We start from the raw sequence: 57,308 nt of genomic DNA on the forward strand, positions 1-57,308 counted from the left end.
CAGACGCTGGACTCTCTCCTGCCAACATTCGTTCCACCGCCCGTCGGCGCAGTTCTTCAAGAACATCATGCGAAAGCGCTCGGCCATCCCCACCCAAAGTCATGAATTACTCCTACCGCAAACCATCAAAGATGTCTAGATACTTGTAATTTGCTTAGTACCTGTCACGCAACAGACCCACCGAGTACCTCCGCTTTGAAGAAGCCGTGCCGACAGCACGACGGACTGCACGGCGATGAGGAAGACCGATTCCCTGAAGAGCCGCAGAGTGAACTTTGAGCAGGTCAGACGCATCCGCAGGGAAAGAGGCCGCCGGGCAATGGTATCCGTCGGCACCGAACACAGAGCCGAGAGCACTCGCGGCGATCCGAATGCCGGGCATAGCAGACAAGTGCCGCAAATTCGCCGCCCAGTGTAAGCGAGTCGACTCATACAGCAACATCGGAATCAATTAGTCGCCAGGCAAGCACGCACGGTTAACATTCTTTCGCCAGAACCGTGACCTTTCGAACATCAACTTGTGATCTAGCGATTCTGTGTTTAGCGTTCATCCGGTCCGTATCCCACTCGGACCCCACCGTCCGGTACGCCGAAGCCTGCCGCCGGACGCACGGGAAGCTGACAAGGACTCACGGCAGGCGCGGGGGAACCAGGTGAAGTACGCCGTACCCGGACATCGTCCGGGCGACGGCTTGGGGTGAAGCCGTACACGTCCTGTCCCAGGACACCTACGGCCGGGCGACTCCAGCCCGAATCCGACAGCTCACCTCGCAGGCGTATGGAGAGAGCGAACGTTCTGATGCAGTCCAACACCGGCCGGCACCGTCGTTTCAAGCAGTCCCGCACCGCCCGACTGGTGGTCGCCGCAGGCGTCACCGGCGCCGGAGTGGCCATGCCCCTCATCGGCTCGACCAGCGCGCACGCCGCGTCCGTCAGCACGTGGGACAAGGTCGCCCAGTGCGAGAGCACCAGCAACTGGAAGATCAACAACGGCAACGGCTTCTACGGCGGCCTGCAGTTCACGACGAGCACCTGGAAGGCCTTCGGCGGCACGCAGTACGCCCCGACCGCCAACCTGGCCACCAAGGACCAGCAGATCGCCGTCGCGGAGAAGGTCCTCGCGTCGCAGGGTCCCGGCGCGTGGCCCGTCTGCTCTGTGAAGGCCGGCCTGACCCGCGGCGGCGGCGCCCCCGACGCCGACACCAAGGTTTCGGCCCCCAAGGCGCAGCAGGCCGAGTCGAAGAAGTCCCCGGCGACCACCGCCCCGGAGCCCACCAAGTCCGTCGAGGTCAAGATCCCGGCGCAGACGCGGACCGAGCCGAAGGCTGAAGCCCCCAAGGCTGAGAGCCCCGAAGCTGAGAGCCCCAAAGCTGAGACCCCTAAGGCTGAGACCCCTAAGGCTCAGACCCCCAAGGCTCAGACCCCTAAGGCTCAGACCCCTAAGGCGGACAAGCTCACCGACGCCGCGTCGTACCTGGTCGCCGCCGGGGACACGCTGTCGCGGATCGCCGAAGGACACAGCGTCACGGGCGGCTGGCCCGCACTGTACGAGGCGAACCGCAGCACCGTCGGCGACAACCCGGACATGATCCTGCCGGGCCAGACGCTGTCGCTGAACGGCGCGACCGCGGCAGCCTCGGCTCCGAAGACCGCAGCCCCGAAGGCCGGGGCCGCTCCGGCCCCGAAGACGCAGAAGTCACAGCCGAAGGCCGCTGAGACCGAAACGAAGGCCGCCCCGAAGACGGACGCGCCGAAGGCCGCCGCACCCAAGACCTCCACGACCACAAAGCAGGCCGCGCCGACCGCCGACAAGGGCTCGGCCACCGGCTACGTCGCCCCGGTCACCGGCCGGCCGCACGGCAGCTACGGATCCGCGGGTTCGGCCTGGTCCAGCGGCCACCACACCGGCGAGGACTTCACCGCGGCGAGCGGCACCACCGTCCGTTCGATCACCACCGGCACCGTGGTCTCCGCCGGTTGGGCCGGGGCGTACGGCAACGAGGTCGTCATCCGCCACGCGGACGGCAAGTTCTCCCAGTACGGGCACCTGTCCTCGGTGTCCGTGCAGGTCGGCCAGCAGGTCGGCGCGGGGCAGAAGATCGCCCTGTCGGGTTCGACCGGCAACTCCAGCGGCCCGCACCTGCACTTCGAGATCCGCACCACCGCGAACTACGGTTCGGCGGTCAACCCGCTGTCCTACCTCCGGGCACACGGCGTCAGCGTCTGAACCACTGCTTGACGCAGTCGGGCCCGGCTCCTCTTCCGAGGAGCCGGGCCCGACTGCGTCCGTGGGCAGACGGATCAGCGGGTCCTGCGTTGTCGCGTGGATTGAACGGGTCAGCAGGTCAGCGGGAGACCTGCGCGCAGCAGGACGATGAAGCCGTACGGGAGACACCGTGCGACCGGGCGAGGCCGTCGCAGGCCACCCTTACGACGTCGCCGCCGGCGCCCCCGCACCCGACTGCGGCTGTGTCCTGGGACCGGTGACCTCGTCCGGCTTCCGCACCGGCAGTGCCTCCGCCCCTTCCGGTGTCACCCGGGTCGCGCCGATGTAGTCGGGCCGGTCGATCGGAGCGAATTTGATGACCGTGCCGGTGTACGGGGCGTTGATCATCATGCCACCGCCGACATAGATGCCGACGTGGTGGATGCTGCGTGGGTCCTTCAGGTTGTATGCGAAGAACACCAGGTCGCCCGGCAGCAGTTGATCACGCGTCGGGTGCCGGCCCGCGTTCCACTGGTCGTTGGCCACCCGGGGCAGTTTGATGCCCACCTTGTCGTAGGCCGCCTGGGTCAGTCCCGAACAGTCGAACCGGCCGCCGTCGGCGGCAGTCCCCTCGCCGCCCCACAGGTACGGGGTCCCGAGCTTCGTCTGGGCGTACTCCACTGCCCCCACCGCCTGCTGAACCGGCATCAGCGGGGACTTGACGACCCCGAAACTGTCCATCAGCGAGCGGATGTTCTTGACGTAGTTCTGCGTCTCCTTGTACGGCGGGACACCGTTGTACTGGATGACGCGGTACGCGCCGGCGTTGTACGCCGCGAGCATGTTGTCGGTCTTGTCCCCCGGCACCTTCGCGGTGTATCTCGCCAGCGCGCAGTCGTACGCCGCGGCGGCGGGGATCGCGTCATCCGGATCGAAGGGGTCCTTACGGCCGTCACCGTCGCCGTCGACAGCCCAATCCGGCCATGTTCCGGGCATGAACTGGGCGATGCCCTGCGCTCCGACGCCGCTGACGGCATTCGGCTTGAATCCGCTCTCCTGGTACAACTGCGCGGCGAGCAGGGCCGGCGAGATCTCCGCACACGTACGCCCAACCCGCTCTATCGCCGCCTGGTAAATCGCCGGAACCGAACCCGGTGCGAGTTCCATGGTCGAACCGTTGGCGGAGGCCGACCCACCAGGCATCCCGGCCGACATCGCAGCTACGCCGACGGTGATCGCGGCGACTAATCCGAACGGTGCGCCGCCCACAACGGCGACGGTGATCCACGCCTTCTTCACAGGAGACCCCCTCGCCGCACACCGACGGGAAACAGCCGGAATCCGGACGCTCGAAGTGCCTTTCCAACCAGATGATCGGTGCTGTATTACCTGCTGTCTGGCGCGTCGCCCTCCCCAGCCGGGCTGTCTACAACGATAATCGACTGACAGTCAGTCTCCCGTCATGCTGGCGGGGTGTCCTCATTACAACTCGAATGCGGGGGCGGTGAACGCAATGTACCTCGGTGCGGGCGACGGCGACATCAACACCATCATCGGAGGGATCGCACCGAACTGGGGGCCTTTTAAGTCCCTCGGTGAACAAGGCAGGACCATGGTCCAGGTCGTCATGGCCGTGGCGATCCTGATCTGCCTGGCGCTCGCCGTGTGGGGTGCCGCCAAGCAGCGCATAGGAGCCACCGCCATGCGGGACAGCTTCAGCGCTGAACAGGGCAAGGGGTTGATCATCGCGGGCCTTACCGGCGTGTTCATCATCGGATCCCTCGGTACGCTTTTTACGATCGTGTACGGAATGGCCGTGTAGGTCGGCCTTATACCCCGGGTCCCCCCAGGCAGGCCTCAAGCGCCGTTCCGGTCCGATACCCCCGTGTCCCAAGGGCGGTGAATTCCGTGGCGTGCGTCCCCACCCGCGGTGCACGCACATCTGTGCTGCGCGGCTCTCCCCCGTTCCCCGGTGCTAGAACGCAGCATTCCGGACGGATGCTCAGGAACGGCGCGCGACCGCGCCGCCTCTGGGAAGATCGACGTGACCTGGGGCTCCGTGCCCGATCCGTCACGTCACCGGAAGGGGGCCGGGTGTGAGCGACGATCAGGAGCCGCGTACACGGCTCAGGTTGCCCGATCCGCCCGCCGCCCGCGCGGCGGTCTCCCCTGACGATTCGTCACGGCCGCGCAATCCGCTGCGCTCCGGCATCGGCGTGCTGGTCGTCATCGCCGTGCTCATCGTCGTTGTCATGGTCGCGAGCAACAGGTCCGACCCCCCGAAGACTCCTGCCGGGGCGAACACCGGCACAGCGGCGAAACAGGTGAACGTGACCCCCGCGACGCCGCCCCGGACCATCGTGGCCGGTGTCGGTACGGGCTACGCCCGGACAAGGGAAGGTGCCGCGTCCGCCGCGGCGAACTACTCGGTGGTCTACGGCTCCGCGGAGATGTTCCGCGACCTGGACCGCAAGGCCATAATCGCCGCGATCGCCGACCCGGCGGCTCGGACCGCCCTGTCACAGCGGGCCGACCAGGCCTTCCGCGCCCAGACGGAGGCCTTCGGGCTCGACCCCAGGGGGGAGGCCCCCAAAGGACTGACATTCGTGTGCCGCGCCCTGCCGGTCGGTACGAAGTCCGTCGTGTACAGCGACTCGGCGGCGACCGTGGAGGTGTGGAGTGCCGGCATCGTCGGCCTCGCCGGGGCAGGTTCCACCAAGCCGGTGAGTGAGGCCTGGTCGACCACCACGATGCGGCTGTCCTGGACGGGCGACGACTGGAAGCTGGTTGATTTCAGCCAGAAGGAGGGGCCCGCTCCGGTGAGTGGTCTGCAGATGCCGTCCGGGCCGGACGAGATCGCCAGGGCCGCGCAGGAGTTCGAGGTGCTGCGCTATGCCCGCTGACCGCACTGGTCCTGTCGCAGGCCGCCGCTTCGGCCTGGTGTTCGCCGCTGTCCAGACCGCCTTGTTCCTCGGCGCGACCGCGGTCTGGGCCGCGCCGACACCGGGTCCGTCCGGCACGCCGTCGCCCAACCCCTCCGGCTCGACCGCCCCCAGCACCGCGCCGCCGGGGAGCGGATCGTCGTACTGCGACGCGATGACCGGCCCGGCCAAGACGTACTGCGAGAACGGTGGGGGCGCCGGGGTGCCCACCCCCAACTCGCTGTCGAACACGGGGGCCCTCGCCGACCCGCTCGGCACGATCGCCAAGGGCTGTGCCGACGCGGCTTCCTGGATCATCGGGAAACTCTCCGTCGCGGTGAATGAGACCACTCAGGTCGACTTCACCAACCCGGGCTTCCTGCGGCAGTACGCCGTGGTGTTCGGTGCCTCGACCTTCCTGACGATCATCCTGTGGCTCCTGGCGGTGGCGAAGCGCGCCGCCCGCGGCGTCCCCATCACAACGGCGTTCTCCGAGGCCATCGGCTTCCTGTGGCTTGCGGTGATCGCTTCGGCCTTCACGCCGCTGGTCCTCTACATGACCGTGTCACTGACGGACGGCATCACCGCGGCCATCGCGTCCGGAACCCAGCAGGACACCGACAAGTTCCTCGGCGGTTTCGGCAAGGCGCTCAGCCCGGACAGCGGGCTCGGCGGCGGTCCGATCATGCTGATCTTCCTGTCTCTGGTCTCCATGGCGGCGGCGGCGCTCCTGTGGCTGGAGCTCCTGGTCCGTGCCGCGATGCTCTACGTCGGCGCGATCCTGGGCACAGCGGTGTACTCCGGGCTGGTGGACCGCGCGCTGTGGCACCACGTCCGCCGCTGGGCCGGGATGATGATCGCCGTCGATCTGATCAAACCGGTGATCGTGATCGTGCTCGGCCTGGCCACCGCGATCAGTGACGGCGGCGGCGAGACTGATGCCTTCACTGCTGTGCTCAGCGGGCTCGCCATCATGATCCTGTCCATCTTCGCCAGCGTGATGATCTACCGGTTCGTACCGAACTTCGGCGACGACATGGCCAGCATCAGCGCGTCCCGCCGAGCCGTCGGCAGTGGCGGCGGCGGGGGTGCCCCGACCGGTCCGGCCACCTATCTCAAGCAGGGCATCCGTACGCACGGATCGCGCGGCTCGTCGGGCGGCGGTGCCCCGGCGGCGGCGAGCGCGGTCAGCTCCGGCATCTCCGCGCACGGCTCACGGGGCAGCGGCTCCAGTTCCAGCTCCGGCTCGGGGGCCAAGCCGCCGAGTCCATCCAGCACACCGCACGCCAGGAACGGAAAAGACTGATGATGTCGAGAGGCCGGGTATGACGACTCAACCCGTCGCCACCAGGCGGCGCACGTTCCTCATCGGCAAGGCCAAGCCGACCGCCGTCATCGGCAAGAACCGGGAGCCGGGCGAGATCTTCCTGCTCGTGTTCGGCGGTGCGCTGGGCATGGTCTTCGGCCTGGCCGCACCGATCCTGCCACTCAAGGTCATGGGCTTGGTCGGCTTCCCGCTGCTCGCCTTCGCCGCAGTGTTCATGCCGTACCGGCGCCGGACGTTCTACAAGTGGTTCGAGATCAACCGCTCGTACAAGCGCATGCTCCGCGCGGGGTCCCGCTACCGTTCGTCGGCGATGGAGGCGGGCACCAGACTCAGCGGCACCACGGTGGAGGTGTCGACGCCCCCCGGAGTGGGCGCGCTGCGCTGGATGCACGTGCCGTTCGGCCCGGACGAGCTGACCATCCTGATGCACCTGGACCGGCGGACGATCACCGCCGCGATCGAGATCGAGGGGCCCGGCGTGGGGCTGCGCGACTCAGAGGACCAGGAAGCCCTGGTCGACCGGTTCGGGACGCTGCTCAAGCACGTCGCCAACAGTGACGGCTTTGTGACCCGGCTGCAGATCATGGCCCGGACACTGGCCGCCGACCCGGACGCCCACGCCAAGGACGTCGCCAGGCGCGGCTCGGTGGACGCCGAGGACTGGATCGTGGACAGCTACGAGAGCCTGCAGTCGATGGTTTCGACGTCCAGTGAGCAGCACCGGGCCTACCTCGTGACGTGCATGCACTACACCCGCGAACTGGCCGCTGAGGCCCGCGCGCTCGGCAAGGGTGACACCGGCCTCGGTGTGGTGATGGCCCGTGAGCTGACCGACGTGTGCGCGCGGCTGATGGAGGCGGACATCCGCGTCCGGCAGCCGCTGGACGAGCAACGGCTGGCCTCGCTGATCCACGGCATGTACGACCCGGACCACCAGATCGACGCGTACGAGGGCATGCAGGCGCGCTATGCCTGGCCGGCCGAGCTCGACGCGACGCATCCGACGTTCCTGATGGCCAAGACCCGCGAGTCTGAGACGGCCGCGCCGTGGTGCCACGCCACGGCCTGGATCAAGGAGTGGCCGCTGACCCCGGTCGGGGTGAACTTCCTCGCTCCGCTCCTGGTCCACACACCGGATGTCATCCGTACGGTCGCGGTGACGATGGACCTCGAACCCACGGACGTGGCCATCGAGCGGATGCTCACCGAGAAGACCAACGACGAGGCCGACGTGGCCAGGGCGGCGAAGATGAACCGTACGGTCGACCCGCGCGACATGGCCCACACCGGGCGCGTAGACCAGCGCGGCGAGGACCTGGCCGGCGGTGCGGCCGGAGTGAACATCGTCGGCTACATCACGGTGTCCGCCCGCACCCCCGACCAGTTGGAGCGGGACAAGCGGACGATCCGCGCCTCGGCCGGGAAGTGCTTCCTCAAGCTGGAGTGGTGCGACCGTGAGCAGCACCGCGCGTTCGTGAACACCCTGCCGTTCGCCACCGGCATCCGTCGCTAATCCTGGGAGGTTCAGCCCATGCCCTCCATCAGTTCCCTGTTCATCGACGGTTTCTCCGGTCTGGTGTTCGGCAAGCAGGAGACCACGCGGCTGCCGGTGCGCACGTCCACCGGGCAGGCGCAGGCGGTCTACCTGCCCACCGCCGCACCCGGCCTGGGCGACTCCGGCGTGATCATCGGCCGTGAGGTGTACAGCGGGAAGGGTTACGTCTACGACCCCTTCCAGCTGTACGGACAACAGCTCCCGGCACCGCACTGGCTGGTGCTCGGCGAGTCGGGCAACGGCAAGTCGGCTCTAGAAAAGACTTACGTCCTGCGTCAGTTGCGGTTCCGCGACCGGCAGGTTGTCGTCCTGGACGCCCAGGGCGAGGACGGCTCCGGCGAGTGGACGTTGATCGCGGACAGGCTCGGCATCAAACCGGTCAAGCTCGACCCCGCGGACGTCTCGGACGGGGCCATCCGGCTCAACCCGCTGGATCCGTCGATCACTTCGACCGGGCAGCTCGCGCTCCTCCGCACGATCATCGAAGTAGCGATGGGCCGTCGGCTTGAGGAACGCGCCGGTTATGCGCTGAAGGCCGCGCACGCCCATGTCGTACGGAATGTCCTGGACCGGCAGCCCATACTTCCGGACATCGTGGAGGCCCTGCGCAACCCCGGTAAGGAGTCCGCCGAACTGCTGAGCCTGCAGGTCGACGACGTCCAGGTCTGGGGCCTGGACGTGGCGCTGGTCCTGGACCGGCTGGTCGACGGCGACCTGCGGGGCATGTTCGAGGGCCCGACCACCGACGGCATCGACCTCGACGCGCCGCTGATCATCTTCGACCTGTCGCACATCGACCGGAACTCCATCGCGATGCCGATCCTGATGGCGATCGTCGGCGTGTGGCTGGAGCACACCTGGATCCGGCCTGACCGGATCAAGCGGATCTTCCTGGTCGAAGAGGCCTGGCACATCATCAACAGCCCGTTCGTGGCCCAGTTGTTCCAGCGGCTCCTCAAGTTCGGCCGCCGCCTCGGGCTGTCGTTCGTCGCCGTGGTCCACCACCTGTCCGATGTGGTCGACGGCGCGGCGGCCAAGGAGGCTTCGGCGATCCTGAAGATGGCTTCCACCCGGACCATTTACATGCAGAAGGCCGAGGAGGCCAGAGCCACCGGCCGGGTGCTCGGCCTCCCCCGCTGGGCCGTGGAGATCATCCCCACGCTGACGCCCGGCATGGCCGTGTGGGACGTCAACGGCAACGTGCAGGTGGTCAAGCATTTGATCACGGACGCCGAACGGCCGCTGGTCTACACCGACCGGGCGATGACCGAGGACGCCATAGACGAGCGCACCCGCGCCGAGGCCGCACTGGCCCGGGACCCCTCGGCGTAGTTCAGTTCAGCGAGACAAGCGGAAGTCGGGGTTCCGCACACCGCCCAATGGGCAAGATGATGACACGCCGGGCCTACCAGCCCGGCGCGTTCCTGATCGTGGTCGGGTCGACCGGTGCGCGGTTCCTCAGACTGCCCGCTGAATCGGCCCGGCCCACCAGTCTCCGCACACCTGAGCTCCGGTGGGACGCCGAGGCCTGAGCCTCACTCCTCGTCGATGCGACCCATCGCGTCCGGCTGGTTCTCCTCGACCCGGACGATCAGGCCGCGCAGGCCCGCGCCGAGGGCGGAGCGCTCCCCGTGGCCGAGGTCCCGCATGACCGCGGCCTCGAAGACCGCGGCCTCCCGGGCTGCACGGAGCCAGACGTCGCGCCCCGCGGCGGTCAGCTCGATGATGACCCGCACCCGGTTGTTCTCGTCCCGGGTCCGGGTGACGAGTTCCTCGGCGACCATGCGGTCGATCCGGTGCGTCATCGCCGCCGGGGTCAGCCCCAGGCTGCGGGCGAGCTCGCCGGGGCTGAGCCGGTAGGGCCTGCCCACCAGGACAAGAGCCTTGAGGACTTCCCACTCGGCGTTGGTGATGCCCAGCGCGGCCAGCTGTCGTCCGTACGCGACGTTCATCCGGCGCGTCAGTTTGTACAGCGCGGCCACGATGATCTCGACCTGCGGGTCGACCTCGGGGAACTCGCGCTGGTAGATCTCGATGTATTCGTCGAGGTCAGCGTCCGGGCCGACCGGGGTTTCAGCAATCTCCACCGGGTCCGCATGATCCACGCCAGCCGCCTCCATGCGCCGAAGTATCCCACGTACAGCATCGTCACTGAACGTACCTGGTTCCTGACCTCTCCAGCAGCCCTGTCAACCGACTGGACGAGATCCATACATCTCCTTATAGTTTAGGTCTGAAGTCTTGACACTTGAGTACTACAGATCTGAGGTCTACAGACCTGAGGACTACAGAGAGAAAGCAGGAGGTGTGCAATGGCGACCCGTGGCGCGCTGGGAAGGATCCAGTTCGGTAACGCGCTGGCCTCGTTCGGCAGCGGTTTTACTGTCCCGTTCCTTTTTGTGTACGTCACGCAGGTACGCGATCTCAGCGCCTTCATGGCCGGCGTCGCGTTCTTTGTCATCGCCGCCGCCGCGCTGATCGTGCTGCCGTTCGTCGGCCCGGTCATCGACCGGCGCGGGCCCAACATCGTGGTGGTCACCGGATCCCTGGTGGCCGCGGTCGGCTCACTGCTGCTCGGCCTCGGGCACGGCAGGGTCATGGTGCTGGTCGGCACCGCCCTGCTCGGTGCCGGTGTCGCCTCCGTCCAGCCGGCGCTGGCCACGATGATCGTGCGGGTCACCGACCCGTTGAACCGTGCCCGCGCCTTCTCGCTGCAGTTCACCTTCAACAACCTGGGCCTGGGCGTCGGTGCCCTCATCGGCGGCTTCATCGTCGACGCCTCGCGCCCCAGCAGCTTTGTCCTGCTCTTCTGCACCGAGGCCACGATGTTCGTGGTGCTCGCCGTAGTCGTCGGCCTGGTGAAGATGCCGGCCGTCGTCCGGGAAGCCTCCCCCGACGGCAAATCCGGCAGCCGTGCCGGCTGGCAGCACATCCTGGGGAACAAGGCCATGGTCCGGCTGTCGATCGTCAGCGCGGTCATCTTCTTCGCCGTGTACGGCCAGTTCGAGGCCGGCATGGCCGCCTTCGCCACCGAGGTTTCGAAGATCCCGCCGAGCATGTTCGGCGTGGCGATGGCCGCCAACACCAGCGTGATCGTCGCCGCACAGCTGTTCGTCCTGAGGGGCACCCACGGGCGCAGGCGCAGTTCCGTCATCGCGCTGACCGGTGTGGTGTGGTTCGTCGCCTGGCTGTTCGCGGCGGCTTCCGGAATCCTGAGCCACAGCGCGCTGTGGGCCGCGATCACCGTGATCACCACGTACGGCCTGTTCGGTCTGGGCGAGGCCCTGCTCGCCCCGACCCTGGGCCCGATGGTCGCCGACCTGGCGCCGTCCCGGCTCCTGGGTCAGTACAACTCGGCGATGTCGCTGGTCAAGCAGTTGTCGATGGCGGCCGGGCCGCTCTTCGGCGGGCTGGTGGCCGCGTTCTCCCTGTGGATTCCGTACCTGATCGCGATGATGGCCTGCTCAATCCTGATCACCTTCCTCGGCCTGCGGCTGAAGAAGGTCCTGACCCCGGTGCAGAACGGCCGGATCGTGGCCGCTTCCGAGAGTGTTTGGGCGACGCCCGCCGAGCGGGAGACCGCCTCGGTGAAGGTTCCCGTCGCCGTCTGAGCGACGTGACCGTTGTGTACATCCGACGCTGAAAAGCGGCGCACCCTGTACACAACGATCAAGTTGCGCCCGGCCCGGTCACAGCGGGAACTCGCACCACACCGTCTTCCCCCCGGCCGGATTCAACCGTGCCCCCCACGACGACGCGATCGCCGCGACCACCGCGATGCCCCGGCCGTCCTCGTCGTCGGCCTCCGCGTGCCTGCGGCGCGGCACATGGTCGTCCGCGTCGGCGACTTCGACGATCAACCGCCGGTCCGTACGGCGGAGCCGCAGCCGCATCGGCGCGGTGCCGTGGGTGAGCGCGTTGCCGACGAGCTCGCTGACCGCGAGCACACTCAGCTCCCGCAGTTCCCCGGTGACCTGCCAGCTCGCCAGCACACCCGAGGTAAAGGCCCGAGCCCGTGCGGCCACTTCGGGACCGCCCAGCAGGTCGAGCGAGGCCACCCGGAACAACATGGCCCGGCTGGCGTCCCGCAGCGGCAGTTGGACCACCAGTACGGCGACGTCGTCGTCGTGTTCGGCGGGCAGCCGCATGTGCTCGACCAGCCGGTCCCGGATCATCTCCGGGGGGCCGGTGGCCCGGGCGAGCGCGGAACCCAGCTCGTCGATGCCTTCGTCGAGGTCCTCGCCCCGGCGTTCCACCAGGCCGTCGGTGTAGAACGCGACGGTGGAACCCGGGTCCAGGCGCACCTCCCCTGACGTGTGCGGCCAGGCCCCACCGGTACCCAGTGGCGGCCCGTTGGCGTCGTCCAGCTTGTGCACACTGCCGTCCTGGTTCCGGACCAGTGGCGGCAGGTGCCCGGCGGTCGAATACGTCAGTACGGCTTCGCTGGGATCGTGCACCGCGTACACGCACGTGGCGATCTGGGTCGCGTCAATCTCCATGGCGAGCCCGTCGAGCAGTTGCAGGACTTCGTGCGGCGGCAGGTCGAGCCTGGCATAGGCGCGAACCGCCGTGCGGAGCTGGCCCATCACCGCCGCAGCCCTGATCCCCCGGCCCATCACATCGCCGATGACCAGCGCCGTGCGGCCCGCGCCGAGTGTGATCACGTCGTACCAGTCGCCGCCGACGGTCGCGTCCGTGCCGCCGGGCAGATAGCGGGCGGCCACCCTGAGATCGTCGGGGTCCTCCAAGCGCTGCGGCAGCAGGCTGCGCTGCAGCGTCACCGCCGCCTGCCGGTGCCGGCGCTCGCTCTCCCGCAGCCGGTCCGTGGCCTGTACCTGGTCGGTGACGTCCACAGCGAAGACCAGCACACCGCGGGACGAGGAGTTCCCGGGGCACACCGGCGCACAGACGAACGTGTAGTGCCCGTGCTGCCGTTCGCTCTCCGGCAGGCCCAGGTAGGACGCCGTCCGGTGGTCCACCCGGTGGGCCCGCACCGTGCGCGGCCTGCCGTCCCGGTACACCTGGTCCATCAGCGCGAGCAGGCCGTGGTCGGCCAGTTCCGGCAGGGTCTCGCGTGCCGTGCCACCGGGCTGCCTGGGCCCGAACACCTCGCAGTAGGCGTTGTTGACGTAAGTGACCTTGTGTGCGGAACCTCGGGTGACGGCGATCAACGCGGGGGCGTGGGCGAGGACGTCGCGCAGCGGGAAGAGGCCTTCCGCCTCCCCTTGCGCCTGGTCCTCCGCCCGCCGCCCGCGGTCCTGCCGCCGCGCCGCGGGCACGGACCACCGCCGCTCGCCGGTCAGCCGTGCGCCCCACCGGGTGATGTTCAACCGCCTGCTTCCTGCCGAGTCCGTACGGTGTCCGCGCTGGTCGGTACGGTGGCCGTACCGCGTCCGCGGGCGTCCGATTGACCCACGATAGCTACACCATGCTTACAGATGCTCACTTCACGCGATGACCCCAGTGTGGGCGAAAGACGGCCACAGGGGAATCACGCTGCGGAAGCGGGCCCCCGTTTGGGGGACAAGCTGGACATCCTTACGCGACTGTCGGACGGGTCTCCGCACCGGTGTTTGGACTGGTCCGCAGAACCGGTCAGTCGCCACGTGACGCGTATTCGAACTCCGCCCTCGGGTGCTCGATCGACCCGAGCGACACAATCTCCCGGCGGAACATCAAAGCCAGTGTCCACTCCGCGGCGATGCGCACTTTCCGGTTCACGGTGGGCACCCGGCTCAGGTGGTAGGTGCGGTGCATGAACCAGGCCGGCCAGCCCTTGGTCTTGATGCCGTACACCTGCGCGACGCCCTTGTGCAGGCCGAGCGAGGCGACCGAGCCCACGTACTTGTGCCGGTATTCCTTCGCCGGTTCGTCCCGCAGCCGCGCCAGGATGTTGTCGGCGAGCACCTTCGCCTGCCGCACCGCGTGCTGCGCGCTGGGGCTGGTGGACTTGCCCGGCTGGGTCAGGTCGGGCACCGCGGCGCAGTCCCCGGCCGTCCACACGCCGTTGGTCCCCTCGACCTCCAGGGTGGCGCGCGCCGCCAGTTTGCCCCGCTCGTCGACGGGCAGGTCGGTGTGGGACAGCATCGGGCTGGGCTTGACCCCGGCGGTCCACACAAGCGTGCTGGCGTCCAGTTCGGTGCCGTCGGACAGGACGACCCGCTTGTCCTTCACCGATTCGAGCCGGGTTTCCAGGCGCACTTCGATGCCCCGGCGCCGCAGTTCGCCGACCGTGTAGCGGCCCATGTCCTCGCCGACTTCGGGCAGGATGCGGCCGGACGCCTCTACGAGGATCCAACGCATGTCCCCCGGAGTGATGCTGGGGTAGTAGCGGCAGGCGAACCGCGCCATGTCCTCCAGCTCGGCCAGCGCCTCCACACCCGCGTACCCCCCACCGACGAAGACGAAGCTGAGCGCCTTGTCGCGGATCGACGGGTCGCGGGTGGAGGAAGCGATATCGAGCTGTTCGAGAACGTGGTTGCGCAGGGCGATGGCCTCTTCGATGGTCTTGAAGCCGATGCCGCACTCGGCGAGTCCGGGGATCGGGAGCGTACGGGCGACCGACCCGGGGGCCACCACCAGGTAGTCGTACTCCAGCTCGTAGGCAGCACCGGCCAGCGGCTCGACCCGGGCGGCCCGGCGGGCGTGCTCGATCGAGGAGACCGCCCCGGTGATGACCCGCACCTTGGGCAGCACCTGGCGCAGTGGGACGACAACGTGCCGAGGCGAAATCGCCCCGGCTGCGGCTTCGGGCAGGAAGGGCTGGTAGGTCATGTACGACTGGGGTTCGACCAAGGTGATCACCGCTTCCCCGGTCTTGAGTCTGCGCTGCAGGCGCAGGGCGGTGTACATGCCGACGTAACCGCCGCCGACGATGAGGATCCTGGCGGGCTTCAGGGTGCGCGTCCGGGCAGTCGTCATGGGGCGATCGTGCCCAACACGTCGCCGGGCAATCCGCCGATCGCCGGATCTGTCGCGAAAGCCCTTACTGGCGACGGGATGCGACGCTCTGTCAGGTATCTTTCACGCCGTGTGCAAATCCCGACAGGATTCACCCCTTGTGCTGACACCGTGTCGGGTACGCTCGGCGGCGGACAGGCAACGGCCAGGTGGTCTAGGGGTCGGCTTCGGCTCCTAGTAGGGGATGGACTGCTTAACCTGCCTCGGGGGACACGACATGGGAAACGCACGAATCCAACCAGCTCGTACGACTTCGGCACGGACATCGCGGGTGACCGTCGACAGTCGTGGCAGCGCGTCCATCCCGGCGGCCAGACGGCCGTTGGGTGAGGGCCGGACTTCGCGACCACCGACCTCGCCCGGCCCGGACGATGGTCTGCGCACCGACGCCCGACGCAATCTGGAACAGGTTCTGCGGGCGGCCCGCGACGTCTTCGGCGAGACCGGCTACGACGCCTCGATGGAGGAGGTCGCCCGCCGGGCGCAGGTGGGGGTCGGGACGATATACCGGCGCTTCCCCGGTAAGGACGCACTGGTCCAGCGGGTGATCGTGGACGAGACCCGGCGGTTGGCCGCAGAGGCTGAGCGGGCCCTGGTCGAGGAGGCCGACCCGTGGGCCGCGCTGACCCGGCACCTGCGGTTCGCGCTGGTTTCCGGTACGGGCCGGTTGCTGCCGATGCTCGGCGGCCGGGTCCCGGTCACCGAGGAGATGACGCGGGCCCGAGCCGATCTGGGCGAGGTCATGGCCCGCCTTGTGGACCAGGCCCAGGAGTCCGGCGCACTGCGCGCGGATGTCTCCGACGCGGACATCTCACTGCTGCTGAGCTGCCTGTTCCCACCGGTCGAACTGCCTTACGGGCAACGGGTGGGCCTCGCGGTGCGCTTCCTGGACATCATGCTGGACGGCATGCGCGCCCAGGGCGCCTCACCGCTGCCCGGCAAGCCGTTCACCCGGCCTGACCTGGAAGGCCTGCTGCTGTACGGGCGGAAATGACCGGTCGCGGGCGGCCAGGCAACGGTAACCAGGCGAAGGCAACGAATTTCGTACGGTCGACCCTGCCGCCCGGTGGCCACTTCCGCGATGAAGAATTCCGTACGGTGAACCCGCGCGTCCGGTGACTACTTCCGCACGACCAGGACCGGGCACGACGCGTGGTGGACGACCACCGTGCTGACCGACCCGAGCAGCAGCCGGGAGAACCCACCCGAGCCCCGGGACCCGACCACCAGCAACTCGTGTCGCTCGGAGAGGTCGAGCAGCACTTCGGTCGCGGTCCCGGCGTACACCTGGATGTGCAGCACCCCGCCGAAGGACCGCCCGCGCGTCTGCTCGACGGCCTCGACAAGGTCTTGTACGAATTGCCGCAACTGATCGGCGGCATGCACCAGTTCCTGCCCGTGGACGGTTCCCGACGCCGCCCCCGCGTACGGCTGCGCAACCGGACCCGCAGCGACAACGTGCAACGGCAGTCCCCGCAGCTCTGCTTCGGTCATCGCCCAGTCCAACGCCTTGCGGGCCGACTCCGAGTCGTCGACTCCGACGACTACGCCGGGGGTTTCTTCCTGCGCCATTGGTGCTCCCTCACGCCTGTTGCCAGTGTGGCCACAAAAGCGAAGGACCTTTACCGCAGGCGGGAAGATATATCCGTTTCACGGGTATTTAGTAGGGAAAGTTCACCCGATCGCCCAGGGGCCGGCATGGACGCTCCGGACACGACCTGCCCAACGACGGCTTCGTCCCACGTATCCGGCACCCTCCAGCGGCCTGCACCATACTGGAATTGGCTTGTGTACGGCGAGGAGAGCATCCAGTGACCGCTGTAAGCGAAGACATTCCCACCACCACACCACCGCCCACTGATCTTGTCGAGATCGCCCGTGCGATAGAGCTCTCCACGGGGCTCAGCACGGAGATCATCGACGGGGAGATCACCATCTCAGCCGCCCACATCAGCCGTCACACGCTGATTCTCAACAATATCCACCAGCAGATCATCGAAGCCTTCGGCTGGACCCGCTGGGTGGAGTTCCGCGACAGTTATGCCAGCCACCGTGACAGTGCCGGAGCCCCTCAACCTCAAACTGGACACCAGCACGTGGTGACAGGAACGGACGGGAGCTGGACGCCGGGATCCGGCAGCCAGCACCCAACCGGGTAGCGCGAGTTGCTCAGATGCCCAGCGATCTGCCGATGATCTCCTTCATGATTTCGTTCGTGCCGCCGAAGATCGGCTGGACGCGGGTGTCGATGAAGGCCTTGGCCACCGGGTATTCCAGCATGTAGCCGTAGCCACCGTGCAGTTGGAGACAGCGGTCGACCAGGCGCTTCTGGAGGTCGGTGCACCACCACTTCGCCTTTGCGGCGCCGACCGCGTCGAGGTCGCCGTTGAGGTGGCGCATGATGCAGTCGTCGAGGTAGGTCCGGGCGATCTCCACCTCGGTGTCCATCTCGGCGATTTCGAAGCGGGTGTTCTGGAAGCTGCCGATGGGCTGGCCGAAGGCCGTGCGGGTCTTCACGTACTCAAGGGTGTGCGCGAGCACGGTCTCGCAGCCGGCCACCGCCGCGGCGGCGATGCCCAGGCGCTCCTGCGGGAGGTTGTGCATCAGGTGGTAGAACCCACTGTTCTCGGTCCCGAGCAGGTTCTCGACCGGAACGCGGACGTCATTGAAGAACAGTTCGGCGGTGTCCTGCGCCTTCATGCCGACCTTGTTGAGGTTACGGCCGCGCTCGAAGCCTTCCATGCCGCGCTCGACGACGATCAGGCTCGTGCCCTTCGACGCCTTCGCCGACGGGTCGGTCTTGGCCACCACGATCACCAGGTCACTGTTGATCCCGTTGGTGATGAAGGTCTTCGCGCCGTTGAGGACGTAGTGGTCACCGTCGCGCTCTGCCGATGGCGCGCCTCCGGCACGACGCGCCGTGGTCCGTACGCCCTGAAGGTCGCTGCCCGCGCCCGGTTCGGTCATCGCGATGGCCGTGATGAGCTCGCCCGAGCAGAAGCCGGGCAGCCAGCGCTGCTTCTGCTCCGGGGTGCACAGCTCGTTGAAGTACGGTGCGACGACCTCGTTGTGCAGGCCGAATCCAGGGCCTGAGGCGCCCGCGCGGATCATCTCCTCGGACAGCAGTGCGTAGTAGCGGAAGTCCTTGACCCCGCCGCCGCCGTACTCCTCGTCGACGTCGATGCCGAGCAGGCCCTGTTTGCCGGCTTTGCGCCAGACTTCGCGGTCGACGATGCCGGCCTGCTCCCACTCCTCGTGGAACGGTGCGATCTCCCGCTGCACGAACTCCCGGGCGGCTTCGCGGAATGCGATGTGCTCGGGCTCCAGATGACGGTCCCTCATCAGCGGTCTCCTCCGTACAGGGGCTGTGGAGTGACTGCAAGGGGCATCCACCCTGCGGCCACCCAGACCGTACGTCGTCGGACCGCAAAGCGGTAGAGCGTTCAGCTACCCACGGGTAAAGATCTCCGTGTTCGGCGGATCAGGCCACCGCGGTCAACCGGCCGCCCACCGCCGGTGCGGCGTTCCAGCGGCACACCTGGCCGGCTGACACCGCCCGCAGCCACACCTCCGCGGAGATCACGTCGGCCAGCGCGCCCAACGGGACGGGCGGCGCGGCGGAGATGCCCTTGGCGCTGTCATGCCCGGAGATCACCGCGTGGCCCAGGATCTGCTGCAGCGCGCCGGGTTGGATGATGCCCAGTTCCGCGAGCATCGGCTGCCGCAGGAGCTCCCGCAGCTGTTCGGAGTTGGCCCGCAGGCCGCGCAGTTCACTGGCGGTGTAGTCGCCCTTGCCGACCTGGTCGAACAGCACCCGCGGCACCACCGGGTCGAGCGCTGCGTGCAGCAACGCCCGTGGACCGTCGCCGCGTTCGCGGGCCCAGGCCGGGACGGACATCGCGGCCCGGACGACTTCGGTGTCCAGGTACGGCGACTGGAGGTGGATCCCGCTGGGTTCGGCGAGCTGTTGCAGGGCCCGTTGCCGCTCGCCCGCCCGGCGGACGGCGACCCACGCGGAGCGGTCCCCCGGGTGCTGGTCCATCGTCTCCCCTTCGGCGGCCAGTCCGCGCAGCGCGCGGGCGACCTGGCGGCGGGCGTCAGGGGTGGCCCAGTCGGCGCCGGGGCCCGGGGTGCACCACGCGAGCAGCGGCGGACGCGCCGACTGGCGGGGGTCGTCGAGTGCGGCGGCGGTTCCGGTCAGCGCCTGCGCGAAGGACGTCCGGGCGAGTTTCCGTACGGCGGACACGAGTTCGCTGGTCGGCAGGCCGGTGAGCCGGGCCCAGGCGCGGGCGTGCTGGGCCGCGCGCAGCCGGTGGCCGTCGCGCACGAGGTCGGCGAGGTAGGTCAGCGGGACACCCAGGACGGCGTCACCGCCGTAACCGGTGACCTGCATGTCGATGCCGCAGTCGCGGGCGACGGCGAGCAGCCGGTCGGTCCGCGCCCAGGTGGTGAGACTCTGGTCGGGGTCGTCGGGCACAACGCCGGGGAGCGATTCCAGGCCACTGTACGGAAGGCAGTCGTCGTCGGCCGGCACGAGCAGGTGCCGCAGTCTGGCGGAGGCGGTGGCGATCCTGGCCGCGCACTCCGGGTCGTCGGGGGCGGCCGGGTCCTGCCAGGTCAGCGCGAGGATGTCGCGCCCCGCCGAGCGGGCGGCGAGCAGCGCGATCGCCGCTGAGTCCCGGCCGCCGGACAGGTCGGTGGCCGGGTGCTCCGCCGCCTTGACCCGGCGGTCGACAGCTGTGGTCAGCGCCTCGCGGAGGGCGACGGCGGCACCCGTGAAGTCCCGCGCGGCGGACTGCTCGTGCAGTCGGGTCACGGCCTTGCCGGTCGCGCCGAGCTCCAGGGTGTGGCCCGGTTCCAGGCGGTCCACACCGGCGAACATCGATCGTCCGGCGGTAAGTTCGGGAACATCGGGGCAGATGAGCCGGGCCCCGAGCAGGTCGCCCGCGAGGGACGCGCGGGTGAGATCGGCGAGCGGGAGTGCCTGCGAGGCGAACACCGTCCCCTGGCCGATGGGAGTGAAGAAGACCGGCCGCAGTCCGGCCAGGTCGCCGAGCACCAGCGTGCGGCGGCCCAGCTTGAGCACCACGTTGTAGCTGCCCGCCCAGCAGGTCAGCGAGCGGATCCCGCCGCCGCGCGCCGCCGCCATGCCGACCCGCAGTTCGGTCTCGGTGGCCCGACAGTGCCCGAGCACCGCCATCTTCACGGTGCCGCGTTCCAGGATGTGGACATCGGTGTCCGGCCAGTCCCCGATCAGCCACAGGGCGTCCGGGCCGTCCCAGAGGGGACGCGCTCCGGCCGGGGTGGGGGCTTCTGCTCCAGCGGTCGTACCGGCGAACCATCGCATCTTCGACTCGACCCCCTCGGGCAACACCACGGACTTGAGCGGCTATCCCCAGCGAAGCAAGGTAAGGCATACCTGACTAGAGCTCAAGGACCGGCGCACGGGCGCACCCCAGGGGCGTGGACCCGTTCAGCAATACCCCGGAAGCCTCAGACATCTTCCGCAGAGTACCTAAAGCCCAGCACGCGTTCGGCCTGTCGCCGTATTTTCTGATGTACCGCCAGATGTCCTGTACGGAACGCTTTCGGCTGACTTTTCTCTTACCGCAAGGTGACCCTCCGGTTACGCTGGGCAGAATGGAGGGCCGCTGACCGGGGGAGTTCCATGCGCGACAGTCCACAAAGCGAAGATCCGCCGTCAGGGCCTCCGCCTATCAGCACCGCGCCGCGCCGCGCGCCCAACACCCTGCTCGGCGATCTGCTCACCGACATCGGCGTCAGCAACGCGGGCCTCGCCCGCCGGGTCAACGACCTGGGCGCCGTCCGCGGCCTGACCCTGCGCTACGACAAGACCTCGGTCGCCCGCTGGGTCGGCAAGGGCATGACCCCGCAGGGGCCCGTCCGCCATCTGATCACCGCCATCCTCAGCGACCGTCTGGGCCGGCCGGTCTCACTCGCCGAGATCGGCCTGGACGAAGACACCCCCGCCGACCCGGTACTGGGCCTGTCCTTCCCCCGCGACCTGGCCGAGGCCGTGCGCGGGGCCGCCGAACTGTGGAGGCACAACCACGTGGACCGCCGGGAGTTCCTCTCCGGGACGTTCGCCGTCGCGGCGTACGCCGTCCCGATGGGCCGCTGGCTCATCGCCCCCGCCGACGCCCGCGCCGAACACCTCGGCTCGGACCGCCAGGTCGGTCACAACGACGTCCAGAAACTTCGCGAGGCGGCCGACGAGGCCAGGCGTTGGGACAGCAAGTACGGCGGCGGCGACTGGCGGGCCTCGATGGTCCCCGAATGCCTGCGTACGGAAGCCGCTCCACTGATCCAGGGCACCTACGCGGACAGCGTCGGCCGCTCCTTGTTCGGCGCGGCCGGGGAACTGTCCCGCCTCGCCGGGTGGATGGCCTACGACACCGGCCAGCATGAAGTCGCCCAGCGCTACTACATCCAGGCCCTGCGCCTGGCCCGCGCGGCGGCCGATGTGCCGCTCGGCGGCTACATCCTGTCGTCGATGAGCCTGCAGGCCGTCTACCGGGGCGACGCGGACGGCGCGGTGGACCTCGCGCAGGCCGCTGTCGAACGCAACCGCGGCATCGCGACGACCAGGGTCATGGGGTTCCTGCACCTGGTCGAAGCGCGCGCACACGCGCGGGGCGGGGGCGCCCGCCTGTGCGCACAGTCGCTGAACGCCGCCGAGGCCTGCCTGGAACGGGCCCGCACCGGCGACGACGACCCCGAGTGGATCGACTTCTTCTCCTACGACCGGCTGTGCGCCGACGGCGCCGAGTGCTACCGCGACCTCAAGATGCCGGACCAGACGCTGCGTTTCACCGCGCAGGCGCTGGCCGGGCGCAGCGAGTCGTTCATGCGCTCACACGGCCTGCGGCTGGTCGTCGGAGCCCAGGCCGACCTCCAGGCGGGCGATCTGGACGCGGCCTGCGCGGGCGGCACCCAGGCGGTCGAGGTCGCGGGCCGGGTGAGTTCCGAACGTCACAAGTCCTACGTACGCGACCTTTTGACGGGTCTTCAGAAATATCAGAACGAGCCACGCGTCAAGGAACTCCAGGAGAAGGCCAGGACTGTTGTCGCCCTGAGCGGATAGAGCACCGCATAACCTTAAGCACATGCTGAACTTCGACGTGGTCGTGATCGGTGGCGGGATCGTGGGACTCGCCACGGCGTACGCGATCACCGAAAGCAGTCCGGAAACCTCCGTGGTGGTCCTGGAGAAGGAAACCGCCTGGGCCCGGCACCAGTCAGGGCGCAACAGCGGTGTCATCCACTCGGGGCTCTATTACAAGCCAGGCTCGCTGAAGGCCAGGTTCACGGTCGAGGGCGCCCGGCGCATGATCGAGTTCTGTCGGCTGTACGGGATTCCCCACGACGTCGGCGGAAAGATCGTCGTAGCCACTGACGCCGCGGAACTCCCGCGCCTCAAGGACCTGTTGGGCCGAGGCGAGGCCAACGGCGTGCCGGTCAAGGAGCTGACCGCCGCCGAGGTGCGGACGTACGAGCCGCATGTGCGCGCGATCGCCGGGCTGCGCGTCGGCACCACCGGGACCGTGGACTACAGCGAGGTGTGCCGCACGCTGGTCGATCTGCTGCACCGGCGCGGGGTGTCGCTGCGGACGGGCTCCGCGGTCGTCGACATCGCCGTCCACCAGCGCGAAGTGGTCGTGCAGACGCGGCTCGGCGAGGTGCGCGGCAAGGTCCTGGTGAACTGCGCTGGGCTGTACAGCGACAAGATCGCCTTGCTGGCCGGTGACGAGCCACCGGTGCGGATCGTGCCGTTCCGCGGGGAGTATTACGAACTGGCCCAGCACCGGCGGGGGTTGGTCAACGGCCTGGTGTACCCCGTACCCGACCCGGCGTTTCCGTTCCTCGGGGTGCACCTGACCCGGGGCATCCACGGTGATGTCCACGTGGGCCCGAACGCGGTCCTGGCACTGCGCCGCGAAGGTTATTCGTGGGGCAGTGTGTCGCCGCGCGAGCTCGCGTGGACGCTGGCCTACCGGGGCACGTGGAACGTTGCGAAGAAGCACTGGCGCTACGGCACCGGCGAGGTGCTGCGGTCGGTGGCCAAACCCGCTTTTGTGCAGGCCGTGCAGCGCATTCTCCCGGCCGTGCGGTCCGCAGATCTCGTGCGGGCCGGTTCCGGTGTGCGCGCGCAGGCGGTCACGCCGAAGGGCGACCTTGTCGACGACTTCCTGATCACCGGCGGCGACCGGACCGTGCACGTGCTCAACGCGCCCTCCCCGGCGGCCACCGCCGCGCTGCCGATCGGTGACGAGATCGCGGGCCGGGTCCTTGAGCGGCTCGGCCTGAAGCGGCTGGGGGGCTGAGCGCGTAAAGTCCGGAGCAGTCCAGCCGGAGGAATGGGACAGACCATGCGCGAGGCCGACGAGACAGTCCGCAGGCAGCTGGAAGTCATCGAGGTGCTCCGTGAAAGCGGACGGTTCGAGGGTGTGACGTTCGAGGGCACCATGGACGGCCTGATCATGATGTCCACCGGGGATCACGCCCACCGGCGCATCCGGCACGGCATCGCCAAGCAGCTCGAGGCCCACGTCCCCGCCCGCTGGGAGGTGGACACCGGTCAGGAGTTCCAGGCGGTCTCCGGCTTCGGCCGGGTTCCTGACCTGTTCGTCGCGGCGATAGACGAAGTCGCGCCCATGGCCGGCCTGCGGGCCGCTTCCTTCTCCGGGGTGCGGATGACCCTGGAAGTCACCTCCAAGAGCACCCGGAATGTGGACCTGAAGGACAAGGTCCGGGACTACGGGCTGTCCGGCGTTCCCGTGTACATGGTCGTGGACCGGAAGAAGGCCGAGATCCTGGTCTACTCCGAACCCGGGTCGCTCGGCTACGGCCCCCCGCTGAAGTACTCCATCGGCGACAAGGTCTGGCTGCCCGATCCCATCGGGATCTCGGTGGACACCGAGTTCATCAAGGAACATCTCCAGGAAGACCGCGCGGAAGACGCCAAGGACCGCACGCAGGACGATCAACCGGGGTGACCAGCCGGTTTATCCTGGGTCGGTTATGACTTCCCCTGTTGAGGCCCCCGAGGCCGCCGTCGCCCTGTCCACCAGTGGTCCCGCGAAGCCGCTGCCACTCGGCGCCGTGCGCAGCTATCTGCCGCGGCGGGGCCGGATCACCGTCGCCCAGGAAGGCGCGATCGACCGACTGTGGGCCGCGTACGGCCTGCGGATCAGGGACACCGAAGGCCTGATCGACCTGGCCGCGCTGTTCGGCGACGACAAGCCGGTGGTTGTCGAGATCGGCTTCGGTATGGGCGACGCGACGGCCGCGATGGCGGCGGCCGAGCCCGGGGTGAACATCCTCGCCATCGACGTGCACACACCCGGCCACGGCGCGCTGCTCAACCTCATCGAGCAGCAGGGCCTGACGAACATACGTGTAGTCGAGGGTGACGCGGTGGAGTTGCTCCGTGACCACCTGGCCGAGGGGACGTGCGCGGGGCTGCGCGTCTACTTCCCCGACCCGTGGCACAAGTCCAGGCACCACAAGCGGCGGCTCGTCCAGGGCCCGTTCCTGGACCTTGTCGTGTCGAGGCTGCGGCCCGGCGGGACCGTGCACTGCGCGACCGACTGGGCACCGTACGCGGAATGGATGCTGACGGCGCTCGACGCCGAACCCGGCCTGGAGAACACCGCCCCAGGCGGTGGTTACACCGACCGCCCGGACTGGCGTCCGGTGACCAAGTTCGAGCGACAGGGACTGGCCAAGGGCCACGCGGTCGCTGATCTGGTCTTCCGCCGCATCTGAGCTCTCGGCCTTCCTCCCTGCAACTACAGTCTTTCCATGGACATGCAGTTGCGACCGGTGACCGCAGACGGGCCGGGTTACATATCCGGCGGCCCCGCGCAGGCGCAGCTGGAACCCGCGAAACCGTCGGCCTACAAACGGCTGCGGGGCCTCCTCGGTGAGTCCAGGACGCAGGTCGGCGGCCTCGCCCTGTGCCTCCTGGTGTGCGGGATCGTGCTCGCGGTCATAGTCGGCCGCCGCACCGGCGGCGCCGGGCTCGCCGTCGGAGCGCTGCTCGCGGTCGTCCCCGTGCCGCTGGTGGTCGGGGCGTTCCTGTGGCTGGGCCGGGCCCGCCCGCAGCCCTGGCGGGACCTCCTGTTCACGTTCGCGTGGGGCGGCTGCGCGGGCGCGCTGGTGGCGCTGCTCACCAACACCTGGTCGTACGAATTCCTCGCGAAGTCCTCCGGCGAGGACACCGCCGAGACGCTCGGCCTGACCGTCGTCGCGCCGCTCATCGAAGAGGCGGCCAAGGGCGCGGCGGTGCTGATCCTGCTGATCGCCCGCAGGCGGTGGATCCGCGGCCCGCTCGACGGGCTCATCACGGCGGGCGTCAGCGCCGCCGGGTTCGCGTTCACCGAGAACATCCTCTACTTCGGCCGTTCGTTCAACGACGGCGAGATGTCCGACACCCTGGTGGTCTTCCTGGTCCGGGCGATCATGTCGCCGTTCGCGCATCCGCTGTTCACCGGGTCGCTCGGGCTCGCGGTGGGCTTCGCCGTGACCATGCGCAGCCGCTGGCTGGCGCCGCTGACCGTGCTCGGCGGCTACGTCGTCGGGGTCGGGCTGCACTCGGCGTGGAACGGCTCGGCGCTGGCCGGTACGGCGTTCCTGCTGGTGTACATCCTGGTGATGCTGCCGATCCTGGCCGGGATGATCACCGTTGCGGTCCTGGTGCGGCGGCGGCAGTTGCGGGCGGTGGCCGATCAGCTGCCCTGGTACGCCCAGGCCGGCTGGTTCGCGCCGCACGAAGTGGGCGTCCTGTCGTCGATGGCGGACCGGGCCAGGGAGGTCCGGGCCGCGCGGGTGCTGCTCGGTCCCGCCGGGGTGCGGGCCGTACAGGCTTATCAATGGGACGCGACCGCGCTCGCGGAGTTGCGCCGGCAGGCGGCCGGGGGCCGACCCGCGACCAACCACGCGGCGGAGGAGCACGAGTTGCTCGCGCGGTTGTCGACCGTACGGCCTTATCTTTCGACTGTCCTGCACACGACCTTGCCGACACCGCGCCGGCAGCCGGCTCCTTGGGCTGGGGCGCAGTGGCAAGCGGCGCAGCGGCCGGGCGCGCAGTGGCAAGCGGCGCAGTGGGCGCAGACGCCGTGGGGCCCGACGCCGACTGGTCAGGCACCGACCGGTCAGGCACCGACCGGTCAGCCGCCGTGGTCGGCGATGCCGCAGCCGGGCGGCCCCGGGCGGCGGCAGTGGTCGCAGCAGACGTACGTGGTTCCGGCGCAGCCGGGTCCGTACACAGTGCCTAATGCGCAGGTGCGGCCGGCCGCTCCGGAGAACCCGTACATGCGACGATGAGGGCCCGTTCACGCCAGTCCTGGAGAGATCCGCCGCCGTGCACATCACCGCCAGCTACGTACCGACCGCCAGCGACATCGCCGACGGCGTGCTTGCCTTCCGGCGCGGGCTCTTCCGCGGTGTGACCCTTCTCGGCGGCCTGCTGGTGGGCGGCGGCATCGCCCTGTTCGCGGGCAGCCTGTTCGGCGGCGGGATCTCCTGGCCGCCGTTCGCATTCCTGGGCTTCGGCGTCGCCCTGATCGGGCTTCGGGTGTGGGCGCCGATCATGGCGGCCCGGCAGAACAAGCACATGTACGGCAATGTCTGCGATCTGGTGCTGACCGATAAGGCATTCCAGTCGACCATCGGCGGCAGGGCCACCGAGGTGGAATGGAAGCGCTTCCGCAAACTGCGGGAAGTCGACGGCCAGTGGACCCTCGAATTCAATCCGGGTCAGGCGATCACCGTACCGGCGCGGGTGTTCAGCGCCGCCGAGAACGCGCAGATCCGGGAATTCTTCCTGACCAGGCCCTACGCCCGCCGCTGACGCTTCGTCGAGCCAGCGGCTGAGGCTGCCACGCAGCCGTGCGGTTCAGCTCTGCTGCACTGCCCGGACGCCGATGATCAGGCCGGAGAAAATGAGGACCAGCCCCAGGATGGCCCCTGCGGTGACCGCTGCGGTGACCGCTGCGGCGAGCATCCGGCCGAATGCGGTGACGATCTTCTTGCAGTTGGCGGTCAGGATGAACGTGATGATGATAAGCATTCCAAGGGTCACTGCACACACTCCTTAATAGGTGGCATATTCAGGAGACATATCCTCGAATGCGTCGTCCTGGTGAAATACAGTGTGTGAGGAATGCCCGCCTACCCGCCAGTAGCGGAAGTGCCGCGACTACTGAAGCGGCGGAAACCGTGGAACCGATCGGCGGGTGATCCGGTTTCAGTTCGTTCAGCGGTCTTCCTGAGTTCCTGAACCGGTGTCAGCCGGAAAAGACTCACTCCACCGACTACCGACGAGTAATCGCCCGCACCACGCGGAGTGAGGTGTCGTGCGTCTCCCCGCGTGATCGGTGTGGTCCCCCGGTGTCAGGGCAGGAAAGCGGAGTGACAGGCGGGTACTGAGCGGCTGAGGCCGACGCGTGTTACATGTTGAGAATCGCGCGGCCGCTGTCCGGATGGTCCGCGCAGCGGTTTTCGTCGCGGTTGTGCGAGTCAGTCCGTACGGCCTGACCTGGAGGAATGCATGCCCGAACTGTTCATTGGCGGCCGCTGGACGGCCGCCGCAGAAGGGCAAAGCCGGGACATCCGGTGTCCGGCGGACGGCAGCCTGGTCGCCCGGGTGGACGAAGGCGGAGCGAAGGATGCCGCCGCGGCGGTCGCCGCCGCCCGCGATGCGTTCGACCACGGTCCGTGGCCGCACACCCCTGCGGCGGACCGCAGCGCTCTGCTGCTGCGCGTCGCCGAGTTGCTCGTCCGGGACAAGGACGCGTTCGCCCGCGCGGAGTCCCTCGACACCGGCAAGCGTCTGGTGGAGTCGGCGTACGACATGGACGACATCGCCAACTGCTTCCGCTACTTCGGCAACCTGGTCGGTGCCGGCGGCCCGGACCGGATGATCGACACCGGCAACCCGGCCGTGGACAGCCGCGTCGTCCACGAGCCGGTCGGCGTCTGTGTGCTGATCACCCCGTGGAACTACCCGCTGTTGCAGACGGCGTGGAAGGTCGCTCCGGCGCTCGGCGCGGGCAATACGTTTGTCCTCAAGCCCAGCGAGCTGACTCCGCACACCGCGGTCATGCTGATGCGCCTGCTTCAGGAGGCCGGGCTGCCGGACGGTGCCGCCAATCTTGTGCTCGGCACAGGGCCCGCCGTCGGCGGGCCGTTGACCGAGGATGACCGGGTCGACCTGGTGTCCTTCACCGGGGGCCTGGCGACCGGTCGGCGCATCATGGCGGCGGCGGCTCCCACGGTGAAGAAGGTGTGCCTCGAACTCGGCGGCAAGAACCCCAACATCGTCTTCGCTGACGCGGACTTCGACACCGCCGTCGACTACGCCCTGATGGCCGTCTTCCTGCATTCCGGGCAGGTCTGCTCGGCCGGTGCCCGGCTGCTGGTCGAGGACTCCCTGCACGACCGCTTCGTCGACGAACTCGTCGCCCGTGCCGGGCGCATCCGGCTCGGCGGCCCGTTCGACGAGGACGCCCGTACGGGACCGCTCATCTCGGCCGCGCACCGGGACAAGGTCGAGGCGTACGTCGCCGGCGGCCTCGCGGAGGGTGCCGTGCTGCGGCTCGGCGGCGCGCGCCCTGACGATCCCGCGCTCGCCGACGGCTTCTACTACCCGCCGACGGTCCTCGACGAGTGCACTGCGCAGATGTCCGTGGTGCGCGACGAGTCCTTCGGCCCCGTGCTGACGGTCGAGCGGTTCCACGAGGAGGCCGAGGCGCTGGCGCTCGCGAACGACACCGTCTACGGCCTGGCCGGGGCGGTCTGGACGACGGACGAGGCCCGTGCGCAGCGCGTCGCCCGCGGTCTGCGGGCCGGAACCGTGTGGATCAACGACTTCCATCCGTACGTGCCGCAGGCCGAGTGGGGTGGCATGAAGCAGTCGGGTACTGGTCGCGAGCTGGGCCCCGCGGGACTGGCGGAGTACACCGAGGCGAAGCACATCTGGCGGAACACCGCGGCTGAGCCGCAGCGCTGGTTCGACTGACCGCGCGGCGCGCTTCCACTCCGTACGACCGGGCCTGGCCCGTGCTTGCCCGGACCACTTCCGCTCCGGCCGCACCCGCCGTTACGCCGCTGCCCGTACGACCTCAGGAGAAATTTGCCGGTCGACATATCCACCGCGCCCGCAGCATCCAAAGCAAGTACGTCCGATGACGAGGCGCTCACCGAACTGGGCTACAAGCCCCAACTGAAGCGCACACTGGGCAACTTCCACACCTTCGCCGCCGGGATCAGCTACATCTCGATCCTCACCGGCACCTTCCAGATGTTCTACTTCGGCGTCAGCTTCGGCGGGGCGGCCTACTGGTGGTCCTGGCCGATGGTCTTCCTCGGACAGTTGATGGTCGCCCTGTGCTTCTGCGAACTGGCCGCCCGCTACCCGGTCGCCGGCTCCGTCTACAACTGGGCGAAACGCATGGGCGGGCCGCACGTCGGCTGGCTGGGCGGCTGGCTGATGACCGTCGCGAGCATGGTGTCGCTGGCCGCTGTGGCGCTGGCCTACCAACTGACTCTGCCGCAGATCTCCAGCGTGTTCCAGATCGTCGGGGACGGCACGGGAAAGTACGACCAAGCCGCCAACGCCGTGCTGCTCGGCACGATCCTCATCGTCTTCACCACCCTGGTGAACGCCTTCGGCGTGAAACTGATGGCCACCATCAACTCCGCCGGTGTGGTCATCGAGCTGATCGCCGCTGTCCTGCTGATCGGGCTGTTCGCCGCGCACATGACCCGCGGCCCGAGCGCCCTCGTGGAGACCCAGGGCTTCGGCGCCGGACAGGACCTCGGCTACTTCGGCGCGTTCCTGACCGCTTCGCTGGCCTCCGCGTACGTCATGTACGGGTTCGACACCGCTTCCTCACTCGGTGAGGAATCCCTCGACCCGGTCCGCAACGCCCCCCGCGCCATCCTGCGCTCGCTGTTCGCCTCCTTTGTCCTCGGCGGCCTCATCCTGCTCTTCGCGCTGCTGGCCACGCGCGACCTGAGCGCCCCGGAACTCGCCGAGCACGGACTCCAGTTCGTAGTCAAGGACACCCTCGGCGAGGCGGTCGGGCAGGCCTTCCTGTGGTGCGTCGTCATCGCGATCACCGTCTGCGCCCTGGCCGTACAGACCGCCGGGATGCGCCTGATCTTCGCGATGGCCCGGGACAACAACCTGCCGGGCGGCTCGAAACTGGCGAAGGTCAGCCCGCGGTTCAAGACTCCGGTCCTGGCGACCGTCCTGATCGGCGTTGTGGCGATCGCCATCCTGGCCGTCAACATCAACCAGCCGCAGATCTTCACCACGGTCACCAGTATCGCGATCGTCGTCATCTACGTCGCCTACCTGATGGTCACCCTGCCGATGCTGAAGCAGCGGCTGCGCGGCACCTGGACGCCGCGGCCCGGCGGGTTCTCGCTCGGCCGCTTCGGGCTGCCCGTCAACATCATCGCTGTCCTGTGGGGCACCTTGATGACCGTCAACCTGCTGTGGCCCAGGGCCGAGGTCTACAACGCCACCGGGCCGCAGCACTGGTACCTGCGCTGGGGCGCGGTCCTCTTCGTCGTTGCCGTGATCCTCGGCGGCTTCGGCTACTACTGGTTCGTCCAGCGCAAGAAGACCGGCGTACTCGACGAGCACCGCGCGGAACCGGCTACCGAAGCCACAAAATCCCTGTGAGGACGACAATGAACCAAACACCAGACCACACAGATGAGTTCGACTACGTGATCGTCGGCGGCGGCACCGCGGGGAACGTCGTCGCCGCCCGACTGAGCGAGGACCCGACGGTCACCGTGTGCGTTCTGGAGGCGGGCCCGTCCGACGTCGGCGACGACAACATCCTGCGGCTCGACCGCTGGATGGGCCTGCTTGAATCCGGCTACGACTGGGACTACCCGGTCGAACCGCAGGAGCACGGCAACAGCTTCATGCGGCACTCCCGCGCCCGCGTCCTGGGCGGTTGTTCCTCGCACAACTCCTGCATCGCCTTCTGGGCACCGGCCGAGGACCTCGACGGCTGGGCGGCGGCGGGTTGTACGGGCTGGAGCGCCGCCGAGGTCTACCCGCTCTACAAGCGCCTGGAGAGCAACGACGCACCCGGCGACCACCACGGCCGCAGCGGGCCCGTGAAGATCCGCACCATCAAGCCCAACGACCCCTGCGGCAGCGCGCTGCTTGCGGCCTGCGCCCAGGCCGCCATCCCCACCACCACGTTCAACACCGGTACGACGGTGATCCGCGGCGCGGGCTGGTTCCAGATCAACTCCGACGAGGACAACACCCGGCAGTCCTCCTCGGTCGCCTACCTCCACCCGGTCATGGGCAACCGGCCGAACCTCGACGTACGGACGGGGGTCCGGGCCAAACGCCTGCTCATCGATGAGAACCGCCGCTGTACGGGCGCCCAGTACCTCGACCCCGACCTGATCCACACCCGCACGGTCACCGCCCGCCGCGAGGTCATCGTCAGCTGCGGGTCGATCGACACCCCCAAGCTGCTCATGCTCTCCGGCATCGGCCCGGCCGAGCACCTGCGGGAGGTCGGCGTCGACGTCGTCCTCGACGCCCCCGGCGTCGGCGAGAACCTCCAGGACCACCCGGAGGGCGTGATGATGTGGGAAGCGAAGCAGCCCATGGTGACCACCTCCGACCAGTGGTGGGACATCGGCATCTTCGCGGACACCGAACCCGGCCTCGACCGCCCCGACCTGATGTTCCACTACGGCTCGGTGCCGTTCGACCTGAACACCTACCGGCACAACTACCCCACCAGCGAGAACGCGTTCTGCCTGACGCCGAACGTCACCCGCGCCCGGTCGCGCGGCACGGTCCGGCTGCGCACCCGCGACTTCCGGGACAAGCCCAAGGTCGACCCGCGGTACTTCACGGACGAGCACGACGTGCGGGTGATGACGTACGGGCTGCGCCTGGCCCGGGAGATCGCCGCCCAGTCCGCGCTGGCGGGCTGGGCCGGCGCGGAACTCGCCCCGGGGCCCGATGTCCGTACCGACGACGAGTTGCGCGACTACATCTCCAAGACCCACAACACCGTCTACCACCCGTCCGCGACGGTGAAGATGGGTGCGGCGCACGACCGGATGGCCCCGCTCGACCCGCGCCTGCGGGTCAAGGGAATCCAGGGGCTGCGGGTCGCCGACGGCTCGGTGATGCCGGATCTCATCACGGTCAACCCGTGCATCACGACGATGATGATCGGCGAGAAGTGCGCCGACATGATCAGGGAGGACGCCGCCGGGTGAGCGGTCCGGGCTCCGGTCCGGCGGGCGGGCGGGCGTTGCTGACACTCATTCAGATCAGTCCGGACCGGACCTGATCCGATGGTCGTTGGTGGGTAAACGCACTCACCAGGGGGGTAACGTCCGCGCATGAGCCCACCCTCGGGCGAAAACGCCTACCTCAAGCAGGTACTGGAACGCCTTGACTGGAGTTGCGAGAGCTTCGCGACCCGGATCAACACGTACCTGACACCAAACCGGCGCATCAACCCGACGACCCCGTACGGATGGCGGGACAAGGGACGCCTGCCCCGGGATCCGCGGGTGGCCAGGGCCGCGTGCGAAGTGCTGACGAACGCCGTGGGCAGCCCGGTCACCCTGGACGATCTGGGCTGGGGCGGACTGCGGCGGAAGTCGGGGTCCGACCGGGAGGCGCAACAGCCGCCCATGGACGGCCCGTGGACCGCGGACAACGCCCTGCGGGCCCTGAACTCGCTGCTGTACGTCCAGCTCACCCGGAACGTCGACCTCCCGTCCGGGGACCCGTTGCTGAACGCGGTGCTCCCGTGGATGGAGAAGGCCGACGTGCCGCCCCCGGCGTCCGGGAAGGCCCGGGTCCCGGGCACGTTGACCGCCGACCTGGTCCAGGCCACCCGTGCCGATATCCGGATGGCCGAACGGCTGGGCGGCGGCGCGATGTTCCGGACCGTACGCGAACGCCTCCGGCTGACGGTGGCGCTGCTGCGGACCGGGGCGTACGAGAACGACACCGGCCTGCTGCTGTTCAGCATCGCCGCCGAACTCGCCCGGCTGACCGGCTGGTGCCTGCACGACCGCGGTGAGGCCCTGCCCGCGCAACGGCACTACCTGGCCGCGTTGCGGGCCGCCCACGTGGCCGGTGACCGGGTGCTCGGCGCGGACATCCTCGGCTGCCTGTCCAGCACGATGTTCTTCGCCGGGCACCGGTTCGACGCCATGCAGCTGGACGGGATCGGCAGCGAAGGCGCGGCGGGACTGCTGCCGCCGCAGACCCAGGCCACCCAACGGGCCAGACTCGCCCGCTTCCACGGCGAAGTGGGCAACGCGGAGGGCCTGCGGGCCGCCAGCGACCTCGCCTACTCGTTGATCAACCAGCCGCTCCCCGATCCGCTGCCGCTCTGGGGTGTGCGTCACGGCCTGCAGTACATAGACGGGCTGATCGGGCACGCGCACATGCTGCTCGGCGACTTCCACGAGAGCGAGGAACTGCTAGAGCGCGGGATCGTGGAATGCCCGCCCGAACGGCTGCGGGACCGAGCGCTGATGCTGTGCCGGTTGGCCAGGTGCCGCCTCGAACTGGACCGCCCCGACGACGCTAGGCAGGCCGCCGACGAGGCGTACGCGCTGGTGGACTGCGGCCTGGACTCGCCGCTGGTCATCGACGCTTTGCAGGAGTTCGACGGGCGGTGGGCCGCGCGCTACCCGGGACGCGGGGCGTCCGACCGGTGATCTGACCACTCCGCCGGCCGTTCCGCTGGTCGTGGAACAGGTCCGGCAGTGCCGGGGCCACCGGGTGCACTTCGTAGTGTCCGGTGGCGCGTTCGGCCCGCTCGACGTCGATCTGACGCTCAATCATCACTTCGAGCAGGCTCCAGCCGCAGCCGAGCAGGCAGAGCGCGCCGAACAGCACCGCGGGGATCCAGACGTCGGCGTCGGCGATCACACCAAGCGCGGCGACCATCGCGGCCACCAGTGTCACCGCGAAGAATACGAACGCGCGGGCTGCGGCGGACCGGGCCGCTTCGGGAAATTCCTTGCGACGGGGCATTGGGATCCCCCTGGGTCTTCGGTGGGTGGATACAGCATCCAGTGCTCGCTGTCTGCCCTGTGTAAGGGTTCGCACACCTGATGCACACTACCCGCCCGTCCCCGAACACCGGTTCCCGCCCGGGGGAACTGCGGCGGCTGATATACGTATCTTTCCAATAACACTGTCGGCTTCGCCCCGATGTGTCATGCGCCGATTGACACGTCCAAGGCTTCCCGAGGAAAGGGGCATCAGGTGATCCGGTACCGGATCCGGGTGGACTTCTACCAGGACGTATCCCCGGAACGCCCGCCCACCGGCTATGTCGGCTCCCTGCTGTCGGGCGACTTCGCCAGCCAGGCGATGCCCCGTGGCGGGGATTCGATCTCAGCCATCCCGGTCGGCGGCGCGCACATCCACCCGTGGACCGGCGGTCCGTACATGATCGTGCACCGGGTCGAGCACCACCCGGTGCCCGTGGACCTCGAAGGGCACGTCGTGGACTGGTGGGAGAACTACCCCACCCCGTCCGTGCACGCGGTCCTCAACGCCGAGTGGCCGGCCGAGGAGTCCGACGAGCACCAGCTCATGGACCACTTCGCGGCCCAGGGCTGGAGTTCGTTCCCGGCGGGCGAGGAGAATCCGTTCCTGCCGGCGGGTGTGGCTGCGAGCTTCTGAGCCTCCCGTACGACCGATGCCGGGCGCCGTCCTTACGGACGGCGCCCGGCATCGGTCGTACGGGAGACCCCGTGGCCGCCCGTGTCAGCCCTTCGGCTTCATGTACCGGCTGAGGTCGACCGACTTGAGCATCTCCCGGAGCTGCCCGTCGTACTGCGACGGCAGCGCGCCGGTGCTGAAAGAGATCTTCGAGATCGGCAGCCACCACACCTTGGGCTCGAACGTCTTGCCCCCGGCGCAGGTGACCGTGTACTTGGCCACTTCGTACTTGAGGTCCGCCCGGAGGGGGTCGTCCTTGCGGATCTCGTCGAAGTTCTTCTTGCTGTTGTAGTTGATCTTCACCGGGCCCTTGTCCGCCGGGTCTGCCAGGCACGCCGTGGGGCGTCCGAGGGCCCAGTTGTTGTCAGCGTCCATCAGGATCTTCCGGTCGCCGGCCCGGCCGTCCTTGTCCGCGGCCCACACCCGCAGGCCCCCGCGGTCGCAGCCCTGCTGGTCGTCCGGCAGGTCCACCGGGACCACACACACCGAAAGGGTGTCCTGCGGCTTGGCCTTCCAGCCGGCCGGGACGTCGAAGGTCATCCCGATCAGGTTGTACGTGACCGGGCCCACCACCGTCCCCGCCGGGTCCGTGGGCACAGCGGCGGCCTTCTCCTTGGGCTTCTCGTCCTTGTTCGCCTGCGTGGCGATCAGGACGACGGTGAAGACCACCGCGCAGACGGCGGCCCCGGCCGCGATGAACGGCCACAGCGGCTTGCTGCGCCGCCCGCTGCGGCGGCCGCCTGGTTTGCCGCCGCCCTTGCTCTCGTTCCTTGCCGCCGCCCTTGCCGCCGCCCGGCCGCCTGACGGGGTGTCCGACGGGAGCGGGGCCTGCGCGGTGTAGCCGTACGAAGGCTGCCGGGCGGAGTGCTGCGCGGTGTGCGTGGGCACGGGGGTGTCCCAGCTGACGTCCGCCGCCTGCGGGCCCGGCTGCCAGTGCAGCTGGATCAGCCCGGTCGCGTCGGCCACCGGGTCGAGCGCGGGCGCCGGGAACGAGCCGAGGGTGCCCCACCAGCAGCGGGTGATCTCCGTGAGGATGTCGCGGGCGGCCGGGCGCTGACCGGGGTCGCGGCTCGCGGCGGCGGTGACTATGTGCTGGATCTGCGGCGGCACGGAGGACAGGTCCGCGTCCTCCTGCATCACCCGCAGGGCCACCATCTCCGGGCTTCCACTGCCGTACGGGACCTGCCCGGAGGCCGCGTAGGTGAGCAGCATGGCCCACGCGTACACGTCGCCCGCGAAGGACGAGTCGTGGCCCTTGAAGCGCTCGGGGCTCATCCACGCCGGGGAGCCGATCATCATGCCCGTGCGGGTCAGTCCGTCGTCCTCCTGCGACCGGGCGATGCCCAGGTCCAGGACCCGGGGGCCCTGCGGGGACAGGATGATGTTCTGCGGCTTCAGGTCACGGTGGACGACACCCGCGTCGTGCAGCGCGACCAGCGCCTCGGCCAGACCCGCGGCCACCGCCATCAGTTCGTCGCCGACGATCGCGCCCTGCTCGTTGATCCGCTCGTCCAGCGTCGGCCCGGGGACGTACTCGGAGGCGAACCACGGCTGTTCGGCCTCGACGTCGGCGTCCAGCACAGGCGTCATACAGGTGCCGCGCACCCGCCGGAGCAGGGAGACCTCCCGGGCGAACCTGGCCCGGAACTCGTCGTCGTCGGCGTAGTGCGGGTGCACGACCTTGACCGCCACGCGGCGGCCCGTCGCGTCGGCACCCGCGTAGACGGTGCCCATGCCGCCGGCGCCCAGCCGCCCGATCAGCCGGTACGGGCCCACCGAATGCGGGTCTGACCCCCGCAGCGGTCGTATGCCGGCGCTCTCGGTCGCAGACATCGCCCCGCCTTCCTTGCTCTCTTCGGCACCCGGTTGTGTCCTTCCGGATCATTCCTACCCGGCGGAATCATTTCATCCGCCGGGTAGTGCCCGTTGAACCATCCGTGTGACCCACGCCTCAGTGGCGGGATTCGCCGGTCATTCCCTGGCCCCGATCTCCGCGACCGGGTCGCGGCGCAGGGCGCTGCGGGCCGGAAGCAGCGAGGCCGCGTAGACCAGAGCGACTGCCGCGCCGACGACGCCGAGGTAGGTGACCGGCGGGAACATCGCGTTGAACTCTCCGGTGAGTCCGTGGGTGAACGCTCCCAGTGTCAACCATGCGATGGCCGTGCCCAGACCGATGCCGAGCACCGCGATGACTGCGGTCTCCCGTCGGACCATCGCCCTGACCTGCCGCCGGGTGGTGCCGACGAGGCGCAGCAGGGCGAACTCGCGGCCCCGCTGTCCGATGGCCATCACCAGGGTGTTGGCCACGCCGACCGCGATGAACAGGGCGATCACTCCGAGGATGGTCGCCTGTGCCCGGGCGTTCTCCGAGAGTTCGCCGTTCAGGCTGTCCAGGTAGCTGTCGCGGTCGACGATCTGTGCGCCGGTGGCCGCGAGGAGTGCGGTCCGGTCCGGGTTTCCGGCCACGTAGACCGCGTCGAGGCCGATTGCGGTGCTGTGCGCCGCCGCGAGGCCGCGCGGGATCAGGTAGTCGCCGAAGCCGAGCGCGTTCTTGTAGACCGCGACGACCTTCAGCGCCACGGGGGTTCCGTCGCCGAGCCACAGGCGCACGGTGTCGCCGACTTTCTTGTCGTCGGTGTCGGCGCGGAGCTTGCTCAGTGCCACGGTGCCAGCGCCGGTGAGGGTCGCGGTGTCGCCGCTGGTGACTCCGAGGTTCAGGACCTGTCCGACGGCGGGGTCGACGCCGTGCGCGGGGAACGGCACGGCGGCGACGTCGGACCCGGCGAAGACCTTGGTGGCGACAGTGCCGGTCACCGCGCTGACGCCCGGGGTCTTCCGTACGCTGTCGACCGTCTTTTCGGACAGGCCCACGCCACCCGGGCCGCCGAGGATGTAGGACGCGGTTGTGCGGTCCCGGCTCTGATCGCGGGTCAGTTCTCCGGTGGTCGTGCCGGTGAACAGGACCGTGCAGGTGAAGGCGACGCACAGCATGATCGGCGTGACCACGGCGGAGATCCGGGCGGGGTTCATCGCACTGTTGGCGTGGGCGAGCTCGCCGGTCGCGCCGCCGCCGATGCCGAACAGCCTTCCCAGGACCGCCGCGCCGACCTTGGCGATCACCGGGCCGAGCAGTGCGGCGGCGGCCATGAAGGTGAACACGATGCCGACCGCGGCCTGGGCGCCGTCCTCGCCGCTGAGGCTCATCGACAGTACGGTCATGGCCACGCCGCCGGCCAGTGCCGCGACACCGAAGCTGTAGCGGATGGCCGGCCCCAGGACGCGCCGCTTGGCCGGGCCCGCGAACACCTCGGTGGGCTTGACCTTCGCCGCCCGGCGGGCACCGAAGAAGGCGGCGAGCTGGGTGATGAGGATCGTCGTACCGGCCCCGGCGAGCGCCGGCAAGGGGCTCGCCTGGAGGGTGAATCCGTCAGGCACGGTCTCGCCGAACGCGGCACGGATGACCCGGGCGAACAGGTAGCCGAGGGGCGTGCCGACAAGCGACGCGGCGACGGCGACGAGCAGTGCCTCACTGGACACCATCCGGCGGATCTGCCGGGGCGTCGCGCCGATGGCCCGCAGCATCCCGATCTCCCGGATGCGCTGCTGGACGGAGAAGCCGAAGGCCCCGGCCACCACGAAGATCGCGGTGAAGGCCGCGTAGCCGCCGAAGACTCCGGAGAACGCGGTGACGTCGGTCTTCGCCACGTTGGCCAGCGGGGATTCCACCGCGCCGAGGCCACCGCCGGAGACCACTGTCAGCTTGGGCTGCGGGCGCGACGGGTCGCCGTACAGCGGCCCACGCTCGTTGGTGTAGGCCGCGACGGAGGCTTTCAGGCTTTTGACGAGCTGCTTCTTGTCCACGCCCGGCGCGGCGACGATGCCGATGAAGTCGGCCTGGGCGGGGAGGCCGGTGAGCTGCGCGGCCTCCTGCGGGGTGAAGAACACACTCTTTCCGCCGACTGTGCCGACTGTGCCGACGACCGTGTACGCACGCGCCCCCTGAGGGGTCATCACCTTCAGCTGCGCGCCGAGGTTTCCGGACGCCACAACTTCGTTGTTCCTGACCGGCGCCCGACCCGAGGCCAGCGCGGTCGGCTTGAGTGCCGCACTGTCCCAGCCGTGGGCGTCTGCTGACGTGCCGTCAGGGAGCGAAACCTGGACCGTACGGTCGGCAACCGCCTGCGCGACGCCCGGAACCGTTGCGAACCGGGCCGCCAACTCGGCCGGGACACGCGTCCGTTCGGGCAGCAGCTCGCCGGAGATCTCCTCCTTCTCCTTCGCCGCGCTCATCTGCGGCGTGCGTTCGATCTGCCCGGTGGCGGCGACGGCCGCTGCGGCACCGCCGATCCGCTCGACGGGTGTTTTGGTCCGGATGGCTGATTCCAGCATCACCCCGGCGGCGGTGACCATCATCGCGCACAGCATGACCGCGATAAAGGCTCCGACAAAGGACGTTAGCCGGGTACGGAGGGTCCCGAAGGCAAGGCGCAGCATGACGTCAGCCCTCCAGGTGGATCATGCGGTCGGCGACTGCTTCAACGGTGGGGCGGGCCATGGCGTCGACGATGTGGCCGTCGGCGAGGAACAGGACCTGGTCCGCGTACGAAGCCGCGACCGGGTCGTGGGTGACCATCACGACGGTGTGGCCGAACGAGTCGACCGTCTCCCGCAGCAGGGCCAGGACTTCGCGCCCAGTCTTGGTGTCGAGCGCGCCGGTCGGCTCGTCGGCGAACAGCACATCGGGCCGGGTGATCAGCGCCCTGGCTATCGCCACCCTTTGCTGCTGACCACCGGACATCTGCGCGGGGCGGTGCCCGGCCCGGCCGCTGAGACCGACCCGGCCCAGGACTTCGGCCGTCCACGCTTTGTCGATCCGCGCCCCGGCCAGGCGCAGCGGCAGGGTCACGTTCCGCTCCGCGGTCAGTGACTGCACCAGGTTGAACGCCTGGAAGACGAACCCGACGCGGGTCCGGCGCAGCACGGTCAGCTTGTTCTCGCTGAGCTTCCCGATGTCGGTGTCGCCCAGGGTGACCGTGCCCGAGGTCGGCCGGTCGAGCCCGGCGGCGCACTGGAGGAAGGTGCTCTTGCCGGACCCCGACGGACCCATGACCGCGGTGAAGGTGCCGCGGCCGAAGCCGATGCTGACCCCGCGCAGTGCGTGCACCGTGCTGCCGCCCCGGCCGTAGGACTTGGCGACCCGGTCCAGGCGTACGGCATCGTCCATCGGCGCGGGGGTCGTGTACAGCCCGGCGCGGGCTGTCTCCTGTGCTTCCAGAACGGCGGTACGGCGGGTGAACACAGTCGGGCTCCTCAGATTCGGCGGACAGCTTTCTTCCTGCTGCCAAGCCTGGCCGAACGGAGAGTTGGGAACGATCCGGCGACCGCCCGTCTCCGGGGTGGGGGTAGCCCCCTTATTGCCCGAGGGGTGGCCCGGGACGGGCGCTAGTCTCCGCAGACCGACCACGAGGAGCCGTCACAGATGAGCAGCACAGGAACCGGCCACGGCGGACCGTCGCCGGCCCGCACCGTCGTCGGCTGTCTGCTGGCCGCGCTCGACGGGCCGTTTCTCTTGGGGCTGCTGACCGCCGGGTGCGGTCTGCTCGTGAGCGGTAGCAACCACGCCACGAAGAAGGAGAAGACCACGCCCGACCTCAACGCCGGACAGGTCCTGAAACAGCGTCAGGACGAGTGCCGCAGGGTGTCCTGCTGTCCGTCGGCGAGGTTCTGTACGGACTCGACCCGCGCACTGGCAACCCTGCGTGGCGGGCCTCCTCGCCCGACGGCCGCATCGGTGACGTAACCGTCGTCGGAGGCACCCTGTACGTGAACGGCGACGGTGTGCCGTCCGCCGGCGGGGACGACTGGGACGAGCGGCTGGCCGTCTGGACCGGGCTGGCCACAGTCCGCAGGATCGACTCGGGCGACGACCCCGCGCTGCCGACCCTGGCACCGGCCCCCGTCCCCGCCGGGTGGTCCTTTCGACCACCGGCGCTGGAACCCGTGCGCCTGGACGCGTGGGGCCCGGACGGGAAGAAGGCCTGGTCCACTCCGGTGTTCCCGAACGCCAGGGTCGCGGGCACCAGCGCGGACACGGTGTTCGTCCGCACCTGTGTCCCGGACCCGGTGCTGTCGTCGTTGTGCACAAGCACGGAGATCGTGGCGATCGCCGTCAAGTAGCTTCAGCCTGTTAGGACTTCAGCTCCCCCAGCGTCACTTCGACGGTGGCTTTGCTCCGGTCCGCCCGCACGAGGCCGACCTTCACCCTGTCGCCGGGCGCGTGCGCGGCCAGGGCTGTACTGAGGTCGTCCTGGCCGGTGATCCCGGTGTCGTCGACGGAGACGACGGCGTCGCCGGCCCGGATGCCGGCCTTGTCCGCTGCTCCACCCGCGTCCACTGCTGCGATACCCACTCCGGCCGGTTCGCCCGTCCGGGTGATCAGGCTGCGCACGCTGGCGTTCAGCGCGGCCCGATTTGAGTCGGTGACCTTGCCGTCCTTGATGATCTGGTCGGCGATGTGCTTGACCGTGTTCGCCGGGATGGCGAAGCCGATGCCCGGTGCCGCGGCCTGGGACTGCGGGTCTGCGGCGGCCAGCGTCGGGATGCCGACCACCTGCTCGTCCAGGTTGACCAGCGCGCCGCCGCTGTTGCCGTGGTTGATCGCGGCGGAGGTCTGGATCGCGTTGGAGATGGCGGCGGAGCTGCCGCTGCCTTCGCTGACCGTCCGCCCCGTCGCCGAGATGATGCCTTCGGTGACGCTGGAGGACAGCCCCAGCGGATTGCCCATCGCCATGACGATCTGCCCCACCTGGAGCCGGGAGCTGTCCGCCCACGCGGCGGGCTTCAGGCCCTCCGGCGGCTCGTCCAGCTTGATGACCGCGAGGTCGTCCGGCGGATAGGCGGCGACCAGCCTGGCGGTCAGGGTCTTGCTGCCGGTGGACAGTGCCACCTCGAACTGGGTCTCAGTGCCGACCACGTGGGCGTTTGTGACGATGTGGCCCTTGGTGTCGTACACAACGCCCGAGCCGAGCGCGGACTTCGAGGTGATCTGGACGACGGAGGGCAGGACCTGCGTGACGGTCTTCTCGTACGCGCCCTGGAGTGAGACGGCGGAACCCGCGCCGGCTACCGGGGCCTGCGTCGGCGACTGGGTCTTCGCGCCACCCTTCGGCGTCACATCACCTTTGCAGCCGGTGCCGCTGAGGGCGATGGCCACGGCCACCGCGAGGAGGGCTGTGCCGCGTCGTGCGCTGCTTTTCTTTGTGAAGTCTGGCGTACGGCTGTCCACTGGGCCTCCCGGAGAAGTGTCGTGCGGCCCTGGACCGGCCAGAGCACCCGTACGACATTCCATCCGGGATAGATCATTCCGGCCACTCGGGGCGGCTCTTGTGATCTCTTCGGGGTGCTGCCACATTGCAGCCACAAATCAGCCCCGCCCGTACGGAGGAACGCATGCTGTCGCTGCAGGAGATATCCGACCGCCTGGAGATCCAGGACCTGATGGTCCGCTACGCGCACGCCGTCGACACCCGCGACTGGGCGGCGCTCGGCGGAGTCTTCACCGACGACGCGGTGGTGGACTACACCGCGATGGGCGGGCCGCGCGGCGGGCTGACGGAGATCACGGAGTTCCTCGACGCGGCGATGGGTATGTTCCCCGCGTTCCAGCACAACGTTCCCGGCACCGCCCTGACCTGCGCAAACACTGCTCTTTATCTGCCGAGTCAGCACGGAGTCAGCACGGGGACGGGAAGGCTTCGTGTCAGGCTGCCGCAGTCGGCCGTAGGGCTGCTTCCATGATCTTGCGCGCGCGTTCAGGCGCATCCTTCACAAGGTGCCCGTAAACGTCAGCTGTGATCTTGATGGACCTGTGCCCGAGCCACCGACTTACCTCAAGCAGCGGCACACCTCCAGCGATAGCGGTCGATGCGAAAAAGTGCCGGAGACTGTGGGGCGTGTACCCGCTCGATTCGAGCCCGGCCGCCCAGAGCGCCTTGCGCCAGTGGTAGGCAAACGTCGACGCCGTAGGCATCGTGCCCCTGCCTTGCTGCGGCGCAAACAGCACTTGGACATCGTCAACCGGCCGCGTACCCCACCGTTCTATGTGCGCGTCAATCTCTGCCGCTAGGAAGTCGGGTAGCGGCACGTCGCGGTACTCCATCTCAGTCCGGTGTTTGAGCGGCACCAGGCGCGTACGGCAGTCGCCCCGGGCTGCCTTGTCGTTGACCTGACGGCGTATCCGTACGAAACCGTTTCGCTTGCACTCAGCCGAGAAGGCCAGGGCTTCGCTGACGCGAAGGCCAGCACCCGCCATGAGCCAGACCGCGAGTTTGTACTGATCCGACATCGCGTCAGCAATCGCGACGACCTTCGACAGGTCCGGAATGCGATCCTCATCGACCTGGATGAAAGCAGACTTGAGCGGCTTCACCTCAAGGCACGGGTTCTTGGGTATACAGCCGTCCATGACCGCAGTGTTGAGCATCGCCCGAAGGCAGATCAACCGGTCATTTATTGTAGACGGCTGCAAACCCGCTTCGCGCATTACCGCTTGCAGCCGTCGCGCATCAGATGGCGCCAGCCCCGCGATGGTCTTCCGCCCCAGCAGCGGTATCAAATAGTTGTCGATGAAGCCCTGATAGTTCCTTCGCGTTGACTCGCCGACCGGATGCTGATCCAGCCACTGAACGGCCCACACCCGTACGGGAATTTTCCCACGTTCCGGGTCGATGTAGGTTCCCTGAAGTTTGTCATGCTCAGCCTTGGTGGCGAAGGATAGCGCCATCCCTTTAGCCGGAAACGACTTCTCGCGCTGTCGAGACTGACGTCCGCCCGGCTCCCGGTAGCGGCACGTCCACGAGTGACCGCAACGGGTCTTCTCGCAGGGGTAGTGGTTATTCTGCGGATCGTCCTTGCACTTCTGGAACACCCGAGCCATTTCCTGATTCCTTCTCTAGAAGCTGCATCGCTTTCGGCGTCAGCTCCCCACCGGCCTTGCCTTCGACCTTCGACAGCAACTCCCGTTTGCGAGCCTTCTGCAAATGCCCCTTTACAGTGGCGAGATTAATCCCACCCCAATAAGCAATTTGCCGAGCCGGGGCACGCTCCCCCCGGTTTACGAGGTTCACGTATGCCCTGGACAGGACGGCGAGGTAAATATCCGTCGTACGGCCTTGGGCCATCCGCGCGAGCCCTCCCGGGCTAGTACCCGAGACCGCCGCCCAGCTGTTCGCGTCGAACCCGAATTCTGCCCTTCCGTGCACAATGGCCGGGATATCGATCTGCCTGAGGACCACCGTGGAGATGCCACGAGCGATCTCCTGCGGATCTCCATCCGGAGCCGGTGCGATGGTAATTGCCTGGGGGTGGGCCATGGCCACACCTTCAGACCACCACACAGAGACATCCCACGATCCGATCCGTAGAGCGCTCTGGGCTGATCCCTGGAAACCGCTGGCCCGCTGTTCGTTGGTCATGGTGAGGAGCTTACGTGGCGCCACGATGCCAGAGCAAGCCACTGCTGTCTAGTACTGACCTGACAGATCCGGAGTTGACGTTTCCGGATAGACCTGCATGGTTGCGGCTCAGGCTTCGGGTCGGCTGTTGAGCCAGCGCCTCACGTCGGATGGGCGGAAGCGCAGCAGAGCGCCGACGCGCAAGGCGGGGATACCCTCCTTCTTGTAGTTGTCGTAGATCCACGACGTCTTGACGCTCAGGTGCTCAGCGAGCTGAGTGACCGTCATGAGGTTGCTGTCCATATGAAGTCGTCTCCCACTCGCTCTGGTGCTACCAGAGGAAATCTTCACCACGCGCACCAGACGCGGCGGCAATAGCCCGGTCAACCGGCATAAGGGCCCCCGTAAACGCGGGGCCGATCTTGATTAGTAGCGGATCGTCCGCGCCGGATAGCCATACATCCATCATGGGCGAGGTCGCCTTGCCGGTTTTGATTTTCCCAAACCGCGCCAATAATGACGGGTCCAGCGCGATTACTTCCGGTACGTACGGGGCTGTCCGCTCCAGACGCTCCAGGAGGTCATCGCACAGCGGCCAGAGGGCCGGGTCCGGGTCCGGCGTCGTCATCACGAGAACTCCGGACTCTCCCGAGTGCCGGGGCGCGGCCTCTATCGCTTCCCGGCGCACTTCCAGCCGTAGGCCGCCTTTAGCGGCCCTCCCGATGCGGTCCAGCTCCGCCAGCCCGGCGCGGGGGATATGCAGCGGCGCGACGGGCCACGGGTCCGCCCCGGTCGGCTCGTCGTATCCGCACCAGGAGCGCCCGATGGTGTACCGGTCCGTACCGGTGATATGAATCCCGTCCGCCTGTAGGCGGACTTCTGCGGACTGCACGGAGCCCCGCGCGGGGATGTGCGCTAATGCATTGTGGCAGGTGCGGGCAAATTCTTCCCCGTCCACGTTGAGGATCAGCCCGCCAAGAGCCACGGTTGGCCTCCAGCGTCTTTCCGTGCTTCAACGTGAACATTTGCCTCATGGCGCGCCCACGCGCGGGTGTACAGATCGCTGTACATCTGGCCCAGTGGATTTCGGCACGGGGGCCGCTCCCCTGCGATACGGCGTTTATTTGCCGCCTCATCAAGCAGGGCGTAAACGGCCTCGTCCAGGTGTCCCATGTCCGTGCGGTTAAGGACCATCCAGCACACGGCGGACAGGGAAAGTGTCGTCTGTTTGAGGGATCGGGAGACTTTGAATCCCAGGTCGTGCGCGGTAACCCCGGAAATGACCTCGATCAGAGACCGGTCGGGAAGTTCCTTGTACAGAACGCGAAGGTGGTGCAGGTCGTACCCGGTCAGCTCCGCTAGGGAGGACATTCGGGCGACGGCTCTGCCGTTACGGTATCCGACGGGGAGAGAGCCCAGGCCGGGTGTGAATGATTTTGACGATATGGAGTTTTGGAGGAACATGGCGCTGACACTAGGCAGGAAAACGCCTCCCTGTCCACTGTGATGAGCGTCACATGGCAAAAGTGACCCGTTTTGGATTCTGGGCACAGTCCTCACCTAGTGAGCCCCCGGGGAGGGGGGTGGGGGGGGTGGGGTTTAGCCGTGGTGTGAGCGTAGCGAGCACAGCGGCAGTAGTACCCCTTAAGGGGTACAAGTTCCTACCTGCTACTAGAACTACTACTCCTTACTACTACAGATCCCCCTATGGGGATCTGATAGATGCCTACTGCTAAGAAAATAAGTAGTAGATACATGAACTTGCTACTAGCGGCCTTCAGGCTGCATAAGTAGTAGATACGCCCCCGCTTGCGGCGGGGGATCTAAGAACTGCCAGTAGTCAAGCAACTCAGAAACACCATAGAGATTCTTCTTTTTGCTGGATAGATCTTGATTACTGGTACCTACTTCCCGGCGGGTTGAGGCCCGCGTTTCCCCGCCGGGTCGCTCATCCATTGAGGTATCTATGCCTAGGGCTAAATCCATCTGCCTTAAGGCCGGGTGCGTACGAATTGCCGTTCGCGACGGCGCATGCGAAGAGCACGCGCGACCGCTGGAAAAACCCTGGTCGCGTACGTCCGCGCGGAACGCCGCGCGTCCGGGAAACGCAACGACATTGCGCCTCCAGGCGCTCCGGCGCGACCGATTCATTTGCCGCCTGTGCGGCCTGCACGGAGCTACAGAGGTGGATCACATTACGCCGGTAGCGCGGGGCGGTACGTGGGCCCTGGGGAACCTTCAGAGCCTACATAAGGACTGTCACGCGGCGAAAAGCGGCAGGGATCGCGCAGTCGGACTTACTTAGATACCTGGGGACACTGTGGCGCTGATGCTTGGATGGGCTGCCCTTTGGGGCTACAGCTGTACGGCTCGCTGCGGATGCCAGGACGATGGCAGACCCAAGAGCGGCCAGCGCGCCAGGGAGGCGCGCACATGGCGACTGGAGGCCGCCGAGGAGCTACTTGCCGACGAGGGAGGAAATTGGGATGGCTGGACGTGGACCGATTCCGACGACGAACCCTCGCCGTCGGAATCGGCACCCTGAAGAGGCATTGTCCGGAAATTCGGTTACGGCCCCTCCGAAGCTTTTCAAGCGTTCTCAGTACAGCACCGCTACTCAGCGCTGGTGGGACATGTGGACAACCGCCCCTCAGGCGGAAAGCTTCCTTCCGTCCGATTGGGAACGCCTCCAGATGCTGGCACCGCTAGTAGACGACTACTGGGACAATCCGCGTTCTTCTGTCCTGGCAGAGATCAGGCTTAACGAGGAACGTCTGGGCGCGACTGTGCGGGATCGACAGACGATGCGTATGAAATCGCCCGCGCAGGAAAAGAAACCGACTGACGAGCCGGTTACGCCGTTCGGCGGAGTTGTCGACATGGATCGATACCGGAGCGCTTTTAATTAGTAGGAGTATTTGAGATGCCCCAAACGGGAAACATCCCGTCGGGGATGCCGGAACACACGCTTGCTTGGCATATTTTGTCGTGGGCGGAAACGAATATTGTTCAGCCCGATGGGGAGAACGCGGGGGAGCCCTGGCGTTTCACTGCGGAACAGATCCGGTTCATTGCGTGGTTTTACGCCGTGGACGAAGACGGCCGTTGGCTATATCGGTCGGCCTCCCTTAGGAGGTCTAAGGGCTGGGGAAAAGTCCCGTGCTCGCGGCGCTTTGCATCATCGAGTTTTGCGGGCCTTGTAGATTCTCTCACTTTGACGAGTTCGGCAATGTAGTCGGTAAGCGCGTTGCCGCACCGTGGGTTCAGATTGCCGCAACGGCACTTCACCAGACCCGCAATACTTCGGACCTTGTGCGCGGAATGCTGATTGAGTCCCCGCTGAGGGAGTCTCTGGGGATCGATATTGGTAAAACCTTGATTCAGTTCAAGGACGGCCGACCGGGCAGTATCGAGCCGACGGCTACCGGCGCGGCCTCACTGGAAGGCGGACGCCCGACTTTCGCCGTGTGGGATGAGACCCACCACTGGACGGCCAGCAACGGCGGCCACAAGGTGGCGGACGTTATTGACCGCAATATCCGCAAAAACCCGGGAGGCCTCGCCCGCTACGTCGAGTCCACTAACGCCTATAACCCGAACGAGGATTCTACCGCACAGGCTACACGGGAGGCCGTGGACGACGGCGCGACGGACATTCTTTACGACTGCGTAGAAGCGCCAAAGATTGGTTCAGTCAAAGATCGCGCGAGTGTCATTCCAGCCCTGATGGAAGCGTACGGAGATTCAACATGGGTAGACATCGACAGCATTTACGCAGCCATGATTGACCCCCGCGCAAAGCTCGCAAATTCCATGCGCTTCTATCTGAATCAGATTACCGAGAGCGCCGATACATGGCTGTCCCTGGACGTCTGGCAAGCCTGCTTTGGCAGCGACGACCCGATCATGCCCGGCGACACCATCGCAGTTGGTTTTGATGGATCTCTGAGAAGTGACAGTACCGGCCTTGTTGGGGCGCGCTTGCGGGATGGAAAACTGTTCCTTCTGGGCCTCTGGGAATGCCCGGAGGGCGAGGCCGGTAAGGATTGGGAAGTGGACGCGCTTTCCGTCGAGGCCGCTGTATTGGCCGCCTTCACTACGTATGACGTGCAGTGGATGTATTGCGATCCCCCGTATTGGCAGGACATTGTAGGTCGTTGGGCTCTTGAGTACGGCGACAAGATTGTTTTTGAGTACTGGACGAATAGGCCGACGCGCATGGCTCAAGCCATCGAGCGGTTCGAGACGGCCGCCAAAACCAAGGCGCTAAGGCATGATGGGGATCTGCGCATCCGCCGGCATGTCCTTAATGCCGTGACACGGGAGGTTCCACAGGGACGGCTTATCAATAAGGATTCTCCCCGTAGTAAGAAGAAAATTGACCTTGCGGTATGTGCCGTCCTTGCTTACGAGGCGCGCGCGGATGCCCTGACGGACGGTCGGGGCACGAAAAAGCGTTCTCGACTTGTTGGATTCTGAGTGATTTCATGGCGGGACTTACAGCACCACCCACTTCCCCTAAGGACTGGATTTCGTACCTTCAGGGGAAGCTGTCCGGCCGTTTGGGTCGGATTCAGAAATATTCGGATTACTACTCTGGCGACAAGCAGCGACTAGCGTTCGCTCAGGCGAAATTTAATCAAGAGTTCGGCTTCATGTTTGACCAGTTCGCGGACAACTTCTGCGGGCTGATCATTGATTCCGTAGCGGAACGCATCCGCGTTGACGGCTTTCGGATGACTGATGACCCGAACGCCGATTCTGATGCTTGGGACATTTGGCAACGCAATCACATGGACGCGGATTCCAACGCGGCCCATTTGGACGCACTGATTCAGGAGCAGTCGTACGCGATTGTTTGGGCGGGTCCTGATGGCGAGCCGACGATTAACGTTGAGTCGGCGGAACACGTCACTGTGCAGTACAAGCCCGGCTCACGCCGGGACATTCTGTCAGCCATCAAACATTACCGTGACGACTGGGGAGTGGAGCACGCGACCCTTTGGACGCCTGAGTATGTCTATACATCGAGTTCTACCGTCGGCCAGAACGAGTGGACGGACCCGGTAGAGGAGAACAATCCGCTCCACTTTGTTCCCGTCGTGCCGCTGATGAACCGGCAGCGGCTTGTTGGCCCGCCCATGTCTGACTTGAAGTCGGTAATTCCGATTCAGGATGCGATTAACAAAATTGTCGTGGATAGCATTGTTGCGTCTGAGTTTGCGGCGTTTCCGCAGCGCTGGGCTATCGGCATTGAAATTCAGGAGGACCCGGACACGGGTCAGCCTATCGAGCCGTACCGAATAGCCATTGATCGACTGTTGCAGGCAGAAGACCCGAACGCGCGATTTGGTCAGTTTGAAGCGGCTTCACTGAGTAACTACGTCGCTCTTGTTGAAATGTTGTGCCAGCACTTGGCAAGTACATCACGTATTCCGTTTCACTACTTCTTGCTGAATGGCGGGCAAGCCCCCTCCGGCGAGTCTATTACGTCCGCAGAGGCCGGGCTAGTCGCTAAGGCCCGTGACCGCATGCTGGGGTTCGGCGAGTCCTGGGAACAGGTTATGCGCTATTCCTTTGCTGTGAAGGGTGACGTCCGCGCGGAGGCGTTCAATGCTGAAACGATTTGGGCCGACCCAGAATACCGTACAGAGGCACAGCACATCGACGCTCTGACGAAACTTAAAACGCTAGGTGTGCCGTCGCGTCAGCTCTGGCAGGACGCCGGTTATACACCACATCAGATTAGCCGGTTCGATGAGATGAATCAGGCGGAAGCTGACCAGGCCCAGGCTTTGGCCGTACAAATGGGAGCGCCTTCAAGCGCGCCCGGCGAAGCGCTACAAGTCACTGCTAACACCCAAACGCAAACACCCGACACCAGGAGTATTCAGAAGTGATCTACCGCCGTATCGCTGCCATCATGACGGCCCTTGCCCTCGTATTCTTAGGTCTTACGGCCGCTGCTCCGTCGGCTTCTGCCGCTGCTGCCTATGGCGGCCAGTGTGGCTCTGGATATCGCCTAATCGACACTATGACTATGGTGGACAGCTCTGGAACGGTATTCCTAACTTACAACACCACCACCGGTTATAATTGCGCTCTAACTCAGCGCACGATTACCGGCGCGCCTGTTAGCGTAGTGGTTTTTCTCGCAATTACTGATACCGGTCCGGCTGTTGGCGAAGGCGGCGATTTCACCTCTTACGCCGGTCCTGTATTTCTCAATGCGCGGGGCCGTTGCATCGACTGGGGTGGTTCTGTTCGCAGCTACACCCAGGAACAGCGCGGCGTCCACTGCGGCTAACCGCTGAACCGTATCCCCCTTTCCCGCTCCGCGCCGACACGGTGCCGGGGCTTTTTTGATGCCTGCCGACATGGACGGTTAATAAACAATGAGCGATACCGCACCAACCACGGGCCCTGAGACCGGCTCAACGCTTGCCGACACGGCGACGACAGAACAGGCCGCGGACACCGGCAGTACCGACGCCAGTAGCGGCCCTACGGCCGATGAGCTGTCCGCAGCCAAGGCTGACGTCGATAAATGGAGGGCTCTTGCCCGCAAGCACGAAAAGGCGTGGAAGGCCCTTACTCCGGCATCCGAAGCAAATACGCCCGACAAGGGAAGTGCGGACGATCTTAAGACGCTTAAGCGGGAATCCGCTAAGAGGCTTGTGGACGCGGAACTACGTGCTGCCGCCGCAAAGCTAGGCGTTGAGGTTCCGGACAGTTACAAGCGGTTCGTTAATTCGGACAGTTTGCTTGACGAGGACGGGGAACCGGACCTTAAGGCTATCGGTGATTTCATTTCCCTACTGCCTAAGGGTAAAGGGAAGTTCTCTCAGGACGTCGGTCTGGGACGCCAGTCGGATACTGGCGGTCCGGTACAGCTCACTCGTGAAGATCTTAAGAAAATGCAGCCTACCGCGATTCTTGAGGCCCGCAAGAAGGGTCAACTTAAGTCGCTGGGTCTATAACTAAATATGGAGTCCGTTCATGGCGGTAACAAATTTCATTCCGGAGTACTGGTCTGCTCAGATTCAGCACGGCCTAGACGCCGAGTACGTCTACGCGTCGGCATTGGTGTGCAACCGAGATTTTGAGGGAGAATTTTCCCAGGCCGGCGACACCGTTCATATCAACTCAATGATCGACCCAACCGTTAAGGCGTATACGCGTTTCGCGGACCGCGCGGCTAACAAACGCTCGGTTGTTGTCGCGGATCAGCTCGCCATGATCGAGCAGATTCTAGAAATCACCCAGGCCGACTATTATGCATTCGAGGTCGATGACGTCGATAAGCGCCAGGCGTTGGGCGGACTTATCGATACCGCGTCTACGCGCGCGGCTGTGCGCATGGCAGAAAGGGCGGATACGTTCGTTGCCGGTCTTGTCGTGGCGGGCGCTAAGGCGAAGATGACTCAGAAGATCGGCCTTCCGGCCGACGCCGCAGCACAGGCCAGCGCCCTCTATACCGGCATTGTGATCTTGCGCCGCGCTTTGGATCGGGAGAACGTCCCACAGTCCGGGCGGTTCCTTATCGTTGGCCCGGACGACTATTCCATTCTGCTGAATGCGCCCAAGTTTATTGACGCGTCTCAGTTCGGTTCTAATGAGCCGATCAGTAACGGTGTTATTGGGCGGATTCTTGGCCTTACTGTTCACATGACTACGGCTATGCCTGCCCCTACTAAGGGGCGGAATATTGTTGCTGGTCACCGCATGGCTACTACGTTTGCTGACGTCATTTCCAAGACGGAGGCGTACCGGCCTCAGGATTCTTTTTCTGACGCGGTTAAGGGCCTGCACGTGTACGGCGGCAAGATTATCAAGCCCGAAGCTCTGGCCGTTCTGAACGTAATCGAAGAGGTGTAAGGAGTAGGCCCAAATGGAGCCGTTAGCGACTGTTGATGATGTGGCGGCCCGTTTGGGTCGCGCTGTGCTTCCGCCGGAAGACGGCAAAATTAGGGCCCTCCTAGACGACGTGTCTGCGCTTATCCGGGCGTACACGGATCGGGACTACCTCCTACATACAGGCGAGACAGTAATCTTGCACGGGGACAGCGACCCGGAACTTTTCATTCCGACGTTTATGCGCCCTCTGCGGGAAGTTCACGCCGTAAAGATTAACGGCGTCCTGGATGAGGAATGGGCGTATTCATCGTCAATGATTTGGCGTCCGTACGGATGGGCCCGTGCACGGGCCCGCGTTGAAGTAACGGCGACGTACGGGCACGTCGAGGTTCCGGCCGACGTTAAAGCAGTTTGCATCGCAGAGGTAACCCGGACGATGGCCCTTAACCCCGGAGTTCATTCGGAGCGTATCGGAGAGCTTGAGGTTACGTACGCGAATGGCGGCGCGGTCGGTGAGCTTTCCGCGCAGCTTAAACGGTCCCTTAGCCGGTACCGATCAACGGTAGGAACGTTTAAAGTGCGTCGAGGATGAACCCTGCGCTAGGGCTTCTCACGGATTACGTAGAGCTGTACCGCGCCGGGCTGGCAGAGGACCGATACTCGATCCGTAGGGACTGGGAGAATGCAGTCCGCTTCTATGGCGGCCCGGCGTCTGTTCAGTACGATTTCAACGCGGGTCGTCAAGTCGACCGCGAATTGTACGGCGAGACGCTGAAAGTTTATCTGCCGTCGGACATCGATATCTTTACTACCGACAGAATCAGCTTCAATGGCGTGTGGTTTGACATTACGTCCTGCCATGACATGTACCAGCGCGGTGCGCGCGTCTATACGCGCCTGTACGCGACACGGGGAACCGATGGCCAGATCTGAGTTTTCGATTGTCTGGGATTCGGATATGGCTTTCCGGATTGGGCACCTCGCGGGAGCTGGTGTCGCTTGCGAGCTGGCAGCTCAGGCTGTGAGAGGCCGCGCTAAGCAGATCGCCGCTTATTCGCGGCGCTCCGGCGCGTACAGTAAATCCCTGCACATTAAGACGGGTACTGACGCCGTCTCTCGGTATTCCATCGTGGCCGCTGATCGTCACGCAATGGTGGTCGAATTTGGGTGGGCGTACTACAGCCATTCTGTGAAGAACCGAAAGAACAAGGGCAAGCGTTTCCGGGGGAAGAAAATTCTCACTCAGGCACTACGGGATTCACGGGTGGCATAGATGGTTTACATGGGAGATCCGACTCCCCTCATGGTGCAGTACCTGAAAGACGCCTTTCCGAACGTTGCGGTCCTTGCCGACTATGTAGGCCGCTCCCTCGGCGACATGTGCGTAATTCTTGAGCACGACGGCGGATACCGCACTGAGCAAGACCGGATGGACCGTACGGAATTCACGGTAAATATCCTTGCGCCAACGCGCGGGCCGTGTGCTGATCTTGCTTTTCGGATTCGCGAAAACGTTCTGATGGTACTTCCCGGCAGCACTATCGGGCCGTACATGGTCGCAGAAGTGGAAGAAAGATCTTCTCCCTTCCCCATGCCGGACGAGGACGCGGACGAATGGCGGTACATTTTCACGTTTGCCGCCTACATATACAAAGTCTAAACACAATCCATAAGGACAATTTCATATGGCCGGTCCCCTCAACAACAAAGACGCAATCCGTTTTGCACCCTCAGGGCAAATCTTCATTGCCTCACTGAACCGTAACCCGAAGCTTCCCCTTTCTCCCCTTGAGCCACTGTCTGCTGAGTGGCTCCCTCTAGGGTACGTCTCTAAAGATGGCGTCGAGGTCACGCCGGGAATGGAGACGACCGGCCAGGAGGCGTGGCAGTCGGCAACCCCGGTGCTCTTCACAGTGAACTCGGCATCACTCGCCATCAAGGCCGTTCTACTCCAGGTGGACCCAAATACCACGTCGCTCTATTTCGGTGCCGCGTGGGTTCCGTCGAGGACCAACCTTGGTGCAGTCATTCCCGGATCTTTTACTCTGAATATTAGCTCTAATCCGCAACTCGCCGAGTGCGCAATGATTATTCAATGGGACGACGGCAAGGTATCTAATCGACTCGTCATCCCTCGTGGAATGGTTTCCGCACGCGACGGCCTGAAATTGACGAGGTCCGACGCGCAGTCGCTCGGTATTACTTTCGAGGCTCTGGACAGTAACGGCGCGCTGGGTTGGTTGATAACCACTGATCCGGCTATGGCATCCGGTGGCGCTATTACGAATCCGACCGTCGCTGTTACTCCTGCAATCGTCAAGCAGAATACCAGTGGCGCTATTGCCGGATCGAACTGGCTCGGCGGCGGAACTCCGACCGTTTCTGTTCTCGGCGTAAACTCGACCAAGTTCACAGTAACCGCTGTTGCGGTTGACGCCGGAGGACTTCTTACCGGCTCTGTGAAGGCCGCGACGGATGCACCGGTAGGCGACTACACGCTCTCCGTCGTCGGGTCCGCCGGAACGGTCACAACGAGTTTTACCGTCACCCTTCCCTAACTCCTTGTCGTACAGCCCGAACGGCCACCGCCGACCGGGCTTTCCAATGCCCACACTTAGGACGCATGCCCGATGACTAAGACCACTGATGCCGTTGAGGCCGAAGCCGCCGAAGCTGGCGCTACTTTCGAATACAAGGGCCTAACCTTTAAGACCCTACCGATTATGGACATGGACCTTGACGTCCTGGAGGCCACAGAGGACGGTAACGGCCTCCGTGCCATTCGCCTGATGCTGGGCCCTGACGAGTGGCTGAAATTCAAGGGCACTAAGCCGAAGATTCGGGACCTTCAGGCATTTTCTGAAGCCCTCGCGGAGGCTTCCGGCGTTGGTGAAGCGGGAAACTAGCGATAACCGCCCGCGCGTGGGTCAGGCATACCGCAGAGCTTGAAGCCGATCTACTACAATTCTTTGGCATCGATATTTGCGATGTTCCGCGCGGGCGCGTTTCTTTGCGCCGCCTCGTTGTCCTGACGTGTCGCCTTGTTCAAATGGGTGGGCAGTCTGCGCTTGCTTCCGCTCTGACGCCGGGAGCGGAGTGGAGTACGCGGGACTATCTTCTGGCGGAGGTCATCGACCGCTTGGAGCTTTCTAATTGGCTGTTCTTGTCAGTTAATTCTGATCAGAAAATTGATCCACCAACTCCATTCCCCCGGCCGGGCTCAGAAGGCGATGCTGCTGATCCAGAATTTGCGACGACGACCGCCGTCGCCGGATTCATGTCACGCGTAAACAATCTTCTTTAGGGGAACCGCATGGCGGTTGGTGGTGGAGTAACAGGAATCAAGATCGGTACGGGCTATATCGAAGTTCGTCCGAAAATTATCATGTCGGCTTTCAATGAGCTGAAATCCGATCTATCTAAAGATTCGCGCGGTATCGGCGAGGCCATGGGAACCGCAATCGGCCGTGCGCTTTCTCAGTCGCTGGATAAGAACTTGGCGGCGGCCAGTGCAAGTTTGATTACGCAGATGACTAAAGCGGGCGAGCTTGCCGGGCGCGCTTCCGGAACCGCGTTCGTGACCGCTTACGGTACGGCGATGGCCCGGATGGAACGCGCGTCTCAGACGGCCGGGCGCACTTTTGCAGGCGTACAGAGGGCCGCTACAGCCTCGCTTGCGACCATTGCTCAGGACGCCCGCACGGGTGGCCGTACGGCCGGCACGGACTTTTCCCACCAGTACGGGCAGGGCGTCACATCGGGGTTTACTGATTCTCAGCGCCTTGCCGCAAGTTCATATGCGGCTCTTACCCGTGAAGCGGAAAGCGGCGGCCGTACAGTGGGGCAGGCTTTTGCGTCCTCGTACCACTCGGCTGTTTCAACGGGTACAACGCGCGCCGCCGCGACGATGGCTCAGTCTACGTCGCAGTATCAGAACTCAATGTCGTCGGCGTTCGGGTATATCGGCAATCATTTCACGTCGCTGATGCAGCGTATTGGTAATACGGCAATCATGACCGGCCAAATCATGACGTCAGCCCTTACGCAACCACTGATGCGGGCAATTGAACAGGCCGTAGTCTCCGGAACCTCAATGGGCGACTCGCTTGTTTCTCTTCAGAAACGCATGGACGCTATGGGCGTTAGCACCAGTGTTTCCGGCAAGGCCATTAAAGAGCTTGAAGAGTTTGCGGCTAAAACGCCGTATACGTTCAAGGACATGGCCAACGCTATGCCGAAATTCATTGAGGCCGGGTACGGCATCGAAAAGGCCAAGAACACTCTTAAGGGATTTTCTGACTACGCCGCCCGGCAGGGCGTCACGTCTGCTACCCAGTATTCCCGCGCCCTCAAGGGCATGACTGACGTCATTACCATGGGTGTCGTAAAAACGCAGGATATGAACCAGATGTCGCAGAACGGCATCAGCGCGTGGAAAGCTCTGGCCGACCATATGGGGGTTTCCATTGGCGAGCTGCGCAAGAAGCTACAAATCGGCCACCAGATCAGCGCTAACACGCTGATCGATGCCCTGTCGGTTAAATTTCGGGAGGCGTCTGGATCTGCCGAGAAGGCATCCACGACGATTACCGGCGCCTGGGACAACATGAAAGAGAAATTGTCCCAGACGATGTCTCAGATGTTTGTTGTCATGAACGAGGGTACGGGCGAATTCGAGTACACGCCGCTAGGCCGGTCCTTTCAGGGGCTGATTCAATCCGTGGACCGAATAGCCTCGAACATCATGCCACTGTTTGCCCGCGCCCTTCAGCGCGCGGTGGGTCCCGCCGAATGGCTGGCTAGGGCTCTCGGCGGTCTTACGGACTGGCTCAAGACCGCGCCGGGGTGGATCAAGGACGTGCTCGGCGTCCTGGTCGTTCTTGGACCGGCTCTGACTATCGCCGGTTTCGCGGCAAAGGTCTTTGCCGGCGCGCTGTCCCTGATCATGCTTAATCCCTGGGTGGCGGCCATTACCGCCATTGCGGCTGGCCTTGTCATCCTGTATCGGAACAACGAGGATTTCCGAAAGTTCGTCAAAGAGTCGTGGACTGAAATTCAGAAGGTCATTAAGACTGCTGTAGACGACTACATCAAACCCGCATGGTCCTGGATGAAAGACTACTGGTCCTCTGATCTTAAGCCCGCACTTGTTGATTTGTGGGGGTGGATGAAGGCCGTCTGGGAAGACGGCGCGACGGTCGCCGGATGGTACTGGAATAATGTCCTTAAACCCATTTGGGGCGAGTACCT

General features: G+C 66.2%; 53 protein-coding genes and 1 riboswitch (1 of these 54 running past the window's edge). Of the genes, 36 read left to right on the plus strand and 17 right to left on the minus strand.

All coding sequences use genetic code 11. The features are described from left to right. Nucleotides 1–616 precede the first annotated feature (616 nt). Nucleotides 617–791, plus strand: a riboswitch (cyclic di-AMP (ydaO/yuaA leader). 8 nt (nt 792–799) lie between these two features. Then, nucleotides 800–2,227, plus strand: coding sequence for a transglycosylase family protein (locus AC0Z36_RS14750; RefSeq protein ID WP_485463310.1), 1,428 nt, complete (start codon nt 800–802; stop codon nt 2,225–2,227). 201 nt (nt 2,228–2,428) lie between these two features. Here AC0Z36_RS14750 and AC0Z36_RS14755 read toward each other — a convergent pair whose 3' ends face one another. Then, complete coding sequence (locus AC0Z36_RS14755; RefSeq protein ID WP_485463311.1) at nt 2,429–3,505, minus strand: C40 family peptidase; 1,077 nt, start codon at nt 3,503–3,505, stop codon at nt 2,429–2,431. A gap of 214 nt (nt 3,506–3,719) precedes the next feature. On the opposite strand from AC0Z36_RS14755, the gene AC0Z36_RS14760 reads away from it, so the two are divergent. From AC0Z36_RS14760 to AC0Z36_RS14785, 6 genes are all read left to right on the plus strand, one after another. Continuing rightward, on the plus strand, nt 3,720–4,028 hold the full coding sequence (locus tag AC0Z36_RS14760) for a hypothetical protein (RefSeq protein WP_485463389.1): 309 nt from the start codon (nt 3,720–3,722) through the stop codon (nt 4,026–4,028). Between the two features lie 274 nt (nt 4,029–4,302). Next, nucleotides 4,303–5,109: a DUF8175 domain-containg protein gene (locus AC0Z36_RS14765; protein ID WP_485463312.1), complete on the plus strand. Its 807-nt coding sequence runs from the start codon at nt 4,303–4,305 to the stop codon at nt 5,107–5,109. Further along, nucleotides 5,099–6,433 (plus strand): hypothetical protein, encoded by a 1,335-nt coding sequence (locus AC0Z36_RS14770; RefSeq protein ID WP_485463313.1) that lies wholly within the window; start codon nt 5,099–5,101, stop codon nt 6,431–6,433. Before AC0Z36_RS14765 ends, AC0Z36_RS14770 begins: the two co-directional genes overlap by 11 nt. Before the next feature lie 19 nt (nt 6,434–6,452). Beyond that, a complete protein-coding gene (locus AC0Z36_RS14775; RefSeq protein WP_485463314.1) occupies nt 6,453–7,967 on the plus strand; it encodes an SCO6880 family protein in 1,515 nt (504 codons plus the stop codon). Between the two features lie 18 nt (nt 7,968–7,985). After that, the gene (locus tag AC0Z36_RS14780) at nt 7,986–9,341 is read left to right on the plus strand and encodes an ATP-binding protein (RefSeq protein WP_485463315.1); all 1,356 of its coding nucleotides are present in this window, start codon (nt 7,986–7,988) and stop codon (nt 9,339–9,341) included. Between the two features lie 47 nt (nt 9,342–9,388). Continuing rightward, a complete protein-coding gene (locus AC0Z36_RS14785; RefSeq protein ID WP_485463316.1) occupies nt 9,389–9,541 on the plus strand; it encodes a hypothetical protein in 153 nt (50 codons plus the stop codon). Nucleotides 9,542–9,544: 3 nt separating this feature from the next. Here the strand turns inward: AC0Z36_RS14785 and AC0Z36_RS14790 are convergent, their stop codons facing one another. Then, nucleotides 9,545–10,090, minus strand: coding sequence for a MarR family winged helix-turn-helix transcriptional regulator (locus tag AC0Z36_RS14790; protein ID WP_485463390.1), 546 nt, complete (start codon nt 10,088–10,090; stop codon nt 9,545–9,547). 231 nt (nt 10,091–10,321) lie between these two features. Between AC0Z36_RS14790 and AC0Z36_RS14795 the strand changes: the two genes are divergently transcribed. Beyond that, nucleotides 10,322–11,620 (plus strand): MFS transporter, encoded by a 1,299-nt coding sequence (locus tag AC0Z36_RS14795; protein ID WP_485463317.1) that lies wholly within the window; start codon nt 10,322–10,324, stop codon nt 11,618–11,620. A 78-nt stretch (nt 11,621–11,698) separates the two neighbouring features. On the opposite strand, the gene AC0Z36_RS14800 is transcribed toward AC0Z36_RS14795, so the two are convergent. Next, on the minus strand, nt 11,699–13,339 hold the full coding sequence (locus tag AC0Z36_RS14800; RefSeq protein WP_485463318.1) for an ATP-binding SpoIIE family protein phosphatase: 1,641 nt from the start codon (nt 13,337–13,339) through the stop codon (nt 11,699–11,701). Between the two features lie 265 nt (nt 13,340–13,604). After that, a complete protein-coding gene (locus tag AC0Z36_RS14805; RefSeq protein WP_485463319.1) occupies nt 13,605–14,930 on the minus strand; it encodes an NAD(P)/FAD-dependent oxidoreductase in 1,326 nt (441 codons plus the stop codon). 310 nt (nt 14,931–15,240) lie between these two features. Here AC0Z36_RS14805 and AC0Z36_RS14810 point away from each other — a divergent pair, with 310 nt between their 5' ends. After that, the gene (locus AC0Z36_RS14810; protein ID WP_485463320.1) at nt 15,241–15,963 is read left to right on the plus strand and encodes a TetR/AcrR family transcriptional regulator; all 723 of its coding nucleotides are present in this window, start codon (nt 15,241–15,243) and stop codon (nt 15,961–15,963) included. 125 nt (nt 15,964–16,088) lie between these two features. Here the strand turns inward: AC0Z36_RS14810 and AC0Z36_RS14815 are convergent, their stop codons facing one another. Further along, nucleotides 16,089–16,541 carry a universal stress protein gene (locus AC0Z36_RS14815; RefSeq protein WP_485463321.1) on the minus strand — a complete coding sequence of 151 codons (453 nt, stop codon included), beginning with the start codon at nt 16,539–16,541 and terminating at the stop codon, nt 16,089–16,091. A 239-nt stretch (nt 16,542–16,780) separates the two neighbouring features. On the opposite strand from AC0Z36_RS14815, the gene AC0Z36_RS14820 reads away from it, so the two are divergent. After that, a complete protein-coding gene (locus tag AC0Z36_RS14820) occupies nt 16,781–17,128 on the plus strand; it encodes a hypothetical protein (RefSeq protein WP_485463322.1) in 348 nt (115 codons plus the stop codon). A 10-nt stretch (nt 17,129–17,138) separates the two neighbouring features. Here AC0Z36_RS14820 and AC0Z36_RS14825 read toward each other — a convergent pair whose 3' ends face one another. Together AC0Z36_RS14825 and AC0Z36_RS14830 are read right to left on the minus strand one after the other, a co-directional pair. Next, nucleotides 17,139–18,311 carry an acyl-CoA dehydrogenase family protein gene (locus AC0Z36_RS14825; protein WP_485463323.1) on the minus strand — a complete coding sequence of 391 codons (1,173 nt, stop codon included), beginning with the start codon at nt 18,309–18,311 and terminating at the stop codon, nt 17,139–17,141. A 139-nt stretch (nt 18,312–18,450) separates the two neighbouring features. Continuing rightward, on the minus strand, nt 18,451–20,346 hold the full coding sequence (locus AC0Z36_RS14830; protein WP_485463324.1) for an albusnodin/ikarugamycin family macrolactam cyclase: 1,896 nt from the start codon (nt 20,344–20,346) through the stop codon (nt 18,451–18,453). 291 nt (nt 20,347–20,637) lie between these two features. On the opposite strand from AC0Z36_RS14830, the gene AC0Z36_RS14835 reads away from it, so the two are divergent. Genes AC0Z36_RS14835 through AC0Z36_RS14860 form a run of 6 tightly spaced genes read left to right on the plus strand, consistent with a single transcriptional unit; the run spans nt 20,638 to nt 26,844 of the window. Beyond that, nucleotides 20,638–22,074, plus strand: a complete 1,437-nt coding sequence (locus AC0Z36_RS14835; protein WP_485463325.1) for an NsdA family TPR-like regulatory protein — start codon at nt 20,638–20,640, stop codon at nt 22,072–22,074. 22 nt (nt 22,075–22,096) lie between these two features. After that, nucleotides 22,097–23,314: an L-2-hydroxyglutarate oxidase gene (gene lhgO, locus AC0Z36_RS14840; protein ID WP_485463326.1), complete on the plus strand. Its 1,218-nt coding sequence runs from the start codon at nt 22,097–22,099 to the stop codon at nt 23,312–23,314. 33 nt (nt 23,315–23,347) lie between these two features. Next, nucleotides 23,348–23,986: a Uma2 family endonuclease gene (locus AC0Z36_RS14845; protein WP_485463327.1), complete on the plus strand. Its 639-nt coding sequence runs from the start codon at nt 23,348–23,350 to the stop codon at nt 23,984–23,986. Between the two features lie 25 nt (nt 23,987–24,011). Then, complete coding sequence (trmB, locus tag AC0Z36_RS14850) at nt 24,012–24,758, plus strand: tRNA (guanosine(46)-N7)-methyltransferase TrmB (RefSeq protein ID WP_485463328.1); 747 nt, start codon at nt 24,012–24,014, stop codon at nt 24,756–24,758. Nucleotides 24,759–24,794: 36 nt separating this feature from the next. Next, entirely contained in the window at nt 24,795–26,318 is a 1,524-nt protein-coding gene (locus AC0Z36_RS14855; RefSeq protein WP_485463329.1) for a PrsW family intramembrane metalloprotease, read from the plus strand. A 37-nt stretch (nt 26,319–26,355) separates the two neighbouring features. Next, nucleotides 26,356–26,844 (plus strand): YcxB family protein, encoded by a 489-nt coding sequence (locus AC0Z36_RS14860; protein ID WP_485463330.1) that lies wholly within the window; start codon nt 26,356–26,358, stop codon nt 26,842–26,844. 45 nt (nt 26,845–26,889) lie between these two features. Here AC0Z36_RS14860 and AC0Z36_RS14865 read toward each other — a convergent pair whose 3' ends face one another. Further along, entirely contained in the window at nt 26,890–27,063 is a 174-nt protein-coding gene (locus tag AC0Z36_RS14865; RefSeq protein ID WP_485463331.1) for a hypothetical protein, read from the minus strand. 480 nt (nt 27,064–27,543) lie between these two features. Here AC0Z36_RS14865 and AC0Z36_RS14870 point away from each other — a divergent pair, with 480 nt between their 5' ends. The 4 genes from AC0Z36_RS14870 (at nt 27,544) to AC0Z36_RS14885 (ending at nt 33,734) form a co-directional block, all read left to right on the plus strand. Then, complete coding sequence (locus tag AC0Z36_RS14870) at nt 27,544–29,013, plus strand: aldehyde dehydrogenase family protein (protein ID WP_485463332.1); 1,470 nt, start codon at nt 27,544–27,546, stop codon at nt 29,011–29,013. A 114-nt stretch (nt 29,014–29,127) separates the two neighbouring features. Continuing rightward, nucleotides 29,128–30,687: an APC family permease gene (locus tag AC0Z36_RS14875; protein ID WP_485463333.1), complete on the plus strand. Its 1,560-nt coding sequence runs from the start codon at nt 29,128–29,130 to the stop codon at nt 30,685–30,687. Nucleotides 30,688–30,695: 8 nt separating this feature from the next. Next, on the plus strand, nt 30,696–32,270 hold the full coding sequence (locus AC0Z36_RS14880) for a GMC family oxidoreductase (RefSeq protein WP_485463334.1): 1,575 nt from the start codon (nt 30,696–30,698) through the stop codon (nt 32,268–32,270). A gap of 126 nt (nt 32,271–32,396) precedes the next feature. After that, nucleotides 32,397–33,734: a tetratricopeptide repeat protein gene (locus tag AC0Z36_RS14885; RefSeq protein WP_485463335.1), complete on the plus strand. Its 1,338-nt coding sequence runs from the start codon at nt 32,397–32,399 to the stop codon at nt 33,732–33,734. On the opposite strand, the gene AC0Z36_RS14890 is transcribed toward AC0Z36_RS14885, so the two are convergent. After that, entirely contained in the window at nt 33,661–34,053 is a 393-nt protein-coding gene (locus tag AC0Z36_RS14890; protein WP_485463336.1) for a hypothetical protein, read from the minus strand. The two genes, AC0Z36_RS14885 and AC0Z36_RS14890, sit on opposite strands and share 74 nt — an antisense overlap. 234 nt (nt 34,054–34,287) lie before the next feature. Between AC0Z36_RS14890 and AC0Z36_RS14895 the strand changes: the two genes are divergently transcribed. Further along, nucleotides 34,288–34,710, plus strand: a complete 423-nt coding sequence (locus tag AC0Z36_RS14895) for a hypothetical protein (protein WP_485463337.1) — start codon at nt 34,288–34,290, stop codon at nt 34,708–34,710. Between the two features lie 84 nt (nt 34,711–34,794). Here the strand turns inward: AC0Z36_RS14895 and AC0Z36_RS14900 are convergent, their stop codons facing one another. From AC0Z36_RS14900 to AC0Z36_RS14910, 3 genes are all read right to left on the minus strand, one after another. After that, nucleotides 34,795–36,582: a serine/threonine-protein kinase gene (locus tag AC0Z36_RS14900; RefSeq protein WP_485463338.1), complete on the minus strand. Its 1,788-nt coding sequence runs from the start codon at nt 36,580–36,582 to the stop codon at nt 34,795–34,797. A 138-nt stretch (nt 36,583–36,720) separates the two neighbouring features. Then, nucleotides 36,721–39,243 (minus strand): FtsX-like permease family protein, encoded by a 2,523-nt coding sequence (locus AC0Z36_RS14905; RefSeq protein WP_485463339.1) that lies wholly within the window; start codon nt 39,241–39,243, stop codon nt 36,721–36,723. A gap of 4 nt (nt 39,244–39,247) precedes the next feature. Beyond that, entirely contained in the window at nt 39,248–39,973 is a 726-nt protein-coding gene (locus AC0Z36_RS14910; RefSeq protein ID WP_485463391.1) for an ABC transporter ATP-binding protein, read from the minus strand. Between the two features lie 255 nt (nt 39,974–40,228). Here AC0Z36_RS14910 and AC0Z36_RS14915 point away from each other — a divergent pair, with 255 nt between their 5' ends. Beyond that, nucleotides 40,229–40,549 (plus strand): hypothetical protein, encoded by a 321-nt coding sequence (locus AC0Z36_RS14915; RefSeq protein ID WP_485463340.1) that lies wholly within the window; start codon nt 40,229–40,231, stop codon nt 40,547–40,549. 23 nt (nt 40,550–40,572) lie between these two features. After that, nucleotides 40,573–40,926: a hypothetical protein gene (locus AC0Z36_RS14920; protein ID WP_485463341.1), complete on the plus strand. Its 354-nt coding sequence runs from the start codon at nt 40,573–40,575 to the stop codon at nt 40,924–40,926. A 10-nt stretch (nt 40,927–40,936) separates the two neighbouring features. Here AC0Z36_RS14920 and AC0Z36_RS14925 read toward each other — a convergent pair whose 3' ends face one another. Beyond that, the gene (locus AC0Z36_RS14925) at nt 40,937–42,034 is read right to left on the minus strand and encodes a S1C family serine protease (RefSeq protein ID WP_485463342.1); all 1,098 of its coding nucleotides are present in this window, start codon (nt 42,032–42,034) and stop codon (nt 40,937–40,939) included. Between the two features lie 164 nt (nt 42,035–42,198). Here AC0Z36_RS14925 and AC0Z36_RS14930 point away from each other — a divergent pair, with 164 nt between their 5' ends. After that, nucleotides 42,199–42,546, plus strand: coding sequence for a nuclear transport factor 2 family protein (locus tag AC0Z36_RS14930; protein ID WP_485463343.1), 348 nt, complete (start codon nt 42,199–42,201; stop codon nt 42,544–42,546). Here the strand turns inward: AC0Z36_RS14930 and AC0Z36_RS14935 are convergent. The 4 genes from AC0Z36_RS14935 to AC0Z36_RS14950 form a co-directional block, all read right to left on the minus strand. Continuing rightward, complete coding sequence (locus tag AC0Z36_RS14935; RefSeq protein WP_485463344.1) at nt 42,509–43,684, minus strand: tyrosine-type recombinase/integrase; 1,176 nt, start codon at nt 43,682–43,684, stop codon at nt 42,509–42,511. The genes AC0Z36_RS14930 and AC0Z36_RS14935 overlap by 38 nt on opposite strands. Further along, nucleotides 43,641–44,222, minus strand: coding sequence for a hypothetical protein (locus AC0Z36_RS14940; RefSeq protein WP_485463345.1), 582 nt, complete (start codon nt 44,220–44,222; stop codon nt 43,641–43,643). The genes AC0Z36_RS14935 and AC0Z36_RS14940 overlap by 44 nt, the downstream gene beginning before the upstream one ends. A 108-nt stretch (nt 44,223–44,330) precedes the next feature. Continuing rightward, nucleotides 44,331–44,504 carry a helix-turn-helix domain-containing protein gene (locus tag AC0Z36_RS14945; protein ID WP_485463346.1) on the minus strand — a complete coding sequence of 58 codons (174 nt, stop codon included), beginning with the start codon at nt 44,502–44,504 and terminating at the stop codon, nt 44,331–44,333. A gap of 28 nt (nt 44,505–44,532) precedes the next feature. Then, nucleotides 44,533–45,186, minus strand: a complete 654-nt coding sequence (locus AC0Z36_RS14950; RefSeq protein WP_485463347.1) for a hypothetical protein — start codon at nt 45,184–45,186, stop codon at nt 44,533–44,535. Between the two features lie 981 nt (nt 45,187–46,167). Between AC0Z36_RS14950 and AC0Z36_RS14955 the strand changes: the two genes are divergently transcribed. The 12 genes from AC0Z36_RS14955 to AC0Z36_RS15010 form a co-directional block, all read left to right on the plus strand. Next, nucleotides 46,168–46,506: an HNH endonuclease gene (locus AC0Z36_RS14955; RefSeq protein WP_485463348.1), complete on the plus strand. Its 339-nt coding sequence runs from the start codon at nt 46,168–46,170 to the stop codon at nt 46,504–46,506. A 181-nt stretch (nt 46,507–46,687) separates the two neighbouring features. After that, nucleotides 46,688–47,110: a phage terminase small subunit gene (locus AC0Z36_RS14960; protein WP_485463349.1), complete on the plus strand. Its 423-nt coding sequence runs from the start codon at nt 46,688–46,690 to the stop codon at nt 47,108–47,110. Between the two features lie 250 nt (nt 47,111–47,360). Next, the gene (locus tag AC0Z36_RS14965) at nt 47,361–48,680 is read left to right on the plus strand and encodes a terminase TerL endonuclease subunit (RefSeq protein ID WP_485463350.1); all 1,320 of its coding nucleotides are present in this window, start codon (nt 47,361–47,363) and stop codon (nt 48,678–48,680) included. An 8-nt stretch (nt 48,681–48,688) separates the two neighbouring features. Beyond that, nucleotides 48,689–50,101: a phage portal protein gene (locus tag AC0Z36_RS14970; protein WP_485463351.1), complete on the plus strand. Its 1,413-nt coding sequence runs from the start codon at nt 48,689–48,691 to the stop codon at nt 50,099–50,101. Then, nucleotides 50,098–50,508: a spore-associated protein A gene (locus tag AC0Z36_RS14975; RefSeq protein WP_485463352.1), complete on the plus strand. Its 411-nt coding sequence runs from the start codon at nt 50,098–50,100 to the stop codon at nt 50,506–50,508. Before AC0Z36_RS14970 ends, AC0Z36_RS14975 begins: the two co-directional genes overlap by 4 nt. Nucleotides 50,509–50,596: 88 nt before the next feature. Then, nucleotides 50,597–51,181, plus strand: a complete 585-nt coding sequence (locus AC0Z36_RS14980) for a hypothetical protein (RefSeq protein ID WP_485463353.1) — start codon at nt 50,597–50,599, stop codon at nt 51,179–51,181. 19 nt (nt 51,182–51,200) lie between these two features. Then, nucleotides 51,201–52,079, plus strand: a complete 879-nt coding sequence (locus tag AC0Z36_RS14985; protein ID WP_485463354.1) for a phage major capsid protein — start codon at nt 51,201–51,203, stop codon at nt 52,077–52,079. A gap of 567 nt (nt 52,080–52,646) precedes the next feature. Continuing rightward, nucleotides 52,647–52,991, plus strand: coding sequence for a hypothetical protein (locus AC0Z36_RS14990; protein WP_485463355.1), 345 nt, complete (start codon nt 52,647–52,649; stop codon nt 52,989–52,991). Between the two features lie 370 nt (nt 52,992–53,361). Next, nucleotides 53,362–53,718, plus strand: a complete 357-nt coding sequence (locus tag AC0Z36_RS14995) for a hypothetical protein (protein ID WP_485463356.1) — start codon at nt 53,362–53,364, stop codon at nt 53,716–53,718. Between the two features lie 25 nt (nt 53,719–53,743). Next, the gene (locus AC0Z36_RS15000) at nt 53,744–54,616 is read left to right on the plus strand and encodes a phage tail tube protein (RefSeq protein ID WP_485463357.1); all 873 of its coding nucleotides are present in this window, start codon (nt 53,744–53,746) and stop codon (nt 54,614–54,616) included. A 72-nt stretch (nt 54,617–54,688) separates the two neighbouring features. Next, the gene (locus AC0Z36_RS15005; protein ID WP_485463358.1) at nt 54,689–54,964 is read left to right on the plus strand and encodes a hypothetical protein; all 276 of its coding nucleotides are present in this window, start codon (nt 54,689–54,691) and stop codon (nt 54,962–54,964) included. A 407-nt stretch (nt 54,965–55,371) separates the two neighbouring features. Next, nucleotides 55,372–57,308: the 5' end (the start) of a tape measure protein gene (locus AC0Z36_RS15010; RefSeq protein ID WP_485463359.1), read on the plus strand. 2,698 nt of this gene lie beyond the right edge of the window; only the first 1,937 of its 4,635 coding nucleotides appear in the window; its start codon is at nt 55,372–55,374; its stop codon lies beyond the right edge, outside the window.

It is taken from the genome of Kitasatospora sp. UYEF31 (genome assembly GCF_057291755.1).

Excerpts from the sequence above, each read along its gene's own strand:
- AC0Z36_RS14985 (WP_485463354.1), top strand. The coding sequence starts at position 51,201 with ATGGCGGTAACAAATTTCATTCCGGAGTACTGGTCTGCTCAGATTCAG.
- AC0Z36_RS14915 (WP_485463340.1), top strand. The coding sequence starts at position 40,229 with ATGAGCAGCACAGGAACCGGCCACGGCGGACCGTCGCCGGCCCGCACC.
- AC0Z36_RS14930 (WP_485463343.1), top strand. The coding sequence starts at position 42,199 with ATGCTGTCGCTGCAGGAGATATCCGACCGCCTGGAGATCCAGGACCTG.
- AC0Z36_RS14815 (WP_485463321.1), bottom strand. The coding sequence starts at position 16,541 with ATGGCGCAGGAAGAAACCCCCGGCGTAGTCGTCGGAGTCGACGACTCG.
- AC0Z36_RS14935 (WP_485463344.1), bottom strand. The coding sequence starts at position 43,684 with ATGGCTCGGGTGTTCCAGAAGTGCAAGGACGATCCGCAGAATAACCAC.
- AC0Z36_RS14990 (WP_485463355.1), top strand. The coding sequence starts at position 52,647 with ATGAACCCTGCGCTAGGGCTTCTCACGGATTACGTAGAGCTGTACCGC.
- AC0Z36_RS14870 (WP_485463332.1), top strand. The coding sequence starts at position 27,544 with ATGCCCGAACTGTTCATTGGCGGCCGCTGGACGGCCGCCGCAGAAGGG.
- AC0Z36_RS14980 (WP_485463353.1), top strand. The coding sequence starts at position 50,597 with ATGAGCGATACCGCACCAACCACGGGCCCTGAGACCGGCTCAACGCTT.
- AC0Z36_RS14835 (WP_485463325.1), top strand. The coding sequence starts at position 20,638 with ATGCGCGACAGTCCACAAAGCGAAGATCCGCCGTCAGGGCCTCCGCCT.
- AC0Z36_RS14910 (WP_485463391.1), bottom strand. The coding sequence starts at position 39,973 with ATGGACGATGCCGTACGCCTGGACCGGGTCGCCAAGTCCTACGGCCGG.
- AC0Z36_RS14805 (WP_485463319.1), bottom strand. The coding sequence starts at position 14,930 with ATGACGACTGCCCGGACGCGCACCCTGAAGCCCGCCAGGATCCTCATC.
- AC0Z36_RS14890 (WP_485463336.1), bottom strand. The coding sequence starts at position 34,053 with ATGCCCCGTCGCAAGGAATTTCCCGAAGCGGCCCGGTCCGCCGCAGCC.
- AC0Z36_RS14785 (WP_485463316.1), top strand. The coding sequence starts at position 9,389 with ATGGGCAAGATGATGACACGCCGGGCCTACCAGCCCGGCGCGTTCCTG.
- AC0Z36_RS15005 (WP_485463358.1), top strand. The coding sequence starts at position 54,689 with ATGACTAAGACCACTGATGCCGTTGAGGCCGAAGCCGCCGAAGCTGGC.
- AC0Z36_RS14885 (WP_485463335.1), top strand. The coding sequence starts at position 32,397 with ATGAGCCCACCCTCGGGCGAAAACGCCTACCTCAAGCAGGTACTGGAA.
- AC0Z36_RS14955 (WP_485463348.1), top strand. The coding sequence starts at position 46,168 with ATGCCTAGGGCTAAATCCATCTGCCTTAAGGCCGGGTGCGTACGAATT.
- AC0Z36_RS14855 (WP_485463329.1), top strand. The coding sequence starts at position 24,795 with ATGGACATGCAGTTGCGACCGGTGACCGCAGACGGGCCGGGTTACATA.
- AC0Z36_RS14780 (WP_485463315.1), top strand. The coding sequence starts at position 7,986 with ATGCCCTCCATCAGTTCCCTGTTCATCGACGGTTTCTCCGGTCTGGTG.
- AC0Z36_RS14900 (WP_485463338.1), bottom strand. The coding sequence starts at position 36,582 with ATGTCTGCGACCGAGAGCGCCGGCATACGACCGCTGCGGGGGTCAGAC.
- AC0Z36_RS14825 (WP_485463323.1), bottom strand. The coding sequence starts at position 18,311 with ATGAGGGACCGTCATCTGGAGCCCGAGCACATCGCATTCCGCGAAGCC.
- AC0Z36_RS14970 (WP_485463351.1), top strand. The coding sequence starts at position 48,689 with ATGGCGGGACTTACAGCACCACCCACTTCCCCTAAGGACTGGATTTCG.
- AC0Z36_RS14845 (WP_485463327.1), top strand. The coding sequence starts at position 23,348 with ATGGGACAGACCATGCGCGAGGCCGACGAGACAGTCCGCAGGCAGCTG.
- AC0Z36_RS14880 (WP_485463334.1), top strand. The coding sequence starts at position 30,696 with ATGAACCAAACACCAGACCACACAGATGAGTTCGACTACGTGATCGTC.
- AC0Z36_RS14795 (WP_485463317.1), top strand. The coding sequence starts at position 10,322 with ATGGCGACCCGTGGCGCGCTGGGAAGGATCCAGTTCGGTAACGCGCTG.
- AC0Z36_RS14940 (WP_485463345.1), bottom strand. The coding sequence starts at position 44,222 with ATGACCAACGAACAGCGGGCCAGCGGTTTCCAGGGATCAGCCCAGAGC.
- trmB (WP_485463328.1), top strand. The coding sequence starts at position 24,012 with ATGACTTCCCCTGTTGAGGCCCCCGAGGCCGCCGTCGCCCTGTCCACC.
- lhgO (WP_485463326.1), top strand. The coding sequence starts at position 22,097 with ATGCTGAACTTCGACGTGGTCGTGATCGGTGGCGGGATCGTGGGACTC.
- AC0Z36_RS14770 (WP_485463313.1), top strand. The coding sequence starts at position 5,099 with ATGCCCGCTGACCGCACTGGTCCTGTCGCAGGCCGCCGCTTCGGCCTG.
- AC0Z36_RS14750 (WP_485463310.1), top strand. The coding sequence starts at position 800 with ATGCAGTCCAACACCGGCCGGCACCGTCGTTTCAAGCAGTCCCGCACC.
- AC0Z36_RS14865 (WP_485463331.1), bottom strand. The coding sequence starts at position 27,063 with ATGCTTATCATCATCACGTTCATCCTGACCGCCAACTGCAAGAAGATC.
- AC0Z36_RS14760 (WP_485463389.1), top strand. The coding sequence starts at position 3,720 with ATGTACCTCGGTGCGGGCGACGGCGACATCAACACCATCATCGGAGGG.
- AC0Z36_RS14905 (WP_485463339.1), bottom strand. The coding sequence starts at position 39,243 with ATGCTGCGCCTTGCCTTCGGGACCCTCCGTACCCGGCTAACGTCCTTT.
- AC0Z36_RS14995 (WP_485463356.1), top strand. The coding sequence starts at position 53,362 with ATGGTGCAGTACCTGAAAGACGCCTTTCCGAACGTTGCGGTCCTTGCC.
- AC0Z36_RS14960 (WP_485463349.1), top strand. The coding sequence starts at position 46,688 with ATGGCTGGACGTGGACCGATTCCGACGACGAACCCTCGCCGTCGGAAT.
- AC0Z36_RS14945 (WP_485463346.1), bottom strand. The coding sequence starts at position 44,504 with ATGGACAGCAACCTCATGACGGTCACTCAGCTCGCTGAGCACCTGAGC.
- AC0Z36_RS14775 (WP_485463314.1), top strand. The coding sequence starts at position 6,453 with ATGACGACTCAACCCGTCGCCACCAGGCGGCGCACGTTCCTCATCGGC.
- AC0Z36_RS15000 (WP_485463357.1), top strand. The coding sequence starts at position 53,744 with ATGGCCGGTCCCCTCAACAACAAAGACGCAATCCGTTTTGCACCCTCA.